The sequence below is a fragment of the Streptomyces sp. NPDC020422 genome (genome assembly GCF_044386705.1).
Lineage (GTDB): Bacteria > Actinomycetota > Actinomycetes > Streptomycetales > Streptomycetaceae > Streptomyces.
Window position 1 is genome coordinate 452,648 of sequence record NZ_JBIRVJ010000008.1, and the last position, 48,236, is coordinate 500,883.

39 protein-coding genes and 1 pseudogene (1 of these 40 cut by a window edge) are annotated in these 48,236 nt (G+C 72.5%); 19 read left to right on the forward strand and 21 right to left on the reverse strand.

The genetic code is table 11. From position 1 onward, the window contains the following. The 4 genes from ACH414_RS23915 to ACH414_RS23930 form a co-directional block, all read left to right on the forward strand. On the forward strand, positions 1–28 hold the 3' end of the coding sequence (locus ACH414_RS23915) for a tyrosine-protein phosphatase (RefSeq protein ID WP_386565210.1). The gene continues 773 nt to the left of window position 1, outside the view; 28 of the gene's 801 nt are visible here — the last part of the coding sequence; its start codon lies beyond the left edge, outside the window; it ends in the stop codon at positions 26–28. A gap of 122 nt (positions 29–150) precedes the next feature. Next, complete coding sequence (locus ACH414_RS23920) at positions 151–2,097, forward strand: hypothetical protein (RefSeq protein WP_398943247.1); 1,947 nt, start codon at positions 151–153, stop codon at positions 2,095–2,097. 138 nt (positions 2,098–2,235) lie between these two features. Then, positions 2,236–3,123: a metal-dependent hydrolase gene (locus ACH414_RS23925; RefSeq protein ID WP_382548830.1), complete on the forward strand. Its 888-nt coding sequence runs from the start codon at positions 2,236–2,238 to the stop codon at positions 3,121–3,123. Beyond that, the gene (locus ACH414_RS23930) at positions 3,123–4,187 is read left to right on the forward strand and encodes a PDR/VanB family oxidoreductase (RefSeq protein ID WP_391769670.1); all 1,065 of its coding nucleotides are present in this window, start codon (positions 3,123–3,125) and stop codon (positions 4,185–4,187) included. The genes ACH414_RS23925 and ACH414_RS23930 overlap by 1 nt, the downstream gene beginning before the upstream one ends. A gap of 11 nt (positions 4,188–4,198) precedes the next feature. Here ACH414_RS23930 and ACH414_RS23935 read toward each other — a convergent pair whose 3' ends face one another. Then, complete coding sequence (locus ACH414_RS23935; RefSeq protein WP_386565217.1) at positions 4,199–4,501, reverse strand: hypothetical protein; 303 nt, start codon at positions 4,499–4,501, stop codon at positions 4,199–4,201. Positions 4,502–4,539: 38 nt separating this feature from the next. Between ACH414_RS23935 and ACH414_RS23940 the strand changes: the two genes are divergently transcribed. Beyond that, the gene (locus tag ACH414_RS23940; protein WP_386565219.1) at positions 4,540–5,235 is read left to right on the forward strand and encodes a TetR/AcrR family transcriptional regulator; all 696 of its coding nucleotides are present in this window, start codon (positions 4,540–4,542) and stop codon (positions 5,233–5,235) included. A 396-nt stretch (positions 5,236–5,631) separates the two neighbouring features. Here ACH414_RS23940 and pulA read toward each other — a convergent pair whose 3' ends face one another. From pulA to ACH414_RS23975, 7 genes are all read right to left on the reverse strand, one after another. Further along, on the reverse strand, positions 5,632–10,923 hold the full coding sequence (pulA, locus tag ACH414_RS23945) for a pullulanase-type alpha-1,6-glucosidase (protein ID WP_398943249.1): 5,292 nt from the start codon (positions 10,921–10,923) through the stop codon (positions 5,632–5,634). Positions 10,924–10,992: 69 nt separating this feature from the next. Next, a complete protein-coding gene (locus tag ACH414_RS23950) occupies positions 10,993–12,693 on the reverse strand; it encodes a carbohydrate-binding module family 20 domain-containing protein (RefSeq protein ID WP_398943250.1) in 1,701 nt (566 codons plus the stop codon). Between the two features lie 149 nt (positions 12,694–12,842). Further along, complete coding sequence (locus ACH414_RS23955) at positions 12,843–13,910, reverse strand: LacI family DNA-binding transcriptional regulator (RefSeq protein ID WP_382548841.1); 1,068 nt, start codon at positions 13,908–13,910, stop codon at positions 12,843–12,845. Then, positions 13,898–15,568 (reverse strand): glycoside hydrolase family 13 protein, encoded by a 1,671-nt coding sequence (locus ACH414_RS23960; protein ID WP_382548843.1) that lies wholly within the window; start codon positions 15,566–15,568, stop codon positions 13,898–13,900. Before ACH414_RS23960 ends, ACH414_RS23955 begins: the two co-directional genes overlap by 13 nt. A gap of 68 nt (positions 15,569–15,636) precedes the next feature. Continuing rightward, positions 15,637–16,506, reverse strand: a complete 870-nt coding sequence (locus ACH414_RS23965; protein WP_382548897.1) for a sugar ABC transporter permease — start codon at positions 16,504–16,506, stop codon at positions 15,637–15,639. Then, positions 16,500–17,510 carry a carbohydrate ABC transporter permease gene (locus ACH414_RS23970; RefSeq protein ID WP_382548845.1) on the reverse strand — a complete coding sequence of 337 codons (1,011 nt, stop codon included), beginning with the start codon at positions 17,508–17,510 and terminating at the stop codon, positions 16,500–16,502. The genes ACH414_RS23965 and ACH414_RS23970 overlap by 7 nt, the downstream gene beginning before the upstream one ends. 31 nt (positions 17,511–17,541) lie before the next feature. After that, on the reverse strand, positions 17,542–18,819 hold the full coding sequence (locus tag ACH414_RS23975) for an extracellular solute-binding protein (protein WP_382548847.1): 1,278 nt from the start codon (positions 18,817–18,819) through the stop codon (positions 17,542–17,544). A 317-nt stretch (positions 18,820–19,136) separates the two neighbouring features. Here ACH414_RS23975 and ACH414_RS23980 point away from each other — a divergent pair, with 317 nt between their 5' ends. Beyond that, entirely contained in the window at positions 19,137–20,168 is a 1,032-nt protein-coding gene (locus tag ACH414_RS23980) for a LacI family DNA-binding transcriptional regulator (RefSeq protein ID WP_382548849.1), read from the forward strand. 87 nt (positions 20,169–20,255) lie between these two features. Further along, positions 20,256–21,176, forward strand: coding sequence for a phosphatase PAP2 family protein (locus ACH414_RS23985; protein ID WP_398943251.1), 921 nt, complete (start codon positions 20,256–20,258; stop codon positions 21,174–21,176). Here ACH414_RS23985 and ACH414_RS23990 read toward each other — a convergent pair. Together ACH414_RS23990 and ACH414_RS23995 are read right to left on the reverse strand one after the other, a co-directional pair. After that, entirely contained in the window at positions 21,160–22,743 is a 1,584-nt protein-coding gene (locus ACH414_RS23990; protein ID WP_382548853.1) for an amidohydrolase, read from the reverse strand. The genes ACH414_RS23985 and ACH414_RS23990 overlap by 17 nt on opposite strands. Continuing rightward, a complete protein-coding gene (locus ACH414_RS23995; RefSeq protein WP_398943253.1) occupies positions 22,653–24,287 on the reverse strand; it encodes an APC family permease in 1,635 nt (544 codons plus the stop codon). Before ACH414_RS23995 ends, ACH414_RS23990 begins: the two co-directional genes overlap by 91 nt. Positions 24,288–24,399: 112 nt before the next feature. Between ACH414_RS23995 and ACH414_RS24000 the strand changes: the two genes are divergently transcribed. Both ACH414_RS24000 and ACH414_RS24005 read left to right on the forward strand, forming a co-directional pair. Beyond that, positions 24,400–25,023, forward strand: a complete 624-nt coding sequence (locus ACH414_RS24000; protein WP_382548857.1) for a TetR/AcrR family transcriptional regulator — start codon at positions 24,400–24,402, stop codon at positions 25,021–25,023. Positions 25,024–25,038: 15 nt separating this feature from the next. After that, complete coding sequence (locus tag ACH414_RS24005; protein WP_382548859.1) at positions 25,039–25,245, forward strand: hypothetical protein; 207 nt, start codon at positions 25,039–25,041, stop codon at positions 25,243–25,245. 239 nt (positions 25,246–25,484) lie between these two features. On the opposite strand, the gene ACH414_RS24010 is transcribed toward ACH414_RS24005, so the two are convergent. After that, a complete protein-coding gene (locus tag ACH414_RS24010; RefSeq protein WP_382548861.1) occupies positions 25,485–28,472 on the reverse strand; it encodes a bifunctional [glutamine synthetase] adenylyltransferase/[glutamine synthetase]-adenylyl-L-tyrosine phosphorylase in 2,988 nt (995 codons plus the stop codon). A 129-nt stretch (positions 28,473–28,601) separates the two neighbouring features. Between ACH414_RS24010 and ACH414_RS24015 the strand changes: the two genes are divergently transcribed. Beyond that, positions 28,602–29,033, forward strand: coding sequence for a VOC family protein (locus ACH414_RS24015; RefSeq protein WP_382548863.1), 432 nt, complete (start codon positions 28,602–28,604; stop codon positions 29,031–29,033). Between the two features lie 17 nt (positions 29,034–29,050). Here ACH414_RS24015 and ACH414_RS24020 read toward each other — a convergent pair whose 3' ends face one another. Genes ACH414_RS24020 through ACH414_RS24030 form a run of 3 tightly spaced genes read right to left on the reverse strand, consistent with a single transcriptional unit; the run spans position 29,051 to position 31,368 of the window. Then, positions 29,051–29,548, reverse strand: coding sequence for a GNAT family N-acetyltransferase (locus ACH414_RS24020; RefSeq protein ID WP_382548865.1), 498 nt, complete (start codon positions 29,546–29,548; stop codon positions 29,051–29,053). A gap of 55 nt (positions 29,549–29,603) precedes the next feature. After that, positions 29,604–30,002, reverse strand: coding sequence for a hypothetical protein (locus ACH414_RS24025; protein WP_398943255.1), 399 nt, complete (start codon positions 30,000–30,002; stop codon positions 29,604–29,606). A gap of 4 nt (positions 30,003–30,006) precedes the next feature. Beyond that, positions 30,007–31,368 (reverse strand): glutamine synthetase family protein, encoded by a 1,362-nt coding sequence (locus tag ACH414_RS24030; protein ID WP_356700555.1) that lies wholly within the window; start codon positions 31,366–31,368, stop codon positions 30,007–30,009. A 237-nt stretch (positions 31,369–31,605) separates the two neighbouring features. On the opposite strand from ACH414_RS24030, the gene ACH414_RS24035 reads away from it, so the two are divergent. The 4 genes from ACH414_RS24035 to ACH414_RS24050 all read left to right on the forward strand — a co-directional run bounded on the left by ACH414_RS24035 (position 31,606) and on the right by ACH414_RS24050 (position 33,910). After that, positions 31,606–31,995 carry a hypothetical protein gene (locus tag ACH414_RS24035; RefSeq protein ID WP_382548869.1) on the forward strand — a complete coding sequence of 130 codons (390 nt, stop codon included), beginning with the start codon at positions 31,606–31,608 and terminating at the stop codon, positions 31,993–31,995. Between the two features lie 69 nt (positions 31,996–32,064). Beyond that, positions 32,065–32,742 carry a DUF3105 domain-containing protein gene (locus tag ACH414_RS24040; protein ID WP_382548871.1) on the forward strand — a complete coding sequence of 226 codons (678 nt, stop codon included), beginning with the start codon at positions 32,065–32,067 and terminating at the stop codon, positions 32,740–32,742. Then, on the forward strand, positions 32,739–33,365 hold the full coding sequence (locus tag ACH414_RS24045; protein ID WP_382548873.1) for a DUF305 domain-containing protein: 627 nt from the start codon (positions 32,739–32,741) through the stop codon (positions 33,363–33,365). Before ACH414_RS24040 ends, ACH414_RS24045 begins: the two co-directional genes overlap by 4 nt. A gap of 131 nt (positions 33,366–33,496) precedes the next feature. Then, a complete protein-coding gene (locus ACH414_RS24050) occupies positions 33,497–33,910 on the forward strand; it encodes a CBS domain-containing protein (RefSeq protein WP_382548875.1) in 414 nt (137 codons plus the stop codon). A 15-nt stretch (positions 33,911–33,925) separates the two neighbouring features. Here ACH414_RS24050 and ACH414_RS24055 read toward each other — a convergent pair whose 3' ends face one another. Genes ACH414_RS24055 through ACH414_RS24065 form a run of 3 tightly spaced genes read right to left on the reverse strand, consistent with a single transcriptional unit; the run spans position 33,926 to position 37,032 of the window. Further along, on the reverse strand, positions 33,926–34,747 hold the full coding sequence (locus tag ACH414_RS24055) for an alpha/beta fold hydrolase (RefSeq protein ID WP_398943256.1): 822 nt from the start codon (positions 34,745–34,747) through the stop codon (positions 33,926–33,928). Continuing rightward, entirely contained in the window at positions 34,744–35,529 is a 786-nt protein-coding gene (locus ACH414_RS24060; RefSeq protein ID WP_398943259.1) for a DUF998 domain-containing protein, read from the reverse strand. Before ACH414_RS24060 ends, ACH414_RS24055 begins: the two co-directional genes overlap by 4 nt. A 12-nt stretch (positions 35,530–35,541) precedes the next feature. Further along, positions 35,542–37,032 (reverse strand): APC family permease, encoded by a 1,491-nt coding sequence (locus ACH414_RS24065; RefSeq protein ID WP_398943261.1) that lies wholly within the window; start codon positions 37,030–37,032, stop codon positions 35,542–35,544. 203 nt (positions 37,033–37,235) lie between these two features. On the opposite strand from ACH414_RS24065, the gene ACH414_RS24070 reads away from it, so the two are divergent. Both ACH414_RS24070 and ACH414_RS24075 read left to right on the forward strand, forming a co-directional pair. After that, positions 37,236–38,087: a DUF4190 domain-containing protein gene (locus ACH414_RS24070; protein ID WP_382548881.1), complete on the forward strand. Its 852-nt coding sequence runs from the start codon at positions 37,236–37,238 to the stop codon at positions 38,085–38,087. Between the two features lie 75 nt (positions 38,088–38,162). Continuing rightward, positions 38,163–39,944, forward strand: a complete 1,782-nt coding sequence (locus ACH414_RS24075) for an NAD+ synthase (RefSeq protein ID WP_382548883.1) — start codon at positions 38,163–38,165, stop codon at positions 39,942–39,944. 12 nt (positions 39,945–39,956) lie between these two features. On the opposite strand, the gene ACH414_RS24080 is transcribed toward ACH414_RS24075, so the two are convergent. The 3 genes from ACH414_RS24080 to ACH414_RS24090 all read right to left on the reverse strand — a co-directional run bounded on the left by ACH414_RS24080 (position 39,957) and on the right by ACH414_RS24090 (position 43,444). Next, positions 39,957–40,982 (reverse strand): endonuclease/exonuclease/phosphatase family protein, encoded by a 1,026-nt coding sequence (locus tag ACH414_RS24080; protein WP_391769192.1) that lies wholly within the window; start codon positions 40,980–40,982, stop codon positions 39,957–39,959. A gap of 169 nt (positions 40,983–41,151) precedes the next feature. Next, positions 41,152–41,787 carry a TetR/AcrR family transcriptional regulator gene (locus ACH414_RS24085; RefSeq protein ID WP_382548887.1) on the reverse strand — a complete coding sequence of 212 codons (636 nt, stop codon included), beginning with the start codon at positions 41,785–41,787 and terminating at the stop codon, positions 41,152–41,154. Positions 41,788–41,830: 43 nt separating this feature from the next. Next, positions 41,831–43,444 carry an MFS transporter gene (locus ACH414_RS24090; RefSeq protein WP_398943263.1) on the reverse strand — a complete coding sequence of 538 codons (1,614 nt, stop codon included), beginning with the start codon at positions 43,442–43,444 and terminating at the stop codon, positions 41,831–41,833. Between the two features lie 215 nt (positions 43,445–43,659). Here ACH414_RS24090 and panB point away from each other — a divergent pair, with 215 nt between their 5' ends. From panB to ACH414_RS24105, 3 genes are all read left to right on the forward strand, one after another. Then, positions 43,660–44,523 (forward strand): 3-methyl-2-oxobutanoate hydroxymethyltransferase, encoded by an 864-nt coding sequence (gene panB, locus ACH414_RS24095; RefSeq protein WP_382548891.1) that lies wholly within the window; start codon positions 43,660–43,662, stop codon positions 44,521–44,523. Positions 44,524–44,674: 151 nt separating this feature from the next. Beyond that, positions 44,675–45,688 (forward strand): ATP-binding cassette domain-containing protein, encoded by a 1,014-nt coding sequence (locus ACH414_RS24100; protein WP_382548893.1) that lies wholly within the window; start codon positions 44,675–44,677, stop codon positions 45,686–45,688. Continuing rightward, the gene (locus ACH414_RS24105) at positions 45,685–46,542 is read left to right on the forward strand and encodes an ABC transporter permease (RefSeq protein WP_382548895.1); all 858 of its coding nucleotides are present in this window, start codon (positions 45,685–45,687) and stop codon (positions 46,540–46,542) included. Before ACH414_RS24100 ends, ACH414_RS24105 begins: the two co-directional genes overlap by 4 nt. 13 nt (positions 46,543–46,555) lie before the next feature. Here the strand turns inward: ACH414_RS24105 and ACH414_RS24110 are convergent. Next, positions 46,556–48,236 (reverse strand): annotated as a pseudogene (locus tag ACH414_RS24110) (AfsR family transcriptional regulator); the annotation flags it as partial.

The following is a 48,236-nucleotide window of genomic DNA, read 5'->3' on the forward strand; positions in this document are numbered from 1 at the left end:
GGAGCGGCTGACGGTGTACGCGGCCTGAGCGGGGCGACGCGGGACCGGGTCCGGTGACGCGGGGGCGCACGGCCGGTCCGGGGCGGCTTCGGGGCCGTCCGGGTGACGCGGCCGGGGTGACCATCGCAAGATTCGCTCGTTCTGCTGAACGTGAGCACCCAGGAACTCGCCCCCTCCGCAGACCCCTCCCCCGAACCCGGTTCCGGCCCCGTCGACGTGGAGCAGGCCGAGGCCGCGCTCGTCGAGCACTATCCGCGGCTCGTCCGGATCGCCTACCTCGTGCTGCCGCCCTCGCTCGGCCGCAACCGCCGGGTGCTGACGGCGCACGCGCTGGTGCAGCGTTCGCTGCCCCGGCGCAGGACCTCGGGCGCGGCCCTGCCCGGGGCCCGGCGGGCGGAGGACGCGGTCGATCCCGGCTATGCGTACGTGCGGGGCGAGGTGCTGCGGCAGGCGCTGGCGGCGGGGCTGCCGCTGCGCCGCCGGGCGCTGCCGCAGCGGGCGCAGTTCCCGCCGCTGCTGCCGCAGGTGTGGGGGCTGCGACTGTTCCCGCGCGCGGGCGGGGCCGACGAACTGGCCCTGGACCAGCGGCTCTCGGCGCTCTCCGGGCCGGGCCGGGCGGCGTACGTGCTGCGCGGTCTGGAGCGGCAGGGCGACCCGGAGGTGCTCCGGGTCCTGGCCGCGGCCGGGGCCGAGGACGCGGAGGCGGCGCTCGCGGAGGCCGACGGCGTCGAGGCGCCGGGAGGATTCGGCGGGGCCGCGCTCCTCGAATCGCCCGAGTTCGACCCGTGCTCGCTGCAGGCACGGCCGCCGGACCTGATGCGGCGGCGCCAGCACGGCCGGGCGGCGCTCGCTGCGGCCGCGGCGGTGGCGGTGTGCGGGGCGCTGCTGGGGCTGCCGGGGGACGGCTGGGGCAGAAACGGTGCTGCGGCCCCCTCGTACGCCCGCAACCCGGCCGCGGAGGCGGCCCTGGACCCGGGCGGCGTGAAGCGGGTAGAGGCGGCCGCCTGGCGGGTGTCCTCGCGTACGGACCTGTCGGTGTGGCCGGCCCGGGGCGGGCTCACCGGCGATGCGGCGCTGCTGCGGCGGGCGCTCGCGGTGTGGGCGCGGCCGGGCCCGACCGTGCACACCTCGGCAACGCCCGGGACTCCGCCGGGGCCGCCGATGGGCTCGCCGCAGCTGCTGTACGCCGGGGAGGTGGACGCGGTGCGCGTGGTGCTGTTCTACGACGGGCTGCGGGTGGTGCGGTACGCGGAGCCGGTCGGCGACACGAGCGGTGCGGCGCTCGACTTCGCCCGTACGGACGGGGCGGACGCGGTCGGTTCGGCGGCGCTCGTGGTCTCCCGAGCGGCGGGCAACGTGCGCTATCTGACGGCCCCCTGGGTGAAGGAGACGGCGGTCCGCGACCTCCTGGCGCCCGCCAAGGAGGCGCGGCCGCTGCCCCGGGACGCGTCCGGGGTGACCGAGCCGATGCCGACCCCGGCGACGGCCAGGAGCTGCGAGCGCTGGAACTCCCTCCAGGTGCGGGACGAGACGGGCGTGCGGCTCCTGGGCGACCTGGGCGAGCTGGCCCCGGCCCGGCTGACCTCGGGCCCGCCGTCGGCGCCCGCGGACGTGACGACTCACGCGGCGCGGGAGGCGTGGGCGCGGACCGCGTGCCAGCTCTCGGCGGTGCGGTCGCACGGGGTACGGGCGGTGAACTCCTGGTCGTACACCGGTCAGGAGCTGCCCGAGGGCGCCGGGCGGGCGGAGTGGCTGTGCGTCAGGGCGGAGACCTGGCGGGGCACCGGCAGCCGGACCCTGGCCCTCTTCCGGGCGCCGGGCGCGACCGGCACCGCGGCCCTGGCGGCCCGCTCCGAGGGGTCCCCCGCGTGCGGGGCGCGCGAGCCGCGGGTGCTGGCGGGCGTGGTGTGGCAGGCGCGGAGCGGCCAGTGGTACGTGCTGGCGGCGGGGACCGGCGACTTCGCGTCGCTGGCGCTGTCGGGTGGCGTGACGGGGCACGGCAAGGGACATCTGCTCGCGGTGCGGACCACGGCGGGGAGCAGGGCGGACCTGACCGGGACGCTGGCGGACGGGACCCGGGTGAGCGCCCTGCGGTGACGGGCCGCCGCCGGGCCGAGCGGCCGGCGGGAGCGGGGCGAGCGGTCGGCGGGAGTGGGGCGAGCGGTCGGCGGGAGTGGGCGAAAAGGTGGTGTGCGGACTCTGGCCCTCTCGCCTACCCCTCAGTACATTGACGCCATGTCTAATACGCAGCCCGCACCGGTGGCGTCCGAACACATCGAGCTCAAGGCCCGCAAGGTCTCCTTCGACTGGGAGGAGACCCCGCTCCACTGGGTGCCCGGCGACCCGTTCACCACCCACACCATCAACGTGCTGCACCTGCTGCTCCCGGCCGGCGAGCGCTGGTTCGTGCACGTGTACAAGCAGGTGCTGCCGTACATCACCGACGACCGGCTGCGCGAGGACGTCATCGGCTTCATCGGGCAGGAGGCCGTCCACTCCCAGGCCCACGACGACGTGCTGCCCCACCTGAAGAAGCTGGGGCTCGACCCCACTCCGTACACCGCCCAGGTCGACTGGTTCTTCGAGAAGCTGCTCGGGGACCGCACCCTGCCGCCCGGCCGCCCGCGGCGCTGGTGGCTGATGGAGCGGGTCGCGCTGATCGCCGCGATCGAGCACTACACCGCCTTCCTCGGCAACTGGGTGCTCAACGCGGAGGAGCTCGACCGGGTCGGCGCCGACCCCGTCATGCTGGACCTGCTGCGCTGGCACGGCGCCGAGGAGGTCGAGCACCGCTCGGTCGCCTTCGAGCTCTTCCTGCACCTCGACGGGGGCTACCGCCGCCGCGCCCGCACCTGGGCCGCCGCCTTCTCCGCGCTCGTCTTCCTCTGGCAGCGCGGGGTGCGCTTCTTCATGGAGAACGACCCCACCGTGCTCGACGCCAAGCCGAGCGTGGGCCAGTTCGTCCGCAAGGGCCGCGAGGGCGTGCTGCCCTCGACGCCGGACATGCTGCGCTCCATCCCCCGCTACCTGAGCCGGAGTTACCACCCCACCCAGGAGGGGTGCACGGCCCAGGCCGCCGCCTACCTCGCCAGTTCCCCGGGCGCCAACGGAGGCCGTCACTGATGCCCCGACTTCGTACCGTCGTCCTGCTCGCCGGCGCCGCGCTCCTCGCCAAGCGGGCCCTGCGCCGCCGCATCGACGCCTCCCCGCTCTGGCCCATGCCCGCGCTCGACGAGCCGATATCCGGCCGCGGCCGCGGATCGACCGTCGCCCGGCGCGTCCTCGTCGCCCAGCGCAGCGAACCCGCCGCGGGCGTGGTCCAACTGCGCCTGGAGGGCGCCGGGCTGCCCGCCTGGCAGCCCGGCGCGCACATCGACGTCGTGCTGCCCTCCGGCGCCGTACGGCAGTACTCGCTCTGCGGCGACCCCGCCGACCGGGACGCGTACACCATCGCGACCCGGCTCATCGAGGAGGAGCGGGGCGGCCGGGGCGGCTCGCGCGAGGTGCACGAACAGCTGCACGTGGGCACCGAGATCGAGATCCGCGGGCCTCGCAACCGCTTCCCGCTCACCCCCGCCCCCTCGTACGTCTTCGTCGCCGGCGGCATCGGGATCACCCCGATCCTGCCGATGGTGCGCGCCGCCGAGGCGGCCGGAGCGGACTGGCGGCTGCTGTACTGCGGGCGCCACCGCGCGACCATGCCGTACGTGCACGAGGTGGAGAAGCTGGGGCGCGGCCGGACGACCGTGGTCACCGAGCACGAGACCGGCGGCAGGCCCGACCTCTCCTTCCTCGGCGAACTCCCCGCCGAGACCGCCGTCTACTGCTGCGGCCCCGAGGGACTCATGGACGCGGTGGGAGCCGCGCTGCCCGAGGGCCGGGTCCCGGCCCTGGAACGCTTCTCGGCCGCGCCGACCGAGGGCGGCGAGCCCTTCGAGGTCGAACTGCGCCGCTCCGGGCGCACGTTGACGGTGGCGGCCGACCAGTCCGTGCTGGCCGCGGTCCGCGAGGCGGTGCCGGGGGTCCTCTACTCCTGCCGGCAGGGCTTCTGCGGCACGTGCCGGCAGCGGGTCCTGGCGGGCGAGGTGGACCACCGGGACGAGCTGCTGACGGACGAGGAGCGGGCGGACTCGATGCTGATCTGCGTCTCGCGGTGCGCGGGGGAGAAGCTGGTCCTGGACCTGTGAGCGGCCTCGGCTCAGGGCAGGACGAGCCAGTCGAGGCTGAACGCCGCCGCCAGGCCGCCCACCAGGAGCCAGGTGGCGAGGCGGGTGCGCCCGTTGCGGGAGAGTTCGATGACGACCCCGCACAGGATCATGGCGAGTCCGTACACGCCGACGACCAGGACGGACGTGTGGTTCGCCAGCCGGACCGCCAGCACCGCGGCCGTCACCACGAGCAGGACCGATCCGGCGACGACGCGGAGCAGGCGTGCCTGCTTCGGGGAGAGGCCCGTCGGATCGGCCGCGGTGTCCGGGGTGTCCTGCTCAGAAGCGCTCATATGCCGGGAGCGTAACGGACTCCCGTTAGGCTGTTCGCATGACGACCGGGGTACGCCGCAGGATGGGCGTCGAGCAGCGCAAGCAGCAACTGATCGGGGTGGCCCTCGAACTGTTCAGCCACCGCTCCCCCGACGACGTCTCCATCGACGAGATCGCGGCGGCCGCGGGCATCTCGCGGCCGCTGGTCTACCACTACTTCCCCGGCAAGCAGTCGCTGTACGAGGCGGCGCTGCGCCGGGCCGCCGACGACCTCGCCGAGCGGTTCGTCGAGCCGCCGAACGGGCCGCTGGGGGCGCGGCTGCTGCGGGTGATGGGGCGGTTCTTCGACTTCGTCGACGACCACGGGCCGGGATTCGCCGCGCTCATGCGGGGCGGGCCCGCGGTCGGCTCCTCGACGACGAACGCGATGATCGACGAGGTGCGGCAGGCCGCCTACGAGCAGATCCTGGCCCACCTGGAGGTGGACAGGCCCTCGGCCCGCCTCGAACTCGTCGTCCGCTCCTGGGTGTCGCTCGCCGAGTCCACGGCGCTGCTGTGGCTGGACGGGCGCCGGGTGCCGCGGGCGGAGCTGGAACTCCAGCTCGTGCACGACTTCGCTGCGCTCGCGGCGGTGAGTGCGGCGTACGACGAGGAGATGGCCGGGGTGCTGGTCCGCATCCTCGCCGACGAGCCGGCGGACGGGCCGTTCGGCGACCTGGTGGGACGGTTGGTCGCACTGCGAGCCATGCCGTAGGCATGCACGCCGCCTCAACGGCGCCCGGTGCGGTCCGCCTCCGCCCCGTCCGCCCCCCGTGTGGGCCCGCGCCCCACGTGTCGCCTCCGCCTTGCCCACCCCCGTGTGGGCAATCGTCCCGCAGGGCGGGACGGGTGGGCACACGGGACGGCGCCCCTAGCGGCGCCTCCGCTCCCCGTGCCTTGACCCGCACCACGACCGCGCCGCACTAGGGGTGCGGGTTCAGGGCGCGGGAGCCTAGGCCCGGCAAGGGGCGCCGTCCGTTGTGCCCACCCGTTCCGCCCCAGCGGAACGAATGCCCACAACGGGGTGGGCGCCGTCCAGCGGAACTTATGCCCGCAACGGGGTTGGGCACAGGGGAAGGCCCCCCGTTGTTCGTGGGGGGCCTTCGGGGGGTCAGTGGGTGGTGAAGACCGCTGTTGTTCGGGGTGGGATGGTGAAGGTGGCGGTCGTGGGGTCGTAGGCGGACGTCTTCGTCGTCGGGTCCGCGCCGGCGGACTGGATCGGGTGGAGCCGGTACCGCTTGCCCGACAGGGTCGGGACGCGCTGCGACTGGCGCTCCGGGGTCGCGTTGAAGACGACCACCAGGTCGCCCAGGCGCATCGTGATCACGCCGGGCGTCTCGTCCGGGCCCGAGAGCGGGAAGGACAGGGACTCCTGCACCCGGGCCGCCGAGGCCAGGGAGAAGGCCGGCTCCGTGGTGCGGATGCGCAGCAGGTCCCGGTAGGCGGCCGAGGCCGATTCGATCTCGGAGCAGCCCGGGGTCAGCGCCGGGTTCACCAGGAGCGGCTTCGCGTACGCCCACTTGGACCGGTTGTCCGGCGCCGGCGGCAGACCGCGTCCGAAGCCGTTGCCCTCCCGGCAGTCCCAGTGGATCGCGTTGAACCAGTCGCCGCTGTCGTAGGAGTTGCGGTCGAGGGACTTGGAGCGGAGCAGGTCGGAGCCGGCCTGGGAGAGCGCCGGCCCCTGCGAGAGGGTGGCGGTCGCCATCGCGAGGACCTGCATGCGGGCCCGGTCGGCCGCGGACGTGCCGGCCGGCAGCTTGAAGGCGAGGGCGTCGTACAGGGACTCGTTGTCGTGGGCGTCGGCGTAGGCGAGGGCGTCGCCGGGCGCGGCGGCGTAGCCCGCCGGGGCGCCGTTGTAGTCGACCTCGGAGCCCTTCACCGTACGGCCGCTGGTGTCGGTGAAGGAGTACGAGGCGAGGTTGCCCGTCAGACCGACCTTGATCAGGTCCTGGTAGTGGAGGAGGCGGGCCTTCTGTTCCGCCGGGGTGCCGTTCGCGTGCGAGGTGTTCGGGTCCGTGTACAGGCCGCTCGCGAAGCCCTGCACCCCCGGGTCCTCGTCGAAGGGACCGCCGCCCCGGACCGCGTCGCGCGACCGGTCGGAGAAGGTCGCCACGCCCGTGCCGGCCATGTTCTTCTGCGTGGCCTGGACGAAGCGCGCGTCGTCGGCGATCTCGCCGAAGTTCCAGCCCTCGCCGTAGAGGATGACCGACTTCCCGTCGACGCCGTCCTTCGCGAGGGTCAGCGCGTCCAGTGCCGCCCGCACCGCGAGGATGTTCTCCTTCGGGTGGTGGCCCATGAGGTCGAAGCGGAAGCCGTCGACCTTGTACTCCTTGGCCCAGGTGACGACCGAGTCGACGACCAGCTTGCCCATCATCGCGTTCTCGGGCGCGGTGTTGGCGCAGCAGGTGGAGGTGGCGACGGAGCCGTCGGCCTGCAGGCGCTGGTAGTAGCCGGGGACGATCCGGTCGAGGACCGACTTGTCGGACTGGCCCGCGGCGACGGTGTGGTTGTAGACGACGTCCATGACCGTGCGCAGTCCGGAGCCGTTGAGGGCCTGCACCATCCGCCGGAACTCCACCGTGCGGCGGGTGCCTTCCGGGTCGGTGGCGTAGGAGCCCTCCGGCACCGTGTAGTGCAGCGGGTCGTAGCCCCAGTTGTAGGCGTCCTTGGCGGCCGCGGCGGCCACGCAGGCCTGCTGCTCCTCGGAGTCGGGGGCGTAGACCTTCAGCTCGCAGGCGGGCTCGGTCCGGTCGGACTTCTTCTCGGGGATGGTGCCGATGTCGAAGGCCGGGAGGAGGTGGACGTAGGAGGTGCCGGACGCGGCAAGGGACTTCAGGTGCCGTGCGCCCTTGCTCGCGCCGTCGCCGAAGGCCAGGTAGGTGCCGCGGTGCTCCGCCGGCACCGTCGGGTCGGCGACGGAGTAGTCGCGGATGTGGACTTCCTGGATCTGGGCGTCGCGCAGCGGCACGGCGGCCGGCTTCCTCAGGTGCGTCCATCCCTCGGGCGCGAGTGCCGGGGCGGCCAGGTCGACGACGAGGCTGCGGGCGGAGTCGGTGGTGAGGGCGGTCGAGTAGGGGTCGGTGACCTTGTTGACGACGAGCCGCTGGACGCTCGGCGCCCAGACCCGTACGACATAGCGGTACGGCTTGCCGGTCCACGTCCTCGGGCCGGTGACCGACCAGACCCCGCTCTTGTCGTCGCGGCGCATGGGGACGGTCTTCCCGTCGATCTCCACGCCCACGGTCCGGGCCGTCGGGGCCCAGACGGACAGGGTGGGGCGGCCGGAGCGGAAGACCGGGCCCAGGGCGGCCTTCTTCGCCGCGGGTGCGTACAGGTCGTCCAGGACTCCGGCCGTCTGGACGCCGGTCGCGGCGAGCAGGGCGCCGTTGGCGGCGCGCTGGGTGGCGATCAGCTGGCCGCGCAGGGAGGCGCGGACGCGGTCGGTGTCGCGCGGGTCGATCGTGAAGGCCGGGTAGTCCCTGAGGTGCGGGAACCTCGCCTTCTGGGCGTCGGTGAGGGTGGCCGGGGACATGCGGAGCCAGTGGCCCTCGTCGCTGAGGGCGCCGTCGGTGACGGTGATGCCGCCCTCGGGCGCGTACACCAGCTGCTGGCTGGTGGCGTCGGTGGCCTTGACCTTCCAGACGACGGTGTTCCGGTCGATCCACTGGGCCTCGGCCTTGGCGAGGTCCAGGTTCGGGGCGCCGCCGACGGTCGGCAGCAGGTACTTCGGCTGTCCGGCGAGCAGCCACACCTCGTGCCCGTAGGTGGCGAGGTCGAGCGACTGGTCGGTGGGCAGGTCCTTCTGGTCGCCCTTGTGGACGATGTACGACAGGGAGCCGGCGCCCGCGGAGAGCGGGACCTCGTAGACCGCGCCGTACGCGTCGAAGCGGACGGGCATCAGCGGCTTCGACCAGTCGGTGGGCTGGGCGGCGCCGGTCCAGGTGTGCAGGCCCCAGCCGTCGTAGTCGCCGTCGGCCCGCTGGTAGTGGATGACGGCCTTCGAGGTGTCCGGGGGGACGGGGGACGGGTTCGTGTCGGACTGGGCGTCGGAGCCCTGCGTGATCCAGACCTCGCCGGTGCGGGCGAGGCTGATGCTTCGCTGCGGCCCGTCGGCCGTGCCGTCCTTCTCGACGGTGTACGGGAGGCCGGCGGCGCCCTCGGGGACGCGCACCCAGGCGAAGGCGCCGTAGGCGTCGCGGCCGGTGAAGGCGGCTTCCTGGCCGGCGGCCTTCAGCCGCCAGCCGGCGTAGTCCCCGTCCTCGCGCCGGTAGTGCACGACGGCGTGGGTGCGCTCGACGGCGACGGGCTTCTCGGGCGCCGGGGCCTGGCCCGCCGTGGAGGCGGCGAGGGCGCTCGCGGTGCGGCCCGCGGAGTCGACGGCGACGGCCTTGTAGCGCAGGGCGGTGCCGGCGGGGGCGGTGACGTGCTGGGTGATCTTGTAGGGGGCGTGGTCGGCGGTGCCGAGGGTCTGCCAGCGCCCGTTGCCGACCTGGGCGGCGAAGACGACCCGGTCGAGGCCGCCGCCGGTGACGTCGGCGCTGAGCTCGACGGTGCCGGTGGCGCCCGCGGCGGGGGCCCTGAGCGTCAGGGCGGGCTTCGCGGCCGGCGCGGGGAGCGGGGCGTCCGCCTTGAGGACCAGCGAGGACAGGGCCGGGACGGTGACGGTGACCTTGCCGTTCTCGGCGGTGGCCGCGCCCTGACCCCCGTACAGGACGTGGAAGGCCGCGGAGTCGGCCGGCACGGTCACGGTCCGGGGCGTGGTCGCGCTGTTGGTGGCGACGAGGTACTCGGTGCGCTGCCGGGCGTCCGTGCGGGAGAAGGCGTAGACGGGGCCCTCGGCGTAGCGCTCCTGCTGGACGCCGTCGCGCAGGGCGGGGTGCTCGCGGGTGAGCTTCGACAGGGCGGCGATCGCGCGGTAGATCGGGTGCCCGGTGTCGTACGCGTCGGAGGCGTGGGTGCGGTCGGTGCCGAGCTGGTCGTCGTCGAGGTAGTCGGCGGTCTTCGAGGCGAAGAGGGTCTGGCGGGCGTCCTTGTCGCCGCCGGCGCCGGTGAAGCCCTGCTCGTCGCCGTAGTAGACGACCGGGTTGCCGCGGCCGAGGAACATCAGCTCGTTGGCGAGGCGGGCCCGCCGGACGAGTTCGGCGTCGCTCGCGTCGGGGTGGTCCTGCTTGAGGAAGGCCCCGATGCGGCCCATGTCGTGGTTGCCGAGGAAGGTGACCTGCTCGTAGGCGTTGGCCTTGTCGGTGGTGTAGCGGTAGTCCTCGGCGAAGACCTTGGCGAGCCGGTCGGCGCCGGCGCCCTGGGAGGCGTAGGCGCGGGCGGCGTCCTGGAAGGGGAAGTCGAGGGTGGCGTCGAGCCGGCCGCGGGTGACGTACGGGGCGGTGACGGCGGGGTCGGCGGAGTAGACCTCGCCGAACATGAAGAAGTCCTCGCGGCCCTGCTTCTCGGCGTAGGCGTCGAGGGCGGTGGCCCACTGGGTCCAGAAGTCCAGGTCGACGTGTTTGACGGTGTCGATGCGGAAGCCGTCGATGGCGAAGTCGTGGACCCACTTCTGGTAGATCCGCTTCATGCCCTCGACGACCTCGGGGCGCTCGGTCCACAGGTCGTCGAGGCCGACGAAGTCGCCGTACTCGGCGGACTCGCCCACCCAGGTGGAGTCGCCGCGGTTGTGGTACATCGTGGGGTCGTTGAGCCAGGCGGGAACCTTGTCGCCCGTGCGCTCGACGGGGGTGTACGGGAACGAGTCCGCGTCGACCCCGCCCATGGCCGTGCGGTCGTCGAAGGGGCGGCCGGAGGCGTCGAGGTAGGGGTATGCGCCCTTGGGGCGGTAGCCGTACTTCTTCTCGGCGTAGTCGACGGTGTCGGCGGTGTGGTTGGTGATGACGTCGAAGAAGACCTTCATGCCCTTGGCGTGGGCCGCGGCGATGAGCGCCCGCAGGTCCTCGTTGGTGCCGAAGTGCGGGTCGACCTGGGTGAAGTCGGTGATCCAGTAGCCGTGGTAGCCGGCGGAGGCGTCCTTCCCCTCCCCCTGTACGGGCCGGTTCTTGAAGATCGGCGCCATCCAGATCGCGGTGGTGCCGAGCCCCTTGACGTAGTCGAGCCGCTCGGTCAGGCCCTTGAGGTCGCCGCCCTGGTAGAAGCCCTTGTCGGTGGGGTCGAAGCCGGTCCGCTCGCGGCTGCCGGTGAGGCCGCCGCGGTCGTTGGCCGGGTCGCCGTTCGCGAAGCGGTCCGGCATCACGAAGTAGAACTGCTCGCGGGTCAGGTCGTGACGGGCCGGGGTGGCGGCGAGCGCCCGGTCGGAGGGCGGTGCGGGCGGGCGCGGCGCGGCGGCCGCGGGCAGGACGGGCACGAGGGCCGCGCACAGGGCGGCGGCCACGACGACCGCCGTTCTCTTGCGTATCACGGGGGTGCTCCCTGGAGGTACGGGAAGAGAGGGCCGCCCCGGCGGGACGGCCCCTTCGCGGGAGGAACGTCAGTTGCGGAAGGTGTCGTTCAGGACGAGCTGGCCCGAGGCGGGCACGGTGGCGGTGCGGTTGGCACCGGACTCCCAGGTCACGTTCCCGGCGGCGTCCTTGCGGACGTACTTGTACTCGAAGGACGTGCCGGCGGGCAGGGAGACGGTCAGCTTCCAGACGGGGTACGCGGCCGGGTCGAGCTTGGGGGCGGCGGCGGGGGCCCAGTTGCCGAGCTCGGCGCGGTTGCCGGTGACGTAGATGTTCTGGCCGGTGACCGTGGTGGCGTTGACGTTGAAGGAGGTGCCGGCGGTCACCGGCTGGGAGGCGCAGCTCGTGGCGTTGACGTGCAGGGCGAGCGCGGTGTTGGCGCCGAGGGTGGCGGTGAACTGGCCGGTGGAGTTCACGGTCACGGGGTTGCCGCTCTGCACGTCGCAGTAGGTGCCGGCGGGCAGGGAGGTCTGGAAGGTGCGGCTGAGGGCCGAGGACTCGTGGTTGATCGCCACATAGGCCTTGGTGCCGCGGCCGAACGCGATGGCGTTGTTGCCGTTGTCCCACCAGTCGGTGACGGCCTGCCCGCGGGCGGTGTTGCGGAAGGCGACCATCGAGGAGATCTCGCGCCAGGCGTGCTGGCACTTCCAGCCGTCGCTGTAGCAGGCGTTGACCTGGTGGTTGTTGGGCGCGCCGGCGTCCTTGTCGGTCCACTCGTAGCCGGAGTGGACGTCCGGGGAGCCGTAGGGCCAGGCGAGCATGAAGACGGAGGCGAGGGTGTAGTTCGCGCCGTCCTTGTAGTTGAGGGTGTCGCCGCCGCGCTCGGTGTCGTGGTTGTCGACGAAGACGGCGGACTGGCCGGAGGGCATGTAGCCCCAGGCCTCGCCGAAGTTCTTCAGGTAGGCCAGCTTCTCGCCCTGGAGGACCCGCTTGAGGTCGCGGGCGTAGCGGAACTCCTGGACGTCGCCGTTGCCGAGGTACTCGCTCGGGGAGACGGCCTCGCCGGCGCCGTGGATGGCCTCCTGCTTCCAGTAGGCGGAAGGGTTCGTCAGCCGGGACTTGATGGCGGCGAGGTCGGCGGCCGGCATGTGCTTGGCGGCGTCGATGCGGAAGCCGTCGACGCCCAGCGACAGCAGGTCGTTCAGGTAGGCGGCTATCCGGCCGCGGACGTACTCCTCGCCGGTGTCCAGGTCGGCGAGGTTGACGAGCTCGCAGTTCTGGACGTTCGCCTTGTCCTGGTAGTTGGAGATGGTGGCGCGGCAGTCGTCCATGTCGGCGCCGGAGTAGACGCCGGGGTAGTTGTACTTGCTGTACGTGGATCCGCCGGTGCCGGTGTAGGTGGCGCTCGGGTCCGAGGGGCCGGCCATGTGGTTGATCACGGAGTCGGCGACGACCTTGACGCCGGCTGCGTGACAGGTGTCCACCATGCTCTTGAAGGCGGCGCGGTCGCCGAGCGGTCCGGCGATCTTGTAGCTGACGGGCTGGTAGGCGGTCCACCACTGGGCGCCCTGGACGCGCTCCTGGGGCGGGGAGACCTGCACATAGCCGTAGCCCGCGGGGCCGAGCTGGGTGGTGCAGGCCTTGGCCACGGAGGCGAAGTTCCACTCGAACATCACCGCCGTGACGTCCTTCGCGCCGGGGGCCGAGGCCTGCGCGGCGGGCGTTCCCGTGACGGCCACAGCGGCTCCTGCCACAAGGGCAAGTGCAGCGGCCACGGTCTTTCTTGCCATGTTTCCTCCTGTACGACGTCCCTGTCGCAAGAGCGGCTCTCGATGAGCCTTCGCAAGAAGTTGCCGAAAATGACAGCAACTGTTTTCAGCCGCGACGCTAGGGGCGTACAGGCGTACGGTCAACCCTTCAAACAAGCGAATGGAAGGGATTACGCAAGAAGTTGCGGCGAGGCCGCCGTGGAGCCGCGCACGACCAGCTCCGGCTGGAACACGAACTCCGTGCGCTGGACCGGGTTTCCCTCGATCTCCTCCAGGAGCGCGCCGACCGCCGCCGTCGCCATCGCCTGCACCGGCTGGCGCACGGTGGTCAGCGGCGGGTCGGTGAACGCGATCAGCGGGGAGTCGTCGAAGCCCACCACGGAGACGTCCCCGGGCACGTCGAGACCCCGGGCGCGGACCGCCCTGACCACCCCGAGGGCCATCAGGTCCGAGCCGCACACGATGCCCGTGCAGCCCTCGGCGAGCAGCAGGTCGGCGGCGGCGTGCCCGCCCTCGACGCCGAACAGGGTGGGCCGCACGAAGCGTTCGGCCTCGGCCCGCTCCATGCCCAGCTGCTCGCGCAGCTCGGCCGCGAAGCCCTCCGCCTTGCGCCGCGAGGGCACGTAGCGGGTCGGCCCGATGGCGAGCCCGATCCGCTCGTGGCCGAGCTCGATCAGGTGCCGTACGGCCATCCGGGCCGCGGCCCGGTCGTCGGGCGAGACGAAGTTGGCGTCGATGTGCTCGTTGAAGCCGTTGATGAGGACGAACGGCACGCCCCGCGCGGCGAGCCGCGTGTAGCGGGCCGGGTCGGCGCTCGCGTCCGCGTGCAGCCCGGAGAGGAAGACGATGCCCGCCACCCCGCGCTCCACCAGCTGCTCGACCAGCTCGTCTTCGGTGGCCCCGCCGGGCATCTGGGTGCAGAGCACCGGGGTGTAGCCGTGCCCGGCCAGCACCTGCTCCACGACCTGGGCGAAGGCCGGGAAGATGGGGTTGGTCAGCTCGGGCACGACCAGGCCGATCAGGCCCGCGCTGCGCCGGCGGAGCCGTACGGGGCGCTCGTAGCCCAGCACGTCGAGCGCGGCCAGCACCTTGTGCCGGGTCGCACCGGCCACCCCCGCCTTGCCGTTGAGGACCCGGCTGACGGTGGCCTCGCTGACCCCGGACTGGGCCGCGATGTCCGCGAGCCGCGGGGCGCCCCCTCCGGCGCCCCGCGGCAGGGGGATCGTCACACCGCCCACCAGACGGTGGTGTCGGCGGGCACCTCGGCCTCGTCGTCGACGATCCGGATCTCCTCGTTGGAGAGAAGGAACCGGCCAGGCAGCGGGACGGAGATGGCCCGGCCGGTGGTGTTGGCGGTGCAGACGAAGCCGTCGCGGCGGAAGGAGAGCACACCCTCGGGTGCCTCCAGCCACTCGACGCCCTCGCCCGCACCGAGTGCGGGGTGCTCGCGGCGCACGGCGAGCGCGCTGCGGTACAGCTCCAGGGTGGAGGTCGGGTCACCGGTCTGCGCCTCGACGCTCAGCCCGCCCCAGGTGGCCGGCTGCGGCAGCCAGGAGCCGCCGGCCCCGAAGCCGTACGAGGAGCCCTCCACGGTCCACGGGATCGGCACCCGGCAGCCGTCGCGGAAGCCGTCCTGGCCGGTGGCCCGGAAGAAGGACGGGTCCTGGCGGACCTCGTCGGGCAGGTCGGTGACGTCCGGCAGGCCGAGCTCCTCGCCCTGGTAGACGTAGGCGGAGCCGGGCAGCGCCAGCATCAGCAGGGTCGCCGCACGGGCCCGGCGCAGCCCGAGCTCCCGGTCGCCGGGGGTGCGCAGCTGGGTGCCGAGGCCCGCCGGGTTGGCGAAGCGGGTGGCGTGCCGGGTGACGTCGTGGTTGGACAGCACCCAGGTGGTGGGGGCGCCGACCGGGGCCATCGCGGAGAGCGAGGCGTCGATGACCCGGCGCAGCTCGGCGGCGTCCCAGTGGGTGCCCAGGTACTGGAAGTTGAAGGCCTGGTGCATCTCGTCGGGGCGCACGTAGTGGGCGGTGCGCTCGACGGTCGGGGTCCAGGCCTCGGCGACGAGGATGCGCTCGCCGTCGTACTCGGAGAGCACCGTGCGCCAGGAGCGGTAGATCTCGTGGACGCCGTCCTGGTCGAAGAAGGGCATGACGTCGTTGCCGAGCAGCTTCAGCTGGTCGTGGGCGCCGATGTCGGGCAGGCCCGCGGCCTTGACCAGGCCGTGGGCGACGTCGACGCGGAAGCCGTCGACGCCCATGTCGAGCCAGAAGCGCAGGATCGAGCGGAACTCGTCGCGGACGGCCGGGTGCTCCCAGTTGAAGTCGGGCTGCTCGGGCGCGAAGAGGTGGAGGTACCACTCGCCGGGGGTGCCGTCCGGGTTCCGCGTCCGGGTCCAGGCGGGGCCGCCGAAGATGGACTCCCAGTCGTTGGGCGGGAGTTCGCCGTCGGCGCCCTTGCCGGCGCGGAAGTGGTAGCGCTCGCGCAGCGGGGAGCCGGGGCCCTCGCGCAGGGCGCGCTGGAACCACTCGTGCCGGTCGGAGGAGTGGTTGGGGACGAGGTCGACGATGATTCGCAGGCCCAGCTCGTGGGCCTCGCGGATGAGGGCGTCGGCGTCGAGGAGGGTGCCGAACATGGGGTCGATGGCCCGGTAGTCGGCGACGTCGTACCCGGCGTCGGCCTGCGGGGAGGCGTAGAACGGCGAGAGCCAGACGGCGTCGACTCCGAGCTCCTTCAGATACGGCAGCCGGCTGCGAACGCCCTCCAGGTCGCCCATGCCGTCGCCGTTGCCGTCGGCGAAGCTGCGCGGATAGACCTGGTAGATCACCGCGTCTCTCCACCAGCCCGAGTGCGTGCCGGTGGTCGGAGCGGCGGCGGCGGGAGTGGCGAGGTGCTGGGTCATGTCTTCCTTGAGTCGTAAGGAGAGTACGGACACGGATACGGGCGCGGGTGCGGGCGCCGGGGCGCGGTTCAGCCCTTGACGGCGCCGGCGGACATGCCGGTCACCAGGTGGCGCTGGGCGAAGAGGAACACCAGGGCGGCGGGGACGGCGATGAGCACGGAGGCCGCGGACATCGGGCCCCACTGGGCGCCGTACTGGTTGACGAACTTCTGCAGTCCGCCGGCCAGGGTGAGGTTCTCGTCGCCGACCATGAAGGCGGACGCGTAGGCGACCTCGCTCCAGGCGGTGATGAAGGAGTAGAAGGCGGTGACGGCGATGCCCGGCTTGGCCAGCGGCAGGATCAGCCGCCAGAAGGTGCCGAAGGGGGTGAGGCCGTCGACGTATCCCGACTCGTCGATCTCGCGCGGGATGGTGTCGAAGAAGCCCTTCATCATCCAGGCGCAGAACGGCACGGCGATGGTCAGATAGGTGATGACCAGGCCGACGGGGCTGTTGAGCAGGCCCATCGACGACATGATGTTGTAGATCGGCACGATGAGGACGGCGACCGGGAACATCTGGGTGATGAGCAGCGTCCACATCAGTCCGCGCTTGCCGGGGAAGCGGAAGCGGCTGACGGCGTAGCCGGTGGTGGAGGAGACGAAGACGCCGAGCACCGTGGTGAGGGCGGCGACGAGCAGCGAGTTGCCGAACCAGGTGAGGAACGGGGTGTCGTTCAGCAGGTTCGTGTAGTTCTCGAGCGTCGGCTGCTTGAAGAAGTCGGTGGTGGCCGCGAACTTCGCCGGCTTGAGCGAGGTCAGCAGGACCCACAGCACCGGGAAGACGGCGATCACGGAGGCCGCGATCAGGGTGAGGTGCAGTCCGGCCGAGCTGAGCGGCGAACGGCGGCCGCGGCGCGGGGCGTTCGCGACGGGGGCGGGGGCGGTCGTGGTCACCAGACTTCTCCCTGCTTGCGGAGGACTCGCCGGTAGACCGCGGCGAAGACCATCAGGAGGATCAGGATCAGCACGCCCCACGTGGAGGACTGGGCGTAGTCGCGCGGGCTGATCTCGAAGGAGAACTTGTAGGCCTGGGTCACCAGGATCTGGGTGGCCTCGCCGGGACCGCCCCGGGTGAGCAGGAAGATCACCGGGAACATGTTGAAGGTCCAGATGGTGCTCAGCAGGATCACCGTCGTGGACACCGAGCGCAGGCCGGGCAGGGTGATGTGGCGGAAGCGCTGGAGGGCGCCCGCGCCGTCCATCTCGGCGGCCTCGTAGAGCTCGCCGGGGATGGACTGGAGGCCGCCGAGCAGGGCCACCATCATGAAGGGGACGCCGAGCCAGACGTTGACGGCGATGACCGAGAACTTCGCCCAGGTGGGGTCGTTGAGCCACGGCACGGCGTCGATGCCGCCGCCGGCCAGGATCTTGTTGAGCAGACCGTTGTCCTCGTTGTAGAGGAAGCGCCAGGCGAAGACGGAGACGAAGCCGGGCACGGCCCAGGGCAGGATCAGCAGCATCCGGTAGACGGAGCGGCCGGCGATCCGGCGGTTGAGGAGGTTGGCGAGACCGAGGCCGAGGCTGAAGGTCACGGCGACGCAGGAGACCGTCCACACCAGGGTCCAGCCCAGGGTGGAGAGGAACTGGCTGCCGGTGAGCGCGTCGACGTAGTTGTCCACGCCGACGAACTCGTAGCTCGCGGGGATGTGGTTGACGCCGATGGAACGCTCGACGTTGCGCTCGTTGGCGTCCGTGAGCGACAGCCAGATGCCGCGGACCAGCGGATAGCCGATGATCACGCCGATCACGATCACGACCGGGGCGACCATCGCCCAGGCGTACCAGTGAGTGGAGAGGGATCGCTTCACCGCTCCGTGCTTGCCAGTTCCGCGGCTCCGGCCGCGGGCGACGTTCTCGCCCGCGGCCTTCACCACCGACTGGCTGCTGGTGTCCACAGCCATCAGCCGGTCTGCCTTCCTTCCCGCTTCCTTGTTACTTCCAGTCCTTCAGGAGCTTGCGGTAGGACTCGCCCGCCGTCTTGGCTCCCTGCTCCGGGGTGGTCTGGTTGGTGAGGACCTTGGTGTACTCGGTGACCAGGGGGGCGAAGAGGCTGCCGCCCTCGGGGATCCAGGGGCGCTCGACGGCCTTGTCGACGACCGGCTTGAAGAACGTGATCATCTCGTTCATCGCGACGTCGGACTTGCCGTAGACCGAGGTGCGGGTCGGGAGCAGGCTCAGCTCCTTGGCGACCTGGGTCTGCACCTCGGGCGAGCTCATGTACTCGACGAAGGCGTAGGAGGCGTCCAGGTTCTTGGAGCCCGCGTAGACGGCGAGGTTGTGGCCGCCCTGCGGGGCGCCCTGGCCGCCGGAGCCGGCCGGGACCGGGGCGATGCCCAGGTTGGCCTTGTCGGCGAACTCCTTGCCGGCGTAGGTGTCGGTCACGGCCCACGGGCCGTTGATCATCATGGCGACCTTGCCGTCCTTGAAGGCCGTCTGCATGTTGTTCCAGCCGTCGGTGGCGTCGGTCTTCGCCGCGCCCGAGTCGACCAGGTCCTTGACGGTCTTGAAGGCCTTGACGCCGGCCGCGTTGTCGATGGTGACGGTCTTGGTCTGGGCGTTGACCATGTCGCCGCCCTCGCCGTACAGGAAGGAGAGGAACCAGTAGGCGTCGTCGCCGCGCAGGTAGAGGCCGGTCTTGCCGGTCTTCTGCTTGATCTTGGCGGAGACGGACTTCAGCTCGTCGATGGTCTTGGGGACCTCGACACCGGCCTCCTTGAAGATCTTCTTGTTGTAGAAGATGCCCATGGAGTCGATGACCTGCGGCACGGCGTAGGTCTTGCCGTTGTACTCGGTGGACGCGGCGGCCTGCTTGAGGAAGTCGTCCTTGTCCTTCAGGGCGGCGGTGCCGTCCAGCGGGGCGAGGTACCCGAGGTTCGCGAAGTCCGGGGTCCACGCGACCTCGGAACGGATCACGTCGGGGGCGCCGGCGCCGGACTGTGCGGCGTTCTTGAACTTGTTCTGGGCGTCGCCGAAGGGCACGTTCACGTACTTGATCGTGACCTTGGGGTGCTTCTTGGTGAAGTCCTCGGCGATCTTCTTGAAGACCTTGTCCTCGGAACCGACCGTCGAGGTGTCCCACCACGTCACGGTGCCGGAGAGCTCGCCCGAGCCCTTCGTGTCGCCGCCGGTGGAACCGTCGCCGCTGCCGCACGCCGCCAGGGTCACGCCCAGGGCCGCGACCAGCGCGGTGGCCGCTATGCCACGCCGCATGTGAACTCCTTCAGATGGTCCCGGATTGGACGAGGGCCTTGAAACGCTTCCTCCTGCGACCGCTCCCTCGCGGCGCCCCGGGTTGGCAGGAACGTAACAGGGATGAAAACGCGCCGAAAGACCTTGCGGGAACTTTCTGCAAGACCTGGGGATCGTTACATCCGCGTGTCCTGAAGGTTGCCGACGAGCCGCTTGACAGCTCCGGGAGCCGCTCACTCGTTGCAAGAACTTGCGAAAGCTCCCTGGCAGTCGGCCGACAACGGCCGGAATCCGTACGTGGTGGGCAATCCGACCCGTGACCGGTACAGTCCACTCCCATGACCGCGCGGCTTGCCGACATCGCAACCCAGGCGGGGGTCAGTGAAGCCACAGTCAGCCGCGTGCTCAACGGCAAGCCCGGTGTGGCCGCGGCCACCCGCGAGTCCGTGCTTGCCGCGCTGGACGTGCTGGGCTACGAGCGCCCCGTGCGCCTGCGCCAGCGCAGCGCGGGCCTCGTCGGGCTCATAACCCCCGAACTGGACAACCCGATCTTCCCCGCGCTCGCGCAGGTCATCGGGCAGGCCCTGACCCGGCAGGGATACACCCCGGTGCTCGCCACCCAGACCCCCGGCGGGTCCACGGAGGACGAGCTCACCGACATGCTGGTGGAGCGCGGGGTGTCCGGCATCATCTTCGTCTCCGGGCTGCACGCCGACACCACGGCGGACACCGGACGCTACGACCAACTGCGCGGCAAGGGCGTTCCGTACGTCCTCATCAACGGCTTCTCGCCCAAGGTGCAGGCCCCCTTCGTCTCCCCCGACGACCGGGCCGCGATGGTCCTCGCGGTGACCCACCTGGCCGCGCTGGGACACACCCGGATCGGCCTCGCGGTCGGCCCCAAGCGGTTCGTGCCGGTGCTGCGCAAGATCGAGGGCTTCCAGCGGGGCATGCGGGAGCGGTTCGGACTGGAGCCCGAGCAGTCCGAGGAGCTGATCCAGCACTCGCTGTACACCCTGGAGGGCGGACAGGCCGCGGCCGCGGCGCTGATCGCCAAGGGCTGCACGGCCATCGTCTGCGCGAGCGACATGATGGCGCTCGGCGCCATCCGGGCCGCCCGTCAGCAGGGCCTGCAGGTGCCGAAGGACGTCTCGGTGGTCGGCTTCGACGACTCCCCGCTCATAGCGTTCACCGATCCGCCGCTGACCACCATCCGCCAGCCCGTGCAGGCGATGGGGCAGGCGGCGGTCCGGGCCCTCCTCGAAGAGGTCGGCGGCACCCCCGCTCCGCACAGCGAGTTCGTCTTCATGCCCGAGCTGGTCGTTCGCGGTTCAACGGCCTCGGCGCCCCCTAAGGGACCGGGCGCCTGAGCTCCGACCCGGGTCGGAGCGGGTGCGCTCGACCTCCGACCGGAGGATGATCGGTCGGAGGAAAGGGATCTGGCAGACTCTCCTCCTATGGGTGAAACGACCGTGAAGAATTCGGAAAGCCGGACGACCCCGTCGTCACCCATCGTGACCGGCGGCAGGCTCGCGCGCCTGCGCGCGCGGACGCCGAGGCGCCCCACGATCTGGTTCGAGATCGCGCTCATCGCGATCAGCTACTGGACCTACTCCCTCATCCGCAACGCGGTGCCGGAGCAGAAGGCGCAGGCGCTCAAGAACGCGGACTGGATCTGGGAGACCGAGCACTCCCTCGGGCTCGCCTTCGAGCACACCGTCAACCACGCCGTGAACTCGGTGACCTGGCTGATCGTGTCGATGAACTACTACTACGCCACGCTGCACTTCATCGTGACCATCGGTGTGCTGGTGTGGCTCTACCGTTGGCAGCCGGGCCGTTACGCGGCGTTCCGCACGGTCCTGTTCGCCACCACCGGTGTGGCCCTGGTCGGTTACTACCTGTACCCGCTCGCTCCCCCGCGGCTGATGAACGGGCAGAACTTCGTCGACACCGTGCTGGTGCACCACACCTGGGGCTCGATGGCCTCCGGCAACCTCAAGCACATGTCGAACCAGTACGCGGCGATGCCGTCGATGCACATCGGCTGGTCGCTGTGGTGCGGAGTGACCGTCTTCCTGCTGGCCAAGGCGCCCTGGGCACGGATCCTCGGCCTGCTCTACCCGACGGCGACCCTGGTCGTCATCGTCGCCACCGCCAACCACTTCTGGATGGACGCGGTGGGCGGCATGCTCTGCCTGGCCTTCGGCTTCGGCGTCTCCTGCCTCTGGTACGGCTCCCGCCCGCACCGGCTGCCCAAGCTGGTCAAGCCGGCCGCTTCGGCCCCTCAGGGCACCGGCCACGACGGGCCGCCCCCGGCAAAGGGGGCGGACGCCGCCGAGACCGAGCGGGAGCGGCGCGTCAGCTCCGGTAGGTGATCCGGCCGCCCGCCACGGTGAGCCGGACCGGGGCCTGCCCGGTCTCGTCGGCCGGGGCGGTGACCGGGTCGACGGCGAGGGCGGTCAGGTCCGCCCGGTAGCCCGGGGCGATCCGGCCCGCGACCGTCTCCTCCCCCGCCGCGAACGCCGCGTGCGTGGTCATCCCCTCCAGGGCCATGAGCCCGGTGAGCCCGCGCCCGGCCGCGGCGGCGCCGCGCGGGGCCTGGGCGGTGGCGAGGACCTGCCGGGCGTCGAAGTGCGCGATGGGCCAGTCCGAGCCGAGCGCGAGGTGCGCCCCGGCGTCCCTGAGGTCCCGGCAGCGCCAGGCCCGGTCGGCCCGCTCCTCGCCGAGCCGCTTCGACCACTCGTCGCTGTGGTCGGCGCGGGTGTACGCGGTGTGCGGCGGCTGCATGGAGGCGACGACGCCGAGCGCGGCGAAGCGCCCGAGCTGGCCGTCGGGGACGGTCTCGATGTGCTCGATCCGGTGCCGCGGGCCGGGGGCCGCGCCCGGGACGGCGCCGAGGGACTCGACGGTGTCCAGGACGTGCCGTACGGCCGCGTCGCCGATCGCGTGGGTGGCGGTCCCGACGCCCGCGCGGTGCAGCCGCCGCACGGCGGCGGAGTACGCGGCCGGATCGGGCCAGAAGGCGTCGGTGCCCTGGCCGTGGCAGTCGGCGTGCTCCAGCCAGGCGGTGCCGCCCTCGACGGTGCCGTCCATGAAGAACTTGACGCCGCCGATCCGCCACAGCCGTCCGGCCCGCTCCTGGAGCCGGACCAGCTCGTCGAGCTCCTCGGGGGTGGCCCCGGGCATGCACCAGGGGGCGAGGCGCAGCCGCAGCGGCAGCTCGTCGTCGGCCTCGACGACGGAGAGCAGGCCGGGGACGTCGTGGCCGCCGAGGTCCATGACGTGGGCGCCGGTGAGGCCGGTGGCGGCCATGTCGCCCAGCAGCGCGACGAGCCGGTCACGGCGCTCGGCGAAGGGCTGGGTGGGCAGGACCGGGGTCATGAGGTCCATGGCGGCGTGCTCGTTCAGATGCCCGGTGGGGCGGCCGTCCGCGTCGCAGACGATCTCGGAGCGCTGGGCGAAGGCGCGCGGTCCGTCGATGCCGGCGGCCTTGAGGGCGGCCGCGCTGACCAGGGCGGAGTGCCCGTCGTAGAGGCGCAGGAAGGCGGGGGCGCCGCCGAGGGCCTCCTCGACGAGGTCGTGGTGGACGGGGCGTCCGCCGAAGACGTTGTGGTCGAGGCCGAAGCCGAGGACCCAGCCCTCGCGGCGCTCGGCGGCCCTGAGCGCCGCCCGCAGCCCGTCGAGGTCGGTGACGGCCGACAGGTCGGTGCCGGCGGCCATCTCCAGGCCCCAGACCGGGTGGCTGTGGGCGTCGGTGAGGCCGGGGGTGAGGGTGGCGCCGCCGAGGTCGACGACCTCCGTGCCGGGGCCGCGCCAGGCGCGGGCGTCGGTGTCGTCGCCGAGGGCGTCGATCAGTCCGTCGCGGACGGCGACAGCGGTGTGGCGGGAGGGCTCGGGGGTGCGGATACGGGCGTTGACGAGGAGGAGGTCGGGTGCGGACACGAGGGCTCTCCGGATTCTGCGGGCTGTGCGGGGTCTGCGGGCGGGGCGGGCTCTGCGGCCTCTGCGGGCGGGGCGGGCTCTGCGGGCTCTGCGGGCTCTGCGGGCTCTGCGGGCTCTGCGGCGAAGTGGGCGTAGACCTCGGGGCGGGTGCGGCGCAGCCGGTGCGCCAGGAGGAGCCCGAGGACGAAGACGGCGGGGACGACAGCGAGGAGGACGGCGTCGACGGTGGCCGAGGCGCCGGTGAAGAGCTGGACCTTGGAGGCGACCAGCCAGATCGCGACGGCCAGCAGGACGGCGGCGGCGACGGGCGCGACGAGGGTGCGCAGGGCCCCTTCCCGGTGCGGGACGCGGCGGAAGTAGCGCACGACGGCGAGCGCGGCGAGCAGCATCAGCGCCATGAGGCCGAGCATGCCGGGGGTGTTCACCCAGAGCAGCAGCTGGGCGTACGGGTCGGCGCCGGCGGCCGCGAAGCCGAGGACGACCACCGCGCCGAGCACGGTCTGGACGACGCCGGCGACGTACGGCGAGCGGTGGCGGGGGTGGATCCGGCCGAGCGCGGCGGGCAGGACGCCCTCCTCGGCGAGCGCGAGGCCGTAGCGGTTGATCGCGTTGTGGAAGGCCAGCAGCGAGGCGATGATGCTGGTCACGATGAACAGGTGCATCAGGTCGGCGGCCCAAGCGCCGACGTACGTGGTGATCGCGGCGAAGAAGAGTCCGCCGGGGTCGTCGGAGGCGGCCGCGACGACCCGGTCGTCGCCGAAGGCCTGGATGACGGTCCAGACGACGAAGGCGTAGAAGATCCCGAGGAACGCGACCGCGATGTAGGTGGCGCGGGGGATCGTGCGGTCCGGGTCGCGGGCCTCTCGGCGGTAGATCACGGTGGACTCGAAGCCGGTGAAGGCCGAGAAGGCGAAGGCGAGCACGGCGGCCATGCCGGGCACGAGCACGTTGCCGGGGGCGAAGGAGGCCGGGGAGAGCCCGTCGGCGCCGCCCTCGATGAGCACGCCGCCGGCGAGGAGCGGGAGTATCCCGGTCTCCGCCACCAGGAGGACGCCGAGGACCTTGGCGCCGAAGTCGATCGAGCGGTAGCCGCCGTACCAGATGAGCAGCAGCCCGGCGAGGGCGATCGGCAGCCACGGCAGGTCGACGCCCCACAGCGCGTGGGCGGTGTCGGCGGTGGCGGAGCCGAGCAGGCCGTAGACGCCGATCTCCATGCCGTTGTAGCCGACCATGGCGACGAGGGCGGCGGCGATGCCGACGGGCGTGCCCAGGCCCCGGGCGATGTACGCGTAGAAGGCGCCGCCGCTGCGGACATGGCGGCTCATGGTGGTGAAGCCGACGGCGAAGACGGCGAGGGTGATGCCGGCCAGGAGGTAGCCGGCGGGGGCGCCGATGCCGCCGAGGACGAGGGCGACGGGGGCGACACCGGCCATCACGGTGAGCGGGGCGGCGGCCGAGACCACGAAGAAGGAGATGTCGGCGGTGCCGAGGCTGCCGGTTCTGAGACCGGGTGGCGAGGGCTTGTCGGCGGTGCTTGAGGACATGGGGCGGGGAGACCCTTCTGCGGCGGGAGCAGGAAACCTAAAGCCTTTCGGTTGGCGCAATGTAGCCTCGTCTCCGACCATTCGGGAAGACCCGCAGAGGGGGAGAACACTCATGGGCCGACCGCGCACACCCCTCCTCGACCGGGAGCGCATCACCACCACGGCGCTCGAACTCGTCGACGAGCAGGGCGACTTCAGCGTCCCGCAGATCGCCCGGCGGCTGGGGGTGCAGACGGCCTCGGTGTACCACCACGTGGAGGGCCGGGACGGGATCGTGGAGCTGCTGCGGGAGCGGGTCTGCGACGCCATCGACGGCGGCGTGCTCGACGAGCGGCCCTGGGACGCGGCCGTGGCGGGCTGGGCCCGCTCCTACCGCGCCGCCTTCGCCGCCCATCCGCGCGCGATCCCGCTCCTGACCACCTCGCCGGTGCGGGCGCCGAAGGTGCTCCGGCAGTACGAGAAGGCCGTCGTCCGGCTCCTGGACGCGGGCTTCCCGCTGGCGGACGTGATGCCGGTGATCATCGCCCTGGAGAACCTGGTGCTCGGCTCGGCCCTCGACATGGCCGCGCCCGAGGCGATGTGGGAGCTGGCCGACGAGACGGCCACCCCGCAGCTGGCCCGTGCGCTGGCGGCGGTCGCCGAGGGCTCCGAGGCGCGGACGGACGCGGCCTTCGAGCTGGCGCTCGCCGGCTACCTGGAACACTGCCGGAGGCGGCTCGCCGCCGTCGTCCGCTGACCTGAGGAGAACACCGTGCTCGTCATCGCCCTGTCCGTCGTCCTCGCCCTGGCCCTCGTGGGGTGCGGCTGCGTCGTCTGGGCGGCGCGGGGCGGTCCTCGCTGGGCGCGGGGGGTCGCCGCGGTGACCCTGGCGGCGGGTGAGGTGGTGCGACGGTCGAACCGGCCGGGGCGGCGGGGGAACGGGGCCATCGACGGGGGTGACGGGGGCGACGGGGCCTGACGGGAGCGACGGGGCCTGACGGGAGCGAGGAGGCCTGACGGGAGCGACGGGGCCTGAGGGGAGCGAAGAGAGTGCCGGGGTGCGACGGGAGTGACGCCGGCGCTCGGGGTGCGGGCGTCAGGCCGGCTCCCCCGTCGCGTGGGGGGGCGCGGGTCCGCCTCCCCCGTCGTGGGGGGGGGCGGGTCCGGCTTCCCCGTCGTGGGGGGCGCCGGGGGCCGGGCGCAGCCCCGCGGGCGGGCCTACGCGCCGTAGAAGCGCTCCTCCACCACCGCCCTCGCCCGGCGGGTGATGCGCCGGTAGTCGTCGACCATCTCGCCGACGTGGCCCGGGCCGTAGCCGAGGTAGCGGCCCACCGCCGCCAGTTCCCGGGGCTCGGAGGGGAAGGTGTCGCCGGGGCGGCCGCGGACCAGCATCACCGCGTTGCGGACGCGGGTCGCCAGGACCCAGGCCTCGTCCAGGATCTGCGCCTCCTCCGTGGCGAGCAGGCCCGCCGCGTGGGCGGCGGCCAGCGCCTCGCGGGTCCGGGTGGTGCGCAGTCCCGGCTCGGCCCAGCCGTGGCGCATCTGGATCAGCTGCACCGTCCACTCGACGTCGCTCAGTCCGCCGCGGCCCAGCTTGGCGTGGAGGGTCGGGTCGGCGCCGCGCGGCAGCCGCTCGGTCTCCATCCGCGCCTTGAGCCGGCGGATCTCCCGCACCGCGTCCTCGCCGAGCCCCTCCATGGGGTAGCGCAGCGGGTCGGCGAGCTCGATGAAGCGTGCCCCCAACTCCGGGTCGCCCGCCATCGGTTCGGCGCGCAGCAGGGCCTGGCTCTCCCAGACGAGCGACCAGCGCCGGTAGTAGGCCCCGTAGGACTTCAGGGTGCGGACCATCGGGCCGCTCTTGCCCTCCGGGCGCAGGTCGGCGTCGATGAGCAGCGGCGGGTCGGCGGTCGGCAGCTGGAGCAGCCGGCGCATCTCGGTGACGACCTGGTTGGCGGCCCGGGCCGCCTCCTGCTCGTCGACGCCCTCGCGCGGCTCGTGCACGAAGAGCACGTCCGCGTCGGAGCCGTAGCCGAGCTCGTGGCCGCCGAAGCGGCCCATGCCGATCACGGCGAACCGGGTGGGCAGCTCCTCGCCCCAGCCGGCGCGCACGGCGGCCCGCAACGCGCCCGCGAGGGTGGCCGCGTTGAGGTCGGTGACGGCCTTGCCGACGCGGTCGACCAGGGCGCCGGGGTCGGGTTCGCGGGGGCTGTCCTCCGTGCCGTACGAGCGGATGAGGTCGGCGGCGGCGGTGCGGAACAGCTCGCGGCGGCGCACTCCGCGGGCCGCGGCCACCGCCTGCTCGGCGCCGTCCGCGCGGCCGACGGCGGCGAGCACCTCCTGCTCCAGGTGCTCGCGGCCGCGCGGGCCGAGGCCCTCCGGGTCGCCGAGGAGGGCGACCGCCTCGGGGGCGCGGAGCAGCAGGTCGGGGGCGAGCCGGCCGGCGGACAGGACCCGGGCGAGGTTCTCGGCGGCGGCGCCCTCGTCGCGCAGGAGCCGCAGGTACCAGGGGGTCTTGCCGAGCGCGTCCGAGACCTTGCGGAAGCCGAGCAGGCCGGCGTCCGGGTCGGCCGAGTCGGCGAACCAGCCGAGCAGCACCGGCAGCAGCGTGCGCTGGATGGCGGCCTTGCGGCTGACCCCGGACGACAGCGCCTCCAGGTGGCGCAGGGCGGCGGCGGGGTCGGCGTATCCGAGCGCTTCGAGCCGCTGCCCGGCCGCCTTGGGGCTGAGCCGGATCTCGCCGGGGGCGAGCTGGGCGACGGCGTCGAGGAGCGGCCGGTAGAAGAGCTTCTCGTGCAGGCGGCGGACGACGGCCGCGTGCCGCTTCCACTCCCGGTTGAGTTCGGCGACCGGGTCGGTGCGCAGTCCGAGGGAGCGCCCGAGGCGGCGCAGATCGGCCTCGGCCTCGGGCACGAGGTGGGTGCGGCGCAGCCGGTAGAGCTGGATGCGGTGCTCCATGGCGCGCAGGAAGCGGTAGGCGTCGTCGAGCTGGGCGGCGTCGGCGCGGCCGACGTAGCCGCCGGCGGCGAGGGCGGCGAGCGCGTCGAGGGTGGCGCCGCTGTGCAGGGTGGCGTCGCTGCGGCCGTGCACCAACTGGAGGAGCTGTACGGCGAATTCGACGTCCCGCAGGCCGCCGGGGCCGAGCTTCAGCTCGCGTTCGACCTGGGCGGCGGGGATGTTGTCGACCACCCGGCGGCGCATCTTCTGCACGTCGGGGACGAAGTTCTCGCGCTCGGCGGCCTGCCAGACGAGGGGGGAGACGGCGTCGATGTAGGCGGCGCCGAGCTCCGGGTCGCCGGCCACCGCGCGGGCCTTCAACAGGGCCTGGAACTCCCAGGTCTTGGCCCAGCGCTGGTAGTAGGCGAGGTGCGAGGACAGGGTGCGCACCAGCGGGCCGTTGCGGCCCTCGGGGCGCAGGTTGGCGTCGACCGGCCAGATGGTGCCCTCGACGGTGGTCTCGGAGCAGATCCGCATGAGATGGGAGGCGAGCCGGGTCGCGGCCTGGATCGCCTTGCCCTCGTCCGCGCCCTCCGCCGGCTCCCCCACGAAGATGACGTCGACGTCGGAGACGTAGTTGAGCTCGTGGCCGCCGCACTTGCCCATGGCGATCACGGCGAGCCGGCACTGGGCGGCGTCCTCGGGCGCGGCGGCGCGGGCGAGGGCGAGGGCGGCGCGCAGGGTGGCGGTGGCGAGGTCGGCGAGCTCGGCGGCGGTCTGGGCGACGTGGGTGGTGCCGCACACGTCGCGGGCGGCGATGGCGAGCAGGCAGCGGCGGTAGGCGATCCGCAGCGAGTCCGGGTCGGTCGCCTCGGCGAGGCCCCGCTCGAAGTCGGCGACGCCGGGGTGCAGATCGGCCGCCTCGTAGGTGACGAGGGCCTGCCAGTCGCGGGGGTGGCGGGCGAGGTGGTCGGCGAGCGCCTCGGAGGCGCCGAGGACGCCGAGCAGCCGGTCGCGGAAGGGTTTGGCGGAGAGCAGTGTGGTGGTGAGGGCGGGCCGCTCGGCCTCGGGCTGTGCCTCGACCAGGCGGACCAGACCGCGCAGGGCCAGGTCGGGGTCGGCGGTGGCGCCGAGGGCGTCGAGCAGGACGGAGTCGCCGCGCAGGGCGGCCAGCTCGTCGAGGTCGAGCAGCCGTTCGGCGGCGGACGGATCGGTGAACCCGTGCCGCAGCAGCCTGCTGAACGTGCTGCTCCTGCGTCCCGGCACCGTCATGCCGCGGCTCCCTCCACCGGTCGGTCCAGTCCCCGGACGAGCCTATCCGGCGAAGCGCTCCGGGTGCGCGGCGGCGGGCTGGTGGGCGAGGGTGGTACGACCGGAACACGCCGAACGAGGAGCCCGACCGTGAACTGGACGCTGGAAGTGATCACCGTGCCCGTCACCGACCTGGACCGGGCGAAGGAGTTCTACGCCGGGAAGTGCGGCTTCGCGCTCGACCTGGACCAGGAGGTCGCGCCGGGCGTCCGGATCATCCAGCTCACCCCGCCGGGCTCGCGCTGCTCGATCTGCCTGATCGAGGGCATGCCCCCGTTCCCGGGCACCGGTCTGACGGCCCCGGGCGCCCTGCACGGCCTCCAGCTGTGCGTGACCGACATCGAGGCGGCCCGGGAGCGGTTGCTGACGGCGGGCGTGCACGTGTCGCCGGTGATGCACGTGGGCGCGACGGGCTGGGAGGCGGGCAAGGGCGCGGCCTGGAACTCCTTCATGTCCTTCCAGGACCCGGACGGCAACGGCTGGATGGTCCAGGAGGCCCCGTCGGAGCTCGCGGAGCGCTGACCCCTCCCCCGGGCGCCCTAGAAGACCACCCGATAGTTCCGCACCCGCTCGTCCTCGCCCTCGTACGCCATCCCGGCGGCCTCCATCACCCGCTGGGAGTCGACGTTGTCGAGGTTCGCGTCGCCCCGCACGGCCGAGGCGCCGGCCTCACGGGCGCGGGCGATGAGCGCCCGCAGCGACTCGGAGGCGTACCCGCGGCCCCGGAAGCCCGGGACGAGCCCGTAGCCGATGGTGACGACCCCGTCGGGCCCGGGCGGGCCGTGGAAGCCGATCCCGCCGATGACGAGGTCGTCGGCGCGCACGCGTATCGCGTACGCCCGGTAGGCGCCAGGGTCCCCCCGCTCGGCCACCCCGTTCAGGAACCCGCCCGCACTGGCCTTGTCCCCCACCCCGGGATACCCCTCGGCCCACCGCTCCCCGGCGCCGGGCTCCCCCTCGACGATCCGCCGCGCGTCCTCGACGCCGAGGGGCCGGAGCACCAGCCGTTCCGTCTCGATGACCTTCGTTTCACTCACCCGCGAAGTCTCGGCCGCACCCGGGGCCGACCGCAACGCATTTCACGGCCCGTGCTCAGCGGCGGCGGCCGGTCGCCCAAGTGCGCAGGCGCGCCGCGCTGTCGCGCTTGCGGGTGCGCGAGCCGGCCGGTTCCTCCGGCGTGGCGACGAAGGCCAGCACCGGCGTCCACCGCTTCCCGCCGCCCGGTGTGGTCCAGCGGACGGCCGGGAAGTCCGTGACCCTCGTGATCCGGGCCCTCTCGATCCTGCGGGTCCACAGATAGCCTCGGACCACCAGGCGCCCGGGCTCGCACCGCACTCCCGCCCGCCACCCTCGAACCGCGAGCGCCAGACACAGCGGGACGGCGCCCACGGCCCAGGTGGCCTCCGCCGCGTACACGGCGAAGACGACAACCGTGACGCCGCCCAGCGAGGCGTTCGCGACCCGGTTGAGGGTGGTGGGAAGGAGCTCCAAGCCGCTACAGCACCGGCAGGTTCTTGCGGAGCTCGAAGGCGGTGACCTCGGAGCGGTACTCCTCCCACTCCTGCTTCTTGTTGCGGAGGAAGAAGTCGAAGACGTGCTCGCCGAGGGTCTCCGCCACCAGTTCGCTGCGTTCCATCAGGGCGATGGCCTCGCCGAGGTTCTGCGGGAGGGGCTCGATGCCCATCGCGCGGCGTTCGGCGTCGGAGAGGGCCCAGACGTCGTCGTCGGCGCCGGCCGGGAGTTCGTAGCCCTCCTCGATGCCCTTGAGGCCCGCGGCGAGGAGGACCGCGTAGGTCAGGTACGGGTTGGCGCCCGAGTCGATGGAGCGGACCTCGACGCGGGAGGAGCCCATCTTGCCGGGCTTGTACATCGGGACGCGGATGAGGGCCGAGCGGTTGTTGTGGCCCCAGCAGATGTACGCGGGGGCCTCGCCGCCCGAGCCCGCGGTGCGGCCCGAGCCGCCCCAGATGCGCTTGTAGGAGTTGACCCACTGGTTGGTGACCGCCGCCGTCTCCGCCGCGTGGCGCAGCAGGCCCGCGATGAAGGAGCGGCCCACCTTCGAGAGCTGGTACTCGGCGCCCGACTCGTAGAACGCGTTGCGGTCGCCCTCGAAGAGGGAGAGGTGGGTGTGCATGCCGGAGCCCGGGTACTCCGAGAACGGCTTCGGCATGAACGTGGCCTGGACGCCCTGCTCCAGGGCCACCTGCTTCATGACCAGGCGGAAGGTCATGATGTTGTCCGCCGTGGAGAGCGCGTCGGCGTAGCGCAGGTCGATCTCCTGCTGGCCGGGGGCGCCCTCGTGGTGGGAGAACTCGACCGAGATGCCCATCGACTCGAGCATGGTGATGGCCTGGCGGCGGAAGTCCATGCCCACGTTCTGCGGAGTGTGGTCGAAGTAGCCCGAGTTGTCGGCCGGCGTCGGCCGGGTGCCGTCGAGCGGCTTGTCCTTGAGGAGGAAGAACTCGATCTCGGGGTGGGTGTAGAAGGTGAAGCCCAGGTCCGAGGTCTTGGCAAGGGCACGCTTCAGGACATAGCGCGGGTCCGCGAAGGACGGCGAGCCGTCGGGCATGAGGATGTCGCAGAACATCCGGGCCGTGCCCGGGGCCTCGGCGCGCCAGGGCAGGATCTGGAAGGTGCCCGGGTCCGGCTTGGCGATCATGTCCGACTCGTATACACGCGCGAAGCCCTCGATCGCGGAGCCGTCGAAGCCGATGCCTTCGTCGAAGGCCTGCTCAAGCTCGGCGGGAGCGACCGCGACCGACTTCAGGAAGCCCAGCACGTCGGTGAACCACAGACGCACGAAGCGGATGTCGCGCTCCTCGAGCGTACGGAGCACAAATTCCTGCTGCTTGTCCATTTCCACACCCATCCTCGCTGGTCAGGCCGCCTGCTCCCACCGCCTCGGGCACATCGGGGGGCACCTGAGCATCCCACCACATGGTTTCGTGCACGTTGCACACCCATACTGCCTGCTCCGCTGTGACACAGGTAACGGGGAAGCGGCCGGAAAGCGGCGCCGGTCAGGCATCTTTCCGGTACCGACTGGTACCCCGTCCGGCCCAAGGGCCCCCTTCTGCCACTACGATCGGCGCCCATGGGAGCCCCCCGGCTCGACGGCCCGCCGCGACACGCGCGTCCCCTGGCACTGGCGAGTGCCGTGGCGACGCTCGTCGGCATGCTGTTCCTCTGTCTGGGGGTCGGCGACCCGGGCGGTGCCCACCGGGGCCCCGGCGGCCACGAGCGGGCCGCGTTCCACCACGCCTCGGTGGTCGACGAGTACGTCTGCCCCTACGACCCCGCCGGCTGCTCCCTCTTCCCGTCCCTCTCCCCCGCCGTGCTCAGCGCCCCGCCGCTGGACCACCCGCTGCACCTGGAGGGACGGCCCCCGCGCCTCGGCGCGCCGCACCACCTCGGCCTGGCGCCCCGCCCCGGCGCCCGGCCCCGCGCGCCGGACCTCCACGTCCTTCAAGTCCTGCGGACGTAAGCGGCCGGGTTCTTTCCCTCACGTTCGTTCGCACCCCACTTACTTACTTCCGAGAAGGACGACATCACCATGGCCGCGAACCGCTCCACCACCGCCGACCGCCGCGCCAAGATAGAAGAGCTGCGCCGCGCCGAGCAGGCCCGCGAGCGCCGCAACCGCTTCCTGACGATCGGCCTCTCCACCGTCGTCGTGCTCAGCCTCGTCGGCTTCGGCGGCTGGGTCATCACCAAGGAGAACAACGAGAAGGAGCAGCAGGAGGCCGCCGCCAAGGCCCCCATCAAGGACGAGAAGTCCTGGGACGCCAAGAAGCTGGGGCGCAACCACGTCACCACCCAGGTGAAGTACGACATGAAGCCGCCGGTCGGCGGGGACCACAACCCGGTCTGGCAGAACTGCAACGGCGACGTCTACACCAAGGCGCTCAACGACACCAACGCCGTGCACTCCCTGGAGCACGGCGCCGTCTGGGTCACGTACACCAAGAAGGCGGCGAAGGGCGACATCGAGAAGCTGAGCGCGAAGGTCAAGAAGACCCCGTACTCGCTGATGAGCCCGTACGAGGAGCAGTCCGGCGCCATCATGCTCAGCGCCTGGGGCAAGCAGGTGACCGTGGACGGCGCCGACGACCCGCGGGTCGACGCCTTCTTCACCAAGTACGTCAACGGCCCGCAGACCCCGGAGCCGGGCGCCGCCTGCACCGGCGGGGTCGGCGCGGACGGTCAGGGCGGCGCCGGGATGGGCCAGTGAAGCTGAACCGTACGCAGTGGGCGTCCGTCACCGCCGTGGTCCTGGCCCTGCTGTTCGCCGGGGGCGCGGTCACCGTCGCCTCCGCGGACCGCGACAAGGCCCCGAGCACGCCCACGGCGGAGTCGGCGGACGCGGGTTTCGCCCGTGACATGGCCGTCCACCACCAGCAGGCCGTCGAGATGTCGTTCATCGTCCGGGACCGCACCCGGGACGAGGAGGTGCGCCGCCTCGCGTACGACATCGCCAACACCCAGGCCAACCAGCGCGGCATGATGCTGGGCTGGCTCGACATGTGGGGGCTGCCGAAGGTGCAGTCCGGCGTGGCGCCGATGACCTGGATGGGCATGGGCGACATGTCCATGGGCGGCGAGGACGGCGAGCTCATGCCGGGCATGGCCACCCGCGCCGAGCTGGACCGACTGCGCAAGGCCTCCGGCCGGCAGGCCGAGGTGCTCTACCTGAAGTTGATGACCGAGCACCACAAGGGCGGCATCCACATGGCCCAGGGCTGTGTGGAGCGGTGCGTGCCCGGGGTCGAGCGCGACCTCGCGCAGGGCATGGTCGACGCCCAGCAGTCCGAGATCAAGCTGATGGCGGACATGCTCAGGCAGCGCGGCGCGTAACCGCCCGAGTCGCTCCGATGCGCCGGCCCCCGTGACCCAGCGGTCGCGGGGGCCGCGTCGCGCCGGGAGAATTGGGGGTGCTCGGGGACTTCCGTACGTGACGACGACGTTCGACGAAAGGTACGCACCCCATGACCACGGCGAAGGACATCATGCACGCGGGGGCCCAGTGGATCCCCGCACACGAGACGCTCGACCGCGCCGCCCAGCTGATGCGCGACCTCAACGTGGGCGCCCTCCCCATCGCCGACAAGGACGAGAGGCTCTGCGGCATCATCACGGACCGCGACATCGTCGTGGGCTGTGTGGCCATGGGCCACGACCCCGCCAAGGTCACCTGCGGTGAGATGGCGAAGGGCACCCCGCGCTGGATCGACGCGGGTGCGGACGTGGGCGCGGTCCTGGAGGAGATGCAGAGCCACCAGATCCGGCGGCTGCCGGTCGTCGAGAACAAGAAGCTCGTCGGCATGATCAGCGAGGCCGATCTGGCCCAGCAGCTGACGGACGAGCAGCTGAAGGCGTTCTGCGCGAGCGTCTACGCCTGACCCGGCGCCCCGCGCTCACCCCCTGAGCACGGCCCGGGCCACGGCGTCCGGGCGGTCCAGCATGACCAGATGGCCCGACGGCTCGGCCGCCTCGTAGCGGGCGCCGAGCCGCCGGGCCAGCGCGCGCTGGCGACGTTCCCAGCGGGCCGAGCCGTCGGGGGCGGCGAGCACGGTGACCGGGAGGCCCGGCGGCAGCGGGGCGCACTCGCGCAGGGCCAGGAGCTCGGCGGCGACGGCGGCGTAGCGGGCGTTCTCGGCGAGGGTGCCGCGCAGCACGCGCGAGGTGCGGTAGACCCGGCGGACCAGGGCGGGCGGCGCGGGGTCGTGCCGTACGGCCAGCCGGCGGGCGGCCGGCCCGAGCGCGGCCGGGATCCCCGCGGCGGACAGCAGCGCCCCCAGCGCGTGGGCGAGCGCCGGCGCGGTACGCGAGGGCCGTGGGCGTTCCTCCACGGAGGAGTCCACGAGGACGAGCGCGGCGGTACGGGCCGGGTGGAGGCGCGCGAAGGCCTCGGCGTGGAATCCGGCGAGGGAGTGGCCGACGACCGTGACGGGCCCGGGCAGACGCAGGGCGTCGAGCAGCGCGGCGATCCGGTCCGCCTCGCCCGCGGCGGTGGCGGGTCCCGTCGGGGGGCCGGAGAGGCCGTGGCCGGGGCGGTCGAAGCGGACCACGGTGCGGTGCGGGGCGAGCAGCGGGACGACGGGCTCCCAGTCGAACCAGCTCATGCCGAGCCCGGCGGACAGCACGCAGACGGGCCCCGAACCGTCGACGACGACGTGGTGCGGGACGCCGCGGACGCGGAGGAAGCGGGGGGCGGAGCCGGAGAGCGCCCCGCTCACCTGCGGCCCCTCGCCCGCGCGCCGGGCCGGGTCGCGCTCGTGTCGCGCCGCGTGTCGCCGCGGTCCTCCCGGAACAGGGAACCCGCGAGGACCGCCAGCCACACCGCCACCAGCAGGACCTGGAGGCGCTGCCCCGCGCCCAGGGACCCCAGGCCGCGGCCCGCCTCGAAGGAGGCCACGGCGGCGAGGGTCCAGGTGGTGGCGGCGAGTTCCAGGGCGACCAGGGCCGGGCCGGTGCGGGCCAGCGGGGGCCACGGGCCGTGGCGCCGGGCGGCCACGGTCAGGGCGATCATCCCGGTGAGGGCGCCGGTCATGGCGAGGCCGGAGCTGATGGCGTGGGCGGTGTGGGTGGCGGGGACGAGCCCTGCGGTCTCGCGCGCGGCGCACTCGGGGTCGGCGGTCGGGGCGCAGCTGAGCGGGAGCCGGGAGTCGAGGGCGGTGGCGGCGCCGAAGAGCGCGAGGGCGAGCCAGCCGACGAGCAGCCAGGGGCGGCGCGGGCCCGCTTCCCGGCGGGCCCAGGTGGTCCCGGCGCCGGCGCGCGGGCCGTGCCATCCGGTGGCGGCGAGGCCGGCGAGCGCGCCCGCGAGGACGAGGAGCCCGGCGGCGAGGTCGGTGGCGCGGAACAGGCCGCCGAGCGGCTGGTCGGCGGCGGCGAGCTCGGAGACGTACGTCCGGACCGGGTCGAGCCCGGTCCGGACGACGACTTCGAGGACCCAGGCGGTGTACGCGAGCGCGCCGAGGGCGAGGAGGACGGCGGCGGCACGCGGGGCATTCCTGGACACACTGGTCCTACGTCAGGGCGTGGTGGATGGTTCCCGGTGCTCGGGGTGGACCCAGCCGGGCTTGCGGTACCTGAGCAGGGCCGCCGGGATGGCGATGCCGAGGACGAGCAGTCCGCCGCCGACGATCAGGAGGTAGCGCCACAGCGGCTGGTTGCCGAACTGGTCCGGCGGCACGAAGCCGATGACGAGGGCGGCGAGGGAGGCGGCGAAGCCGATGCCGGCCACCCACTCGACGGCGGGGACGCGGAAGCCGCGCTCGACCCCGGGCCGGCTGCGGCGCAGCTTGACGACGGCCACGAACATCAGCAGGTAGGCGATGAGGTAGATCTGCACGGTGATCACCGAGAACATCCAGTACGAGCTGGAGACGTCGTCGCTGAACGCGTAGAGGACGGCGATCAGGGTGGTGATCACGCCCTGCGCGACCATGATGTTCATCGGGGCGCCGGCCCGGTTGAACTTCTGCAGGGCGGGCGGCAGATAGCCCTCCTGCCGGGAGAGCAGGACCAGGCCCTTGGCGGGTCCGGAGAGCCAGGTGAGCATGCCGCCGAGGGCGGCGCAGACCAGCATGACGCCGACGACCTTGGTCATCCAGCCGATGGAGAAGTGGTCGAAGAAGGCCTGGAAGGCCTGCATCAGACCGGCGGTGAGGCTGAGTTGCTCCGAGGGCATCACGCAGGCGATGGCCAGGGCCGGAAGGATGAAGATCAGCAGGACGAGGCCGGTCGCCAGGAACATCGACTTCGGGTACTCGCGCTTGGGTTCGCGCAGCGAGGAGACGTGGACGCCGTTCATCTCCATGCCCGCGTAGGAGAGGAAGTTGTTGACGATGAGGACCAGGCTGGCGAGGCCGGTCCACGGCGGCAGCCAGTGGTCGGGGCTCATGGGCTGCGCGGAGGGGTTGCCCTGGCCGAGGAAGACGATGCCGAGGGCGACGAGCAGCACGCCGGGGATGAGGGTGCCGACGATCAGGCCGAAGGAGGACAGGCCGGCGATGGTCTTGGTGCCGCGCGAGGAGATCCAGACCCCCGACCAGTAGATGACGATGATGACGATCGCGACGTACGGCCCGTTCTCCGCGAGGGAGGGGTCGATGACGTACGCGAAGGTCGAGGCCACGTAGGCGAGCAGGCTCGGGTAGTAGGCGATCGTCATGGCGAACTGGCACCAGACGGCGAGGAAGCCGAGCGGTCTGCCGAGCGCCTCGCTGACCCAGCGGTAGATGCCGCCCTCCCAGCCGGAGGCGAGTTCCGCGCCGACCAGGGCGGTGGGCAGCAGGAAGACGAGGGCGGGGAGGAGGTAGAGGAAGATCGCCGCGAGTCCGTAGATGGCCATGGACGGCGAGGGCCGCAGCGAGGCGACGGACGCGGTGGTCATGAAGGCGAGCGTCAGCCAGGAGATGAACTGGCGCCGGGTGCCGTCGTCCCGGACGGGTTCCGCGTCGGTCGCCGCGGGCGCCGCGGTGTTCCCGGCCGGGTCCGCCGGATCGTCAGTGGTCGTCATGGGCCCATGATCAGCGGACCGGACGAGCTTCGCATGTCGGCCGAATGAGGGGGATAGCGGCCGGTTCCCCTCCCCCGGGTGGATCACGAACACATATCGTTCACAAATCAACTGGCCCCCTCACATTCGGCTGCCCTACCGTCGTGATCTCCAGGGGTGGGGCGGTCTCGCCATGCCCCGATCCGCTCCCCGAAGGACGCCGCATGACCATGCCCACCCACTCCCCCGACCAGCAGCCCTGGGGCCCGCCGGGGATGCAGCCGCCCCCGGCCCAGCCCCGCAACGGGCTCGGCACCACGGCGCTGGTGCTCGGCATCGTGGGCCTGGTCCTCGCGATCATCCCGTTCCTCTTCTGGCTCGGCGGCATCCTGGGCCTGCTGGCCCTGATCTTCGGCATCGTCGGCGCCTCCCGGGCCGGCAAGGGCCTGGCGACGAACAAGGGCGCGGCCATCAGCGGTCTGGTCCTGGGCGCCGTCTCGATCGTCGTCTCCATCGCCTGGACCGTGGTCATCGCCACGGCGGTGAAGGACGTCGCCGACGAGATAGAGAAGTCGGGCGGCCTGCCGACCGCCGGCTCCTCCGCCAAGCCGGGCGCGAAGGGCACGACCCCGACCGACGCGCCGACGACCGAGGCCCCGGCCGGTGCGGACTCCGGCGCGCTGAAGTTCGGCGAGACCTTCGCGTACGAGGACGGCGTCAAGGTCACGGTCTCCCGGCCCGAGGCCCACACGCCCGACGGCTTCGCCGTGGGCTACACCAAGGGCAAGCACAAGGCCTTCCAGGTGACGGTCACCATCGTCAACGGCAGCAAGGAGGCCATCGACATCACGGCCGCCCTGCCGAACGCGAGCGACGCCGCCGGCGCCTCCGCCGAGCTGGTCTTCGACGGCAGCAACTCCACCAAGCCCTTCGAGGGCAAGGTGCTCCCCGGCAAGCAGGCCAAGGCCGACTTCACCTTCGCCCTCGCGGCCGACGCCGCCGGTGAGCTCCAGGTCGAGATCTCCCCGACCGTCCTCGATCACGAGTCGGCGGTCTGGACCGGCCCGACCAAGTAGCGCGAGCGGGTGCCGGCGGCGCCCTTCCGGGCGGCCCCCAGGACATAGCGTCGAATTGACGATTAGACTGGGGGCGTGCCTCAACTACGTCTCGCCCTGAATCAGATCGACTCGACGGTCGGCGATCTCGCCGGCAACGCCGAGGCCGTCGTCCAGTGGACCCGGCACGCCGCCGAGCAGGGGGCGCACGTCGTCGCGTTCCCCGAGATGGTGCTGACCGGCTACCCCGTCGAGGACCTGGCGCTGCGCCCCTCGTTCGTCGAGGCCTCCCGGGCCGCCCTGCGGGCGCTCGGGCGGCGCCTCGCGGACGAGGGCCTCGGCGAGCTGCCGGTCGTCGTCGGCTACCTCGACCGCTCCGAGCACGACCGGCCGCGGCTCGGCCGGCCCGCGGGCTCCCCCGAGAACGCCGCCGCGGTGCTCCACCGCGGCGAGGTGGTGCTGCGCTTCGCCAAGCACCACCTGCCGAACTACGGCGTCTTCGACGAGTACCGCTACTTCGTACCGGGCGACACCCTGCCCGTACTGCGCGTCCACGGCGTCGACATCGCCCTCGCGATCTGCGAGGACCTGTGGCAGGAGGGCGGCCGCGTCCCGGCCGCCCGCAGCGCGCGGGCCGGTCTGCTGCTCTCGGTCAATGCCTCGCCGTACGAGCGCAACAAGGACGACACCCGGCTCGAACTGGTCCGCAAGCGGGCCCAGGAGGCCGGTTGCACGGTCGCGTACCTGGCGTCCACCGGCGGCCAGGACGACCTGGTCTTCGACGGGGACTCGATCGTCGTCGACTCCGCCGGCGAGGTCATCGCGCGCGCCCCGCAATTCGCCGAGGGCAGCGTGATCCTGGACCTGGAGCTGCCGGCCGCCGAGGCGGACGGGCCCACCGCCCTCGACGGAGTCGCCGACGGACGACGCGTGGAGGACGGGATGCGGATCGACCGGGTGGTGCTCTCCGAGGAGCCGCTGCCCGCGTACGAGCCGGAGGTGACGGGCGGATACGCGGAGCGGCTCGACGACGACGAGGAGGTCTACTCGGCCCTCGTCGTCGGACTGCGGGCGTACGTCGCCAAGAACGGCTTCCGGTCCGTCCTGGTCGGTCTGTCCGGCGGCATCGACTCCGCGCTCGTCGCCGCCATCGCCTGCGACGCGGTCGGCGCGCCGAACGTGTACGGCGTCTCGATGCCCTCGAAGTACTCCTCGGACCACTCGCGCGGCGACGCCGCCGAGCTCGCCCGCCGCACCGGCCTGAACTTCCGCACCGTCTCCATCGAGCCGATGTTCGACGCCTACATGGGCTCGGTCGGTCTGACCGGTCTCGCCGAGGAGAACCTCCAGTCGCGCCTGCGCGGCACCCTGCTGATGGCGCTCTCCAACCAGGAGGGGCACCTCGTCCTCGCGCCGGGCAACAAGTCCGAGCTCGCGGTGGGCTATTCGACCCTGTACGGCGACTCCGTCGGCGCGTACGGCCCCATCAAGGACGTCTACAAGACGGACGTCTTCCGGCTGGCCCGCTGGCGCAACCGCGCCGCCGAGGAACGCGGCCAGGTCCCGCCGATCCCGGAGAACTCGATCAGCAAGCCCCCGAGCGCCGAACTGCGCCCGGGCCAGGTCGACACGGACTCGCTGCCGGACTACGCGGTCCTGGACCGGATCCTGGAGCTCTACGTCGACCGCGACCGGGGCAAGGACGAGATCGTCGCCGCGGGCTTCGACGAGGAGCTGGTCGCCCGCACGCTGCGGCTCGTGGACACGGCGGAGTACAAGCGCCGGCAGTACCCGCCGGGCACCAAGATCTCGGCGAAGGGCTTCGGCAAGGACCGGCGGCTGCCGATCACCAACCGCTGGCGGGAGACCCGGAGCTGACGGGCTCTCGGGTCAGAGCCTGACGCGGGCGGCGATGGGAAGGTGGTCGCTCTTCGTCTCCGGCAGCGTCCAGGAGGAGACCGGCTCCACGCCCTTCACCATGATCTGGTCGATGCGGGCCATCGGGAAGGACGCCGGCCAGCTGAACCCGAAGCCGTCGCCCGCCGCGCCCTGGGTGGAACGCAGCTGCGAGGTGACGGCGTTGAGGGAGCGGTCGTTCATGGTGCCGTTGAGGTCGCCGAGCAGCACGATCCGCTGACGCGGGTCGTGCGAGATGGCCTCGCCGAGGGCGTTGGCGCTGTTGTCGCGCTGGTTGGCGGTGAAGCCGGCGTTCAGCTTGACCCGTACGGAGGGGAGGTGGGCCACGTAGACCGCCACCTCTCCGGCGGGGGCGGCGACCGTGGCGCGCATGGCGCGGGTCCAGCCCATCCGGATGTCGACCGGCTGGGCGTCCCGCAGCGGGTACTTGCTCCACAGGCCGACCGTGCCCTGCACCGAGTGGTAGCGGTAGGTGCCGGCCAGGCCCTCCTCGTAGACCGGCACCATGTCGCCCTTGAGCTCCTCCAGGGCGACCACGTCGGCGCCGGACGCGGCGATCTGACGGGCCGTGCCCTCGGGGTCGGGGTTGTCGGCGTTCACGTTGTGCGTCATGACGGTGAGGTCGCCGCCGTCGGCCGACTTGTCGACGACCAGGCCGCCGAAGAGGTTGAGCCAGACCACGGCCGGCAGCACCAGGGCGATCAGCGCGGTCGCGGAGCGGCGCAGCAGGGCCAGGACGAACAGCAGCGGCACGAACAGGCCGAGCCAGGGCAGGAAGGTCTCGGTCAGGCTGCCGAGGTTGCCGATCCGGTTGGGGATGTCGGCGTGGAACACCATCAGGAGCGTCAGAAGCACGGCGCACAGGGCGATCAGGATGCCGCGGCGCCAGATGCCTCGGTCGCCGCGCAGGGCCCGGAGGCGGCCGGCGAAGCGGGTGGCGGTGCCCTCGCGCCGCGCCGCGCCGCCGTTCTCGGTCTCCGTCATGTCCACCCGCGCCATCGCTGCCGTCCTCACTGCCTTGCTCTGCGACCCGGACTCGACACTAGGCGATTCCGGTTCGGTCGTACTCCCCGAGGGACGACGGAGCCGCGTGGCGGGTTCCTGCAGGGGGCGCGAGGCGTCGGGCTGTGACAGAACGCGCACATTCGTACGACTCGTCCGGCGGGGGTCAGCGGCGCGGGCGCAGCCCCTCCAGGACGGCGTCGACGACCCGCTCGGCGAGGTCCGGTTCCAGGGGGGCGCCGGGGCGGATGACGGTGCGCAGCAGCAGCGGGCCGGTGAAGAGGTCGTTGACGAGCTCGACGTCGAGGTCGTCGCGGATCTCGCCGCGCTCCATCCCGCGGCGTACGACGTCCAGGCCGAGGCGGCGGCGGGGTTCGATGACGGTCTGGTGGTAGGCGTCCCACAGCTTGGGATAGGCCTGCATCTGCGAGAACACGTTGTGCAGCAGCGCCGAGTTCCGCTTGGCGAGTCCACGCCGCCGGATCGACTCCATGAGCGCGACGAGGTCGTCGCGGACCGAGACGCCGGGCAGCACCGGGTCCGGGGCCTCGACGGAGCGCAGGAGGTCGACGAAGAGCTCCTCCTTGCCGGGCCAGCGGCGGTAGATGGTCGCCTTGCCGACCCCGGCGGTGCGGGCGATCCTCTCGATGGACAGCTCGGCCAGCGGGGTCCCGCCTTCGAGCAGCCCGACCGCCGCGTCCAGGATCGCCTGCTCGGCCGCCTCGCTGCGCGGGCGCCCGCGCCGGGCGGACCCGGAGCAGTCCTCGTCCGCCGCCCGCGCCAAGCCGTTCTCCTGCGACACGTCCGGTCCGCCTCTCCCTCTCCGGGCCTCTCGGCCGTCTCCGTCAGCTGCGTACCGATTCTCCCGCCTCGGCGCGGCTGCCGGGGACGCCGGAGCCCTCCTGGGCCGCGGCGGGGGTGCGGCCGGGCAGGAAGACGGCCACGACGACGGCGCCGATCAGGGCGACGGCGGCGGAGCCGATGGCGGTCACGTGCATGGCGTGGAGGAAGGCGTCGTACGCCGGGACGACCAGGTCGCGGCCGGCCGGGCCGAGCCGCTGGGCGACGGCCAGGGTGGCTTCGAGGGACTCGCCGGCTGCGTGGCGCAGGCCCGCCGGGACCGCGCCGAGGTGGTCCTCGATGCCGCCGCGGTAGGTGGAGGACAGCACGGAGCCGAGCACCGCCACGCCGAGCGCGCCGCCGACCTGGCGGAAGGTGTTGTTGATGGCCGAGCCGGAGCCGGCCTTCTCGCGGGGCAGCGTCTGCATCACGGCGACGGTGACCGGCGGCATGATGTGCGCCATGCCCGTGCCCTGGACGAAGAAGACGAGCTCCAGCACCCAGACGGGGGTGTCGGCGTCGAAGAGGGCGAAGCAGGCGAGGCCCGCGGCGACGGCCAGCATGCCGGCGGTGCAGACGGCCTTCGCGCCGAAGCGCTCGACGACGAGCCGGGCCCGCGGCGAGAAGAGCATCTGGGCGACGGCCAGCGGCAGGATCAGCAGGCCGGACTGCAGGGCGGTGTAGCCGCGGACGCTCTGCAGGTAGAAGGCGGAGAAGAAGGTCACGCCGAGCAGGGCGAAGAAGACCAGGGCGATGGCGGCGACGGCGGCCGAGAACGCGGGCTTGCGGAAGTACGAGATGTCGAGCGCCGGGTGGTCGCTGCGCTTCTCGTACAGCACGAAGGCGACGAGGACGGCGAGGCCGGCCAGCGCGGGCACGAGGACGGTGACGTCGGTGGCGCTCGCCAGCTCGCCGCCGCGGATGATGCCGTACACCAGCAGGACCAGGCCGAGGACGGAGAGCAGCACGCCGGGCAGGTCGATCCGGCCGGGCCTGGGGTCCCTGGAGTCGGGCACGAGACCCACCATGAGGGCGAGGGCCGTCAGCACGACGGGGACGTTGACCAGGAAGACCGAGCCCCACCAGAAGTGCTCCAGGAGGACTCCGCCGGTGATGGGCCCGATGGCGATGGCGAGGCCGACGCCGCCGGCCCAGATGCCGATGGCCTTGGGCTGCTCCTCGCGCTCGAAGACGTTCATGAGGACGGCCAGGGTGGCGGGCATGACGAAGGCGGCGCCGAGGCCCATCAGGGCCCGGTAGGCGACGAGCTCGCCCGGGGAGCCGGAGAACGCGGCGAGCGCGGAGGCCGCGCCGAAGACGGTGATGCCGAAGAGGAGCACCCTCTTGCGCCCCAGCCGGTCGCCGAGCAGGCCGGAGGTGAAGAGGAGTCCGGCGAAGACGAGCGTGTAGGAGTTGATGGCCCACTCCAGCTCGCTCTGGGTGGCGCCGAGGCCGGTGGGCGCGGGGCTGGCGATCGTCTTGACCGCCACGTTCAGGATCGAGTTGTCGAGGACGACGATCAGCAGGCTGAGCATCAGGACGCCGAGTATCACCCAGCGACGGCGGTGCACGGCCTCGGGGACGCGGGGCAGGACGAGTTCGGGGGACGGCTGAGACATGCCCCTCACCCTAGACCCATTTCGATACGAGACCGTCTCGTATCGAAAAAGCAGACGGTTTCTTTACCGTGGGACCGCGGGCACGTTGCCGCGCGTTGCCGGGGTGTGAACAGCGCCACTCCGCCCCACTTCCCCGCCCGCCCGGCGAAGTGCCACCATGGACATGGTCCGGGGACGCCACAGGGCGCCTCGAGATGACGAAGGAGCCGTTCACCATGACGCTTCAGGCTGCCCAGAAACCGCCCGCCGACAGCAGCAAGGCGCTGTACGGAGGGAAGGGCACCCGCCGCATCACCGTCCACGACATCGCCGCCGCCAAGACCCGCGGCGAGAAGTGGCCCATGCTCACCGCCTACGACGCCATGACCGCCTCCGTCTTCGACGAGGCCGGCATCCCGGTGATCCTCGTCGGCGACTCGATGGGCAACTGTCACCTCGGCTACGACACCACCGTGCCCGTCACGATGGACGAGATGACGCTGCTCTCCGCCGCCGTCGTACGGGGCACCAAGCGCGCCCTGGTCGTCGGCGACCTCCCCTTCGGCTCGTACCAGGAGGGCCCGGTCCAGGCCCTGCGCAACGCCACCCGCCTGGTCAAGGACGCGGGCGTCGGCGCGATCAAGCTCGAAGGCGGCGAGCGCTCGCTGCCGCAGACCGAGCTGCTCGTCCAGGCCGGCATCCCCGTCATGTCCCACCTGGGCCTGACCCCGCAGTCCGTCAACACCATGGGCTACCGGGTGCAGGGCCGCTCCGACGAGGCCGCCCACCGGCTGCTCAGCGACGCCAAGGCGGCGCAGGACGCGGGCGCCTTCGCCGTGGTCCTGGAGCTCGTCCCGGCCGAGCTGGCCGCCGAGGTCACCCGCTCGCTGCACATCCCCACCATCGGCATCGGCGCCGGCGCCGACACCGACGCCCAGGTCCTCGTCTGGACCGACATGGCCGGTCTGACCGGCGGCAAGGTCCCGCGCTTCACCAAGCAGTACGCCAACCTCCGCGAGACGCTCGGCGACGCCGCCCGCGCCTTCGCCGAGGACGTCGCCGGCGGGGCGTTCCCCGCCGAGGAGCACACCTTCCACTAGTCCCACCAGGCCCACCAAGCCACAGCGGCACCAACGACAGCCCGCCGACCGTCCCCCGTCGGCGGGCTGTCGGCGCCCATGGGCGCGTGTCGGCGCTTGTCGGCGGTGCTGTCGGTCGGCTGTCGGTGCGCTGTCGGTGGCCACCTGTTCCATGGTGGACATGACGCGATCACACACCAACGCCGTCGAGGTCCGGGGCCTCGTGAAGCACTTCGGCGAGACGAAGGCCCTCGACGGGGTCGACCTGGAGGTCCGCGAGGGCACCGTGCTCGGGGTCCTCGGCCCCAACGGCGCCGGAAAGACCACCCTCGTCCGCTGCCTGTCCACCCTCATCGTCCCGGACGCCGGCACCGCCGTCGTCGCCGGTTACGACGTGGTGCGCCAGCCCCGCCAGCTGCGCCGCACCATCGGCCTCACCGGCCAGTACGCCTCGGTCGACGAGAAGCTGTCCGGCCGGGAGAACCTGTACATGATCGGGCGGCTGCTCGATCTGTCCCGCAAGGACGCCCGGGCCCGCGCCGACGAGCTCCTGGAGCGCTTCTCCCTCACCGAGGCCGCCAAGCGCCCCGCGATGAACTACTCCGGCGGCATGCGGCGCCGCCTCGACCTGGCCGCCTCGATGATCGGCCGGCCCGCCGTGCTCTACCTGGACGAGCCCACCACCGGCCTCGACCCGCGCACCCGCAACGAGGTCTGGGACGAGGTCCAGCGGATGGTCGCCGAGGGCGCGACCGTGCTGCTCACCACCCAGTACATGGAGGAGGCGGAGCAGCTCGCGAGCGAGCTGACCGTCATCGACCGCGGCCGGGTCATCGCCCGGGGCGGGGTCGACGAGCTGAAGGCCCGGGTCGGCGGCCGCACCCTCCAGGTCCGCCCGGCCGACCCGGCCGACCTGTCCGCCATGGCCGCGGCGCTCCGCGAGGCCGGCCTGGACGGCATCGCCGGCGCCACCGTCGTCCCCGACGAGGGCGTGCTCTACGTGCCGATCCTCAGCGACGAGCAGCTGACCGCCGTCGTGGGCCTGTTCGGCTCCCGCGGCTTCGGCATCGCCCACATCGGCACCCATCTGCCCAGCCTCGACGAGGTGTTCCTCGCCATCACCGGCGAGAAGACGCCCACCACCGACGGCGCCCAGGACGCGCTCACCCAGGAGGTCGCCGCATGAGCACCACCACGCTCCCCCAGTCCCCCGTCGACGCCAAGGGCCCGGCGCCCGCCAGGCGGACCGCGGACGCCGCCGACGGCCGGATCGGCCTGCGGGCCAATCTGCGCCACATCGCCGCCCTGGCCCGGCGCAACGCCCTGCAGATCAAGCAGGACCCGGAGTCGATGTTCGACGCCGTCCTGATGCCGATCATCTTCATCCTGCTGTTCACCTACGTCTTCGGCGGCGCGATGGCCGGCAAGGGCAACCAGAGCGAGTACGTGAACTACCTGGTGCCCGGTCTGATGGCGATGATGGGCATGAACATCGCGATGGGCGTCGGCACCGGCATCAACGACGACTTCAAGAAGGGCGTCATGGACCGGTTCCGGACCATGCCGATCGCCCGCTCCTCGGTCCTCATCGCGAAGATCGTCGTCGAGATCGGGCGCAGCCTGATCGCCACCACGATCCTGCTGGGCATGGGCTTCCTGCTCGGCCTGGAGATCCGCACCTCGGTGTTCCAGCTGCTCGCCGCCATCGGCCTGTCGATGGCCTTCGGCGCCGCCCTGATGTGGATCTTCATCCTGCTCGGTCTCACCATGAAGACGGCCCAGGCCGTCCAGGGGATGGCGATGCTGGTGCTGATGCCGCTGCAGTTCGGTTCCTCGATCTTCGCCAGCCCGACCACGATGCCCGGCTGGCTGCAGACCTTCACCGACTACAACCCGCTGTCCAACCTCGCCGACGCCGCCCGCGGCCTGATCAGCGGCGGACCCGTCGCCCACTCGGCATGGATGACGCTCGCCTGGGCGGTCGGCATCACCGTGGTCATGGCGCCGCTCGCGGTCGCCAAGTTTCGCAAGAAGACCTGAGCCACCGGGGGTTTCAGGACTCGGCGCGCCCGTTGATCGCGTCGGCGCGTGCGAGCAGGGCGGCGGCCTCCTCCAGGGAGAGGCCGCCGCCCTCGGCGTAGGCGGCCTCGAACTCCGTCCCGTCGCCGAGCGCGGCGCGCGCGAGCTCGGTCGCCCGCGCCCGGTTCTCCCGCTCCATGGGCGGCGGCAGGTGCCCGGGCGGCAGCAGCCCCTCGTACGCGCCGAGCAGGACCGCGGCCGTACGGGCCCGGGGGCCGCCGAGCCCGGCCAGCGCCCAGGCGGCCGTGATCAGATGGACCGCCGGCATCTGCGGCGCGACCATGATCGACAGGCCGCCGAGCGAGCGCTCGAAGGCCCGCCGGGCGAGGTCGAAGGCCTCGGCGTACCGCCCGTCCAGGTTCTCCACCCAGCCCAGGCTGCCGAGCGTGAAGCCCTCGAAGATGGAGAACGTCTCCGAGCTGAACTCGTCGAGCAGCCGCCGCAGATGCACCCGCGCCTCGGCCGTGCGGCCGGTCCTGCCGAGCAGCAGCGCCAGGAAGATCCGGGCCGCGAGCATCGGCTCGTGCCCGCGCCCGTGCTCGCCCTCGACGACCTCGCGCAGGATCTTCTCGGCCTCCTCCCGACGCCCGGTCTCGATCAGCATGTCGGCGTAGCGGGCGCGCAGCAGCGCCATCTGCGACTGGGCGCCGATCCGGCCCGCGTAGCCGATGGCGGCCTCGAAGTCCTCGGCCGCGCCGTGGAACTCCAGGCGCCGCTCGCGGGCCTCGGCGCGCGAGGACAGCGCCTCGGCCGCACCCCAGGCGTCGTCCAGGCGGACGAAGATCTCCAGGCTCTCCTCGGCGTCGGCGGCGGCCTGCCCGGCCAGGTCGGCCCGGTTGGCGAGCATGTTGGCGCGCAGCTGGAGGGCGTTGCCGAGCTCCCAGTCGTATCCGTAGCGGCGGCAGGCGGCCACATGGGCGTCCAGGGCCTCGCCCATGCGCCCGGGTTCGGCGATGAGGAGCACGGCGAAGACGCTGAAGGAGCCGGGCAGCCGGCAGGTCTGCGGCAGGCCCGGCGGATAGCAGGCGTTGATCCGCCGCAGCCGCTCCAGGCCCGCGGGGGTGGTCCACCGCCCCGTCTCGTGGTCCATGTTGAGCAGCTCGATCAGGCGCACCCCGCGCCTGGCCTCCCACAGCAGCTCCTCGTCGAGCGGCGGGGGCGCCGCGGTGACCGACTCGTACAGCGGTACGACGGGGGCGGCGTCCGGCCCGAAGGGGTCGGGGCCGAGGGCGGCGACCGACTCGGCCCAGTGCAGGGCGTCGGCCCGCAGGTCGCGCATGGTCCAGTACCAGAGCATCGCGTGGACGAGCACGAGCGCCTCGTGCTCGTCCCGCGCGGCGACCGCCCGGCGCAGCGCGGTGCGCAGGTTGCCGTACTCGGTGCCGAACCGGGCGGCGGCGGCGAGCTGCCGGCCGGTGCGCAGTTCGGGGTCGGTGCGGCGGGCGAGTTCGCGGTAGTACGTGAGGTGGCGCCGTTCGGCCGCCGCCCGGTCACCGGCCTCGTCGAGCCGCTCCGCCGCGTACTCGGCGACGGTCTCCAACAGCCGGTAGCGCATCCCGGCCCCGTCCCCGTCCCCGGTCTCGGCGGCCACCACCAGCGACTTGTCGACCAGCGAACCGAGCAGATCGAGCACCTCCCCACCCCCCGGCTCCCCG

Excerpts from the sequence above, each read along its gene's own strand:
- ACH414_RS24050 (WP_382548875.1), top strand. The coding sequence starts at position 33,497 with ATGACCACGGCGAAGGACATCATGCACGCGGGGGCCCAGTGGATCCCC.
- ACH414_RS23960 (WP_382548843.1), bottom strand. The coding sequence starts at position 15,568 with ATGACCCAGCACCTCGCCACTCCCGCCGCCGCCGCTCCGACCACCGGC.
- panB (WP_382548891.1), top strand. The coding sequence starts at position 43,660 with ATGACGCTTCAGGCTGCCCAGAAACCGCCCGCCGACAGCAGCAAGGCG.
- ACH414_RS24040 (WP_382548871.1), top strand. The coding sequence starts at position 32,065 with ATGGCCGCGAACCGCTCCACCACCGCCGACCGCCGCGCCAAGATAGAA.
- ACH414_RS24100 (WP_382548893.1), top strand. The coding sequence starts at position 44,675 with ATGGTGGACATGACGCGATCACACACCAACGCCGTCGAGGTCCGGGGC.
- ACH414_RS23995 (WP_398943253.1), bottom strand. The coding sequence starts at position 24,287 with ATGTCCTCAAGCACCGCCGACAAGCCCTCGCCACCCGGTCTCAGAACC.
- ACH414_RS23935 (WP_386565217.1), bottom strand. The coding sequence starts at position 4,501 with ATGAGCGCTTCTGAGCAGGACACCCCGGACACCGCGGCCGATCCGACG.
- ACH414_RS24105 (WP_382548895.1), top strand. The coding sequence starts at position 45,685 with ATGAGCACCACCACGCTCCCCCAGTCCCCCGTCGACGCCAAGGGCCCG.
- ACH414_RS24070 (WP_382548881.1), top strand. The coding sequence starts at position 37,236 with ATGACCATGCCCACCCACTCCCCCGACCAGCAGCCCTGGGGCCCGCCG.
- ACH414_RS23985 (WP_398943251.1), top strand. The coding sequence starts at position 20,256 with ATGGGTGAAACGACCGTGAAGAATTCGGAAAGCCGGACGACCCCGTCG.
- ACH414_RS24090 (WP_398943263.1), bottom strand. The coding sequence starts at position 43,444 with ATGTCTCAGCCGTCCCCCGAACTCGTCCTGCCCCGCGTCCCCGAGGCC.
- ACH414_RS24065 (WP_398943261.1), bottom strand. The coding sequence starts at position 37,032 with ATGACGACCACTGACGATCCGGCGGACCCGGCCGGGAACACCGCGGCG.
- ACH414_RS24000 (WP_382548857.1), top strand. The coding sequence starts at position 24,400 with ATGGGCCGACCGCGCACACCCCTCCTCGACCGGGAGCGCATCACCACC.
- ACH414_RS23940 (WP_386565219.1), top strand. The coding sequence starts at position 4,540 with ATGACGACCGGGGTACGCCGCAGGATGGGCGTCGAGCAGCGCAAGCAG.
- ACH414_RS23980 (WP_382548849.1), top strand. The coding sequence starts at position 19,137 with ATGACCGCGCGGCTTGCCGACATCGCAACCCAGGCGGGGGTCAGTGAA.
- ACH414_RS23925 (WP_382548830.1), top strand. The coding sequence starts at position 2,236 with ATGTCTAATACGCAGCCCGCACCGGTGGCGTCCGAACACATCGAGCTC.
- ACH414_RS23970 (WP_382548845.1), bottom strand. The coding sequence starts at position 17,510 with ATGGCTGTGGACACCAGCAGCCAGTCGGTGGTGAAGGCCGCGGGCGAG.
- ACH414_RS23975 (WP_382548847.1), bottom strand. The coding sequence starts at position 18,819 with ATGCGGCGTGGCATAGCGGCCACCGCGCTGGTCGCGGCCCTGGGCGTG.
- ACH414_RS24010 (WP_382548861.1), bottom strand. The coding sequence starts at position 28,472 with ATGACGGTGCCGGGACGCAGGAGCAGCACGTTCAGCAGGCTGCTGCGG.
- ACH414_RS23950 (WP_398943250.1), bottom strand. The coding sequence starts at position 12,693 with ATGGCAAGAAAGACCGTGGCCGCTGCACTTGCCCTTGTGGCAGGAGCC.
- ACH414_RS23930 (WP_391769670.1), top strand. The coding sequence starts at position 3,123 with ATGCCCCGACTTCGTACCGTCGTCCTGCTCGCCGGCGCCGCGCTCCTC.
- ACH414_RS24080 (WP_391769192.1), bottom strand. The coding sequence starts at position 40,982 with ATGGCGCGGGTGGACATGACGGAGACCGAGAACGGCGGCGCGGCGCGG.
- ACH414_RS24035 (WP_382548869.1), top strand. The coding sequence starts at position 31,606 with ATGGGAGCCCCCCGGCTCGACGGCCCGCCGCGACACGCGCGTCCCCTG.
- ACH414_RS24030 (WP_356700555.1), bottom strand. The coding sequence starts at position 31,368 with ATGGACAAGCAGCAGGAATTTGTGCTCCGTACGCTCGAGGAGCGCGAC.